Annotated in this window: 47 protein-coding genes and 2 pseudogenes (1 of these 49 cut by a window edge); 28 read left to right on the top strand and 21 right to left on the bottom strand. The window is 71.4% G+C overall.

All coding sequences use genetic code 11. The features are described 5' to 3' along the window. Positions 1 to 376, top strand: the end of a protein-coding gene (locus tag AB0P24_RS14690; protein WP_181802452.1) for an adenylate/guanylate cyclase domain-containing protein. It extends 731 nt beyond the left edge of the window; 376 of the gene's 1107 nt are visible here — the last part of the coding sequence; its start codon lies off the left edge, out of view; the stop codon is at positions 374 to 376. Here the strand turns inward: AB0P24_RS14690 and AB0P24_RS14685 are convergent. Continuing rightward, the gene (locus AB0P24_RS14685) at positions 351 to 914 is read right to left on the bottom strand and encodes a hypothetical protein (protein ID WP_365793808.1); all 564 of its coding nucleotides are present in this window, start codon (positions 912 to 914) and stop codon (positions 351 to 353) included. The two genes, AB0P24_RS14690 and AB0P24_RS14685, sit on opposite strands and share 26 nt — an antisense overlap. 223 nt (positions 915 to 1137) lie before the next feature. Between AB0P24_RS14685 and AB0P24_RS14680 the strand changes: the two genes are divergently transcribed. From AB0P24_RS14680 to hutH, 3 genes are all read left to right on the top strand, one after another. Continuing rightward, positions 1138 to 1932: an enoyl-CoA hydratase-related protein gene (locus tag AB0P24_RS14680; RefSeq protein WP_365793806.1), complete on the top strand. Its 795-nt coding sequence runs from the start codon at positions 1138 to 1140 to the stop codon at positions 1930 to 1932. Between the two features lie 254 nt (positions 1933 to 2186). After that, a complete protein-coding gene (locus tag AB0P24_RS14675) occupies positions 2187 to 3332 on the top strand; it encodes a sensor domain-containing diguanylate cyclase (RefSeq protein WP_365793804.1) in 1146 nt (381 codons plus the stop codon). Positions 3333 to 3422: 90 nt separating this feature from the next. Continuing rightward, entirely contained in the window at positions 3423 to 4961 is a 1539-nt protein-coding gene (hutH, locus tag AB0P24_RS14670) for a histidine ammonia-lyase (protein ID WP_365794016.1), read from the top strand. A gap of 172 nt (positions 4962 to 5133) precedes the next feature. Here hutH and AB0P24_RS14665 read toward each other — a convergent pair whose 3' ends face one another. Beyond that, a complete protein-coding gene (locus tag AB0P24_RS14665; RefSeq protein WP_365793802.1) occupies positions 5134 to 5460 on the bottom strand; it encodes a hypothetical protein in 327 nt (108 codons plus the stop codon). Between the two features lie 109 nt (positions 5461 to 5569). On the opposite strand from AB0P24_RS14665, the gene AB0P24_RS14660 reads away from it, so the two are divergent. From AB0P24_RS14660 to AB0P24_RS14640, 5 genes are all read left to right on the top strand, one after another. Next, positions 5570 to 5911 (top strand): hypothetical protein, encoded by a 342-nt coding sequence (locus tag AB0P24_RS14660; protein ID WP_365793800.1) that lies wholly within the window; start codon positions 5570 to 5572, stop codon positions 5909 to 5911. Between the two features lie 209 nt (positions 5912 to 6120). After that, entirely contained in the window at positions 6121 to 7380 is a 1260-nt protein-coding gene (locus AB0P24_RS14655; RefSeq protein ID WP_365793798.1) for an Ig-like domain-containing protein, read from the top strand. A 253-nt stretch (positions 7381 to 7633) separates the two neighbouring features. Further along, positions 7634 to 9133, top strand: a complete 1500-nt coding sequence (locus AB0P24_RS14650; RefSeq protein WP_365793796.1) for an ABC transporter permease — start codon at positions 7634 to 7636, stop codon at positions 9131 to 9133. A gap of 279 nt (positions 9134 to 9412) precedes the next feature. After that, a complete protein-coding gene (locus AB0P24_RS14645) occupies positions 9413 to 10096 on the top strand; it encodes an ABC transporter ATP-binding protein (protein ID WP_365793794.1) in 684 nt (227 codons plus the stop codon). A gap of 231 nt (positions 10097 to 10327) precedes the next feature. Beyond that, complete coding sequence (locus AB0P24_RS14640) at positions 10328 to 13636, top strand: S8 family peptidase (RefSeq protein WP_365793792.1); 3309 nt, start codon at positions 10328 to 10330, stop codon at positions 13634 to 13636. A gap of 78 nt (positions 13637 to 13714) precedes the next feature. Here AB0P24_RS14640 and AB0P24_RS14635 read toward each other — a convergent pair whose 3' ends face one another. Beyond that, complete coding sequence (locus tag AB0P24_RS14635) at positions 13715 to 14617, bottom strand: helix-turn-helix transcriptional regulator (protein WP_365793790.1); 903 nt, start codon at positions 14615 to 14617, stop codon at positions 13715 to 13717. A 175-nt stretch (positions 14618 to 14792) separates the two neighbouring features. On the opposite strand from AB0P24_RS14635, the gene AB0P24_RS14630 reads away from it, so the two are divergent. After that, positions 14793 to 15836, top strand: a complete 1044-nt coding sequence (locus AB0P24_RS14630) for an NAD(P)-dependent alcohol dehydrogenase (protein ID WP_365793788.1) — start codon at positions 14793 to 14795, stop codon at positions 15834 to 15836. A 168-nt stretch (positions 15837 to 16004) separates the two neighbouring features. Further along, complete coding sequence (locus AB0P24_RS14625; RefSeq protein WP_365793786.1) at positions 16005 to 16388, top strand: VOC family protein; 384 nt, start codon at positions 16005 to 16007, stop codon at positions 16386 to 16388. Here the strand turns inward: AB0P24_RS14625 and AB0P24_RS14620 are convergent. Continuing rightward, on the bottom strand, positions 16370 to 17170 hold the full coding sequence (locus AB0P24_RS14620; protein WP_365793784.1) for a hypothetical protein: 801 nt from the start codon (positions 17168 to 17170) through the stop codon (positions 16370 to 16372). The genes AB0P24_RS14625 and AB0P24_RS14620 overlap by 19 nt on opposite strands. 34 nt (positions 17171 to 17204) lie before the next feature. Then, positions 17205 to 18311: a serine hydrolase domain-containing protein gene (locus AB0P24_RS14615; protein WP_365793782.1), complete on the bottom strand. Its 1107-nt coding sequence runs from the start codon at positions 18309 to 18311 to the stop codon at positions 17205 to 17207. A 275-nt stretch (positions 18312 to 18586) separates the two neighbouring features. Here AB0P24_RS14615 and msrA point away from each other — a divergent pair, with 275 nt between their 5' ends. Then, positions 18587 to 19099 (top strand): peptide-methionine (S)-S-oxide reductase MsrA, encoded by a 513-nt coding sequence (gene msrA / locus AB0P24_RS14610; protein ID WP_234535239.1) that lies wholly within the window; start codon positions 18587 to 18589, stop codon positions 19097 to 19099. A gap of 228 nt (positions 19100 to 19327) precedes the next feature. Then, positions 19328 to 19825, top strand: a complete 498-nt coding sequence (locus AB0P24_RS14605) for a hypothetical protein (RefSeq protein ID WP_365793780.1) — start codon at positions 19328 to 19330, stop codon at positions 19823 to 19825. Between the two features lie 64 nt (positions 19826 to 19889). Here AB0P24_RS14605 and AB0P24_RS14600 read toward each other — a convergent pair. Both AB0P24_RS14600 and AB0P24_RS14595 read right to left on the bottom strand, forming a co-directional pair. Further along, positions 19890 to 20009, bottom strand: a pseudogene (locus tag AB0P24_RS14600) (threonine dehydratase); the annotation flags it as partial. Positions 20010 to 20074: 65 nt separating this feature from the next. After that, positions 20075 to 21361: a bifunctional GNAT family N-acetyltransferase/ATP-binding protein gene (locus AB0P24_RS14595; RefSeq protein ID WP_365793778.1), complete on the bottom strand. Its 1287-nt coding sequence runs from the start codon at positions 21359 to 21361 to the stop codon at positions 20075 to 20077. Between the two features lie 383 nt (positions 21362 to 21744). Here AB0P24_RS14595 and AB0P24_RS14590 point away from each other — a divergent pair, with 383 nt between their 5' ends. Then, the gene (locus AB0P24_RS14590) at positions 21745 to 23259 is read left to right on the top strand and encodes a lysyl oxidase family protein (protein WP_365793776.1); all 1515 of its coding nucleotides are present in this window, start codon (positions 21745 to 21747) and stop codon (positions 23257 to 23259) included. A gap of 62 nt (positions 23260 to 23321) precedes the next feature. After that, a pseudogene (locus tag AB0P24_RS14585) lies at positions 23322 to 23411 on the top strand (transcriptional regulator); the annotation flags it as partial. A 48-nt stretch (positions 23412 to 23459) separates the two neighbouring features. Here the strand turns inward: AB0P24_RS14585 and AB0P24_RS14580 are convergent. Both AB0P24_RS14580 and AB0P24_RS14575 read right to left on the bottom strand, forming a co-directional pair. Continuing rightward, positions 23460 to 25094, bottom strand: coding sequence for a M48 family metalloprotease (locus AB0P24_RS14580; RefSeq protein WP_365793774.1), 1635 nt, complete (start codon positions 25092 to 25094; stop codon positions 23460 to 23462). 191 nt (positions 25095 to 25285) lie between these two features. Then, positions 25286 to 26404 carry a hypothetical protein gene (locus AB0P24_RS14575; RefSeq protein ID WP_365793772.1) on the bottom strand — a complete coding sequence of 373 codons (1119 nt, stop codon included), beginning with the start codon at positions 26402 to 26404 and terminating at the stop codon, positions 25286 to 25288. Positions 26405 to 26523: 119 nt separating this feature from the next. On the opposite strand from AB0P24_RS14575, the gene AB0P24_RS14570 reads away from it, so the two are divergent. After that, complete coding sequence (locus tag AB0P24_RS14570; RefSeq protein ID WP_365793770.1) at positions 26524 to 27678, top strand: cystathionine gamma-synthase; 1155 nt, start codon at positions 26524 to 26526, stop codon at positions 27676 to 27678. A 4-nt stretch (positions 27679 to 27682) separates the two neighbouring features. On the opposite strand, the gene AB0P24_RS14565 is transcribed toward AB0P24_RS14570, so the two are convergent. From AB0P24_RS14565 to AB0P24_RS14555, 3 genes are all read right to left on the bottom strand, one after another. Then, positions 27683 to 27931 carry a hypothetical protein gene (locus AB0P24_RS14565; RefSeq protein WP_365793768.1) on the bottom strand — a complete coding sequence of 83 codons (249 nt, stop codon included), beginning with the start codon at positions 27929 to 27931 and terminating at the stop codon, positions 27683 to 27685. Continuing rightward, entirely contained in the window at positions 27928 to 28434 is a 507-nt protein-coding gene (locus tag AB0P24_RS14560; RefSeq protein WP_365793766.1) for a sigma factor-like helix-turn-helix DNA-binding protein, read from the bottom strand. The genes AB0P24_RS14565 and AB0P24_RS14560 overlap by 4 nt, the downstream gene beginning before the upstream one ends. A gap of 214 nt (positions 28435 to 28648) precedes the next feature. After that, complete coding sequence (locus AB0P24_RS14555) at positions 28649 to 29146, bottom strand: MarR family transcriptional regulator (RefSeq protein ID WP_365793764.1); 498 nt, start codon at positions 29144 to 29146, stop codon at positions 28649 to 28651. 161 nt (positions 29147 to 29307) lie between these two features. Between AB0P24_RS14555 and ilvA the strand changes: the two genes are divergently transcribed. The 3 genes from ilvA (at position 29308) to AB0P24_RS14540 (ending at position 32560) form a co-directional block, all read left to right on the top strand. After that, the gene (gene ilvA / locus AB0P24_RS14550; protein ID WP_365793762.1) at positions 29308 to 30537 is read left to right on the top strand and encodes a threonine ammonia-lyase; all 1230 of its coding nucleotides are present in this window, start codon (positions 29308 to 29310) and stop codon (positions 30535 to 30537) included. Positions 30538 to 30746: 209 nt separating this feature from the next. After that, positions 30747 to 31763 carry an ATP-binding cassette domain-containing protein gene (locus AB0P24_RS14545; RefSeq protein WP_365793760.1) on the top strand — a complete coding sequence of 339 codons (1017 nt, stop codon included), beginning with the start codon at positions 30747 to 30749 and terminating at the stop codon, positions 31761 to 31763. 17 nt (positions 31764 to 31780) lie between these two features. Beyond that, on the top strand, positions 31781 to 32560 hold the full coding sequence (locus tag AB0P24_RS14540) for an ABC transporter permease (protein ID WP_365794014.1): 780 nt from the start codon (positions 31781 to 31783) through the stop codon (positions 32558 to 32560). A 104-nt stretch (positions 32561 to 32664) separates the two neighbouring features. Here AB0P24_RS14540 and greA read toward each other — a convergent pair whose 3' ends face one another. Both greA and AB0P24_RS14530 read right to left on the bottom strand, forming a co-directional pair. Beyond that, on the bottom strand, positions 32665 to 33165 hold the full coding sequence (gene greA, locus AB0P24_RS14535) for a transcription elongation factor GreA (RefSeq protein WP_365793758.1): 501 nt from the start codon (positions 33163 to 33165) through the stop codon (positions 32665 to 32667). A 168-nt stretch (positions 33166 to 33333) separates the two neighbouring features. Beyond that, complete coding sequence (locus AB0P24_RS14530) at positions 33334 to 33732, bottom strand: DUF4307 domain-containing protein (protein ID WP_365793756.1); 399 nt, start codon at positions 33730 to 33732, stop codon at positions 33334 to 33336. 193 nt (positions 33733 to 33925) lie between these two features. On the opposite strand from AB0P24_RS14530, the gene mca reads away from it, so the two are divergent. Together mca and AB0P24_RS14520 are read left to right on the top strand one after the other, a co-directional pair. Beyond that, positions 33926 to 34807, top strand: coding sequence for a mycothiol conjugate amidase Mca (gene mca, locus AB0P24_RS14525; RefSeq protein ID WP_365793754.1), 882 nt, complete (start codon positions 33926 to 33928; stop codon positions 34805 to 34807). Next, complete coding sequence (locus AB0P24_RS14520; RefSeq protein WP_365793752.1) at positions 34800 to 35033, top strand: hypothetical protein; 234 nt, start codon at positions 34800 to 34802, stop codon at positions 35031 to 35033. The genes mca and AB0P24_RS14520 overlap by 8 nt, the downstream gene beginning before the upstream one ends. A 6-nt stretch (positions 35034 to 35039) precedes the next feature. Here AB0P24_RS14520 and AB0P24_RS14515 read toward each other — a convergent pair whose 3' ends face one another. Together AB0P24_RS14515 and AB0P24_RS14510 are read right to left on the bottom strand one after the other, a co-directional pair. Then, a complete protein-coding gene (locus AB0P24_RS14515) occupies positions 35040 to 38240 on the bottom strand; it encodes a tetratricopeptide repeat protein (RefSeq protein ID WP_365793750.1) in 3201 nt (1066 codons plus the stop codon). 146 nt (positions 38241 to 38386) lie between these two features. Further along, positions 38387 to 38791 carry a hypothetical protein gene (locus AB0P24_RS14510; RefSeq protein WP_365793748.1) on the bottom strand — a complete coding sequence of 135 codons (405 nt, stop codon included), beginning with the start codon at positions 38789 to 38791 and terminating at the stop codon, positions 38387 to 38389. A 214-nt stretch (positions 38792 to 39005) separates the two neighbouring features. On the opposite strand from AB0P24_RS14510, the gene AB0P24_RS14505 reads away from it, so the two are divergent. From AB0P24_RS14505 to AB0P24_RS14480, 6 genes are all read left to right on the top strand, one after another. Beyond that, the gene (locus AB0P24_RS14505) at positions 39006 to 39695 is read left to right on the top strand and encodes a helix-turn-helix domain-containing protein (protein WP_365793746.1); all 690 of its coding nucleotides are present in this window, start codon (positions 39006 to 39008) and stop codon (positions 39693 to 39695) included. After that, positions 39676 to 41712: a thioredoxin domain-containing protein gene (locus AB0P24_RS14500; protein WP_365793744.1), complete on the top strand. Its 2037-nt coding sequence runs from the start codon at positions 39676 to 39678 to the stop codon at positions 41710 to 41712. The genes AB0P24_RS14505 and AB0P24_RS14500 overlap by 20 nt, the downstream gene beginning before the upstream one ends. 339 nt (positions 41713 to 42051) lie before the next feature. Next, the gene (locus tag AB0P24_RS14495) at positions 42052 to 43347 is read left to right on the top strand and encodes a glycosyltransferase family 2 protein (RefSeq protein WP_365793742.1); all 1296 of its coding nucleotides are present in this window, start codon (positions 42052 to 42054) and stop codon (positions 43345 to 43347) included. A 4-nt stretch (positions 43348 to 43351) separates the two neighbouring features. Continuing rightward, entirely contained in the window at positions 43352 to 45319 is a 1968-nt protein-coding gene (locus tag AB0P24_RS14490) for a right-handed parallel beta-helix repeat-containing protein (protein ID WP_365793740.1), read from the top strand. A 254-nt stretch (positions 45320 to 45573) separates the two neighbouring features. After that, entirely contained in the window at positions 45574 to 46728 is a 1155-nt protein-coding gene (locus AB0P24_RS14485; RefSeq protein WP_365793738.1) for a right-handed parallel beta-helix repeat-containing protein, read from the top strand. Between the two features lie 129 nt (positions 46729 to 46857). Further along, complete coding sequence (locus AB0P24_RS14480) at positions 46858 to 48246, top strand: UDP-glucose/GDP-mannose dehydrogenase family protein (RefSeq protein ID WP_365793736.1); 1389 nt, start codon at positions 46858 to 46860, stop codon at positions 48244 to 48246. Between the two features lie 18 nt (positions 48247 to 48264). Here AB0P24_RS14480 and AB0P24_RS14475 read toward each other — a convergent pair whose 3' ends face one another. The 4 genes from AB0P24_RS14475 to AB0P24_RS14460 all read right to left on the bottom strand — a co-directional run bounded on the left by AB0P24_RS14475 (position 48265) and on the right by AB0P24_RS14460 (position 52076). After that, positions 48265 to 48993, bottom strand: coding sequence for a Mut7-C RNAse domain-containing protein (locus tag AB0P24_RS14475; RefSeq protein ID WP_365793734.1), 729 nt, complete (start codon positions 48991 to 48993; stop codon positions 48265 to 48267). 33 nt (positions 48994 to 49026) lie between these two features. Then, complete coding sequence (locus tag AB0P24_RS14470; RefSeq protein ID WP_365793732.1) at positions 49027 to 49668, bottom strand: TetR family transcriptional regulator; 642 nt, start codon at positions 49666 to 49668, stop codon at positions 49027 to 49029. Then, the gene (locus AB0P24_RS14465; RefSeq protein WP_365793730.1) at positions 49665 to 51233 is read right to left on the bottom strand and encodes an MFS transporter; all 1569 of its coding nucleotides are present in this window, start codon (positions 51231 to 51233) and stop codon (positions 49665 to 49667) included. The genes AB0P24_RS14470 and AB0P24_RS14465 overlap by 4 nt, the downstream gene beginning before the upstream one ends. Before the next feature lie 126 nt (positions 51234 to 51359). Further along, on the bottom strand, positions 51360 to 52076 hold the full coding sequence (locus AB0P24_RS14460; protein ID WP_365793728.1) for a hemolysin III family protein: 717 nt from the start codon (positions 52074 to 52076) through the stop codon (positions 51360 to 51362). A gap of 353 nt (positions 52077 to 52429) precedes the next feature. Between AB0P24_RS14460 and AB0P24_RS14455 the strand changes: the two genes are divergently transcribed. Further along, entirely contained in the window at positions 52430 to 54253 is a 1824-nt protein-coding gene (locus AB0P24_RS14455) for a phosphoenolpyruvate carboxykinase (GTP) (protein ID WP_365793726.1), read from the top strand. Positions 54254 to 54955: 702 nt separating this feature from the next. Here the strand turns inward: AB0P24_RS14455 and AB0P24_RS14450 are convergent. Further along, positions 54956 to 57433, bottom strand: a 2478-nt coding sequence (locus AB0P24_RS14450; RefSeq protein WP_365793724.1) for a hypothetical protein, incomplete at its 5' end; no start/stop codon positions are given.

Below are 57433 nucleotides of genomic sequence, written 5' to 3'. Positions count from 1 at the left end.
CATCGCGCTGCGCCTGGTCGAGACCATGGCGAACGACGAGACGATGCCGGAGCTGCGGGTCGGCATGGCCTTCGGCACGGTCACCACCCGAATGGGCGATGTCTTCGGTACGACCGTGAACCTCGCCTCCCGCCTCACGTCGATAGCCCCGCGCGACGCCGTGCTCGTCGACAGCGCGTTCGCGGAGGAGCTGATCCGGGTGGGCGAGGCACCGGCCTCGGAGGCGGCCGCCGCGGAGGCGGCGGCGACCGCCGAGAAGGAGGGCGAGGAGCCCCCGACGTACCGCTTCGCGCTCCAGCCGATGTGGCAGCGGCCGGTGCGTGGCCTGGGTGTCGTGGAGCCCTGGCTGCTCACCCGCCGGGACGGGGAGCCTTAGCGGCCGGCGGGCCCACACACAGTCCGACGACCGGCAGGCAGACCCCGCTGCCCGGCTGATGCGCGCCCGGTGCCGGGGTCGGGGTGGGCGTCGGTGCGGGGGCCGTTCGCGGTGGCGGCGAAGTCTCCGTCGGGCGGGTCGGGGTCGTCGGGATGGTGGTCGGGACCGTGCCGGGGCCGGACGGTGCGGTGGGCCGGGCGGACGGTGAGGACGGCGAGGTGGACGCCGTACGGGCGGCGGTGGCCGTCGGTGCCGGGCTCTCGCCGCCCATGACGGTGGCCGCCGAGGGCGTCGCCCTGAGGACCGTACCGACGGTGTCGGTCGCGTGGGCCGAACGGTCCGTGGCGTCCGCGGTCGGGTCGAGGTGGGGCTCCGCCTCCGCGGTGCCGGGCGCGCCTGCTCCACCGCCGTCCGGAGTCAGCTGTACGAGGCTGAGCGCCCCGGCGGCGAGCGCGAGCCCTCCGGCGGCGAACAGCAGCTTGCGGGGCCGGGGCTTGCGGTGCCGTCCCCGGCGGCCGGCGGCCGACGATCCTGTCATGACGTTCCCTCCCCGGTTCCCTTCCGGCCGCGCGCCCCCGATGTGCCGTGGCGAGCGCACGTTATGCGTTTCCCTGGGGCGTGCGCCGGGAGTCTCCCGGGATGTCACTCGAACGGGGGTGTCAGGACCGGTCGGTGCCTCTTTCCCTCGGGCCGTCCCGCTGCGATGATCGAGGAGTTAACAGGCGTTAACTCGTAGGCGGGTCGAGCGGAGGGTGACTGACATGAGCGAGGAGCGGTACGGGGAGTTCGTGCTGGTGCGGCGGCACGGGCACGTCGCGGAGCTCGTGCTGGACCGGCCCAAGGCGATGAACGCGGTGTCGATGGCGATGGCCCGCTCGATCGTCGCCGCGTGCGCCGCGCTCGGCGGTGACCGGGACGCGCGCGTGGTGGTGGTGACCTCGTCGCACGAGCGGGCGTTCTGCGTCGGCGCCGACCTGAAGGAGCGCAACGCGATGACCGACGCGGAGCTGCTCCGGTCGCGGCCGCTGTCGCGCGGGGCGTACACCGGTGTGCTGGAGCTGCCGATGCCGACGATCGCCGCCGTGCACGGCTACGCGCTCGGCGGGGGGTTCGAACTGGCCCTGTCCTGCGATGTGATCGTGGCCGACGACACGGCCGTGGTGGGCCTGCCGGAGGTGTCGGTGGGCGTGATTCCCGGCGGTGGCGGCACACAGCTGCTGCCGCGCCGGGTGGGGGCCGCCAGAGCGGCCGAGCTGGTCTTCTCGGCGCGGCGGGTGGAGGCGCCGGAAGCGCGTGAACTGGGCCTGGTCGACGAACTGGTGGCGGCGGGGCAGGACCGGGAGGCGGCGCTGGCGCTGGCCGCGCGGATGGCGGCGAACTCGCCGGTGGGGCTGCGGGCGGCGAAGCGGGCGCTGCGGCTGGGGCACGGGCTGGATCTGCGGACGGGACTGGAGGTCGAGGACGCGGCATGGCGGACGGTGGCGTTCTCGGGGGACCGGGCGGAGGGGGTGGCGGCGTTCAACGAGAAGCGCCGGCCGGACTGGCCGGGGGAGTGAGCGCGGGGGAGTGGGGGCCGGGGGTGGGACGCTTGCCGGCGCTTGCCGGGTGCCGCTGCGCCCACCCGTGCCGCCCCAGCGGCACGACTGCCCGCAGCCAGGTCCAGGGGCGCGGGGCTGAGTCGATGTGCGGCTCCGCCGCGTGGGCGCGACCAGCTCCCACCGGGCCGCGGTCGGCGACGAAACAGGTCGTCGCCGCACCTGTTCGCCGCACCAATGCCCCGAATAAGGTAAATCGTCCCTAACCTGGAGTGATGGGTGAGGACAACCGGCTCGCCGCCGTCGTGGCGCTGGCCCAGGGCATGGCCGCGGCACACACCCCACGTGAGTGCTGGCACGCCGCCGCGGCCGGTGCCTGCCGCGCGCTGGACGGCAGTTTCGCCGCGCTCTCCGTCTGGGAGCGCGAGCTCGGCCGGCTCCGGGTCCTCGTGAACGTCGGCGAGCGTGCCCCGGACGAGGAGGAGTTCCCGGAGACCGAGGCCTATCCGGTGCACCAGTTCCCGGAGATCGCCGAGTTCCTCCACGAACGCTGGGCGGGCGGCGGGGGCCCCAACGCCTGGGTCGAGACGGCCGAGGGTCCCGCCGCCGGCCGCCCCGGTTACTCGCACCAGCGCGTCGCCGCCCTGCGCCGCCGGGGCCGCGGCTGCTGCCTGGTCGCCCCGATCGTGCTGCACGGCAGGGCCTGGGGCGAGTTGTATGTGGCCCGCGCCGCCCACGCCCCTGTCTTCGGCCGGGCCGACGCCGACTTCGCCACCGTCCTCGCCTCCGTCGTCGCCGCCGGGATCGCGCAGACCGAACGTCTTGAGGAGGCGCGCCGGCTCGCGTACACCGACGCGCTGACCGGGCTCGCCAACCGCCGGGCCGTCGACGTGCGCCTCGACGAGGCGATCGAGCGGCACCGCGTGGACGGGTCCGTGGTCAGTCTCGTCGTCTGCGACCTCAACGGGCTGAAGAAGGTGAACGACACCTGCGGGCACGCCGTCGGGGACCGCCTTCTCGAACGGTTCGGCTCGGTGCTGTCGCTGTGCGGGGCGATGCTCCCGGGCGCGCTCGCCGCGCGGCTCGGCGGGGACGAGTTCTGTCTGCTGGCCCTCGGCCCGGCGGCCGACGACGTGGTCCGGGCGGCCGACGAACTCTGCCGCCGGGCCGGGGAGTTGGAGCTGGGGGAGGGGGTCGCGTGCGGGGTTGCCTCGACCGCGGACCCGATCGGGCCGGTGCGCTCGGGGCGCCGGCTGTTCCGGCTCGCCGACGCGGCCCAGTACCGGGCCAAGGCGCTGCGCGCGCGGCGGCCGGTGGTGGCGGGGCGGGAGGGTCCGGACGACCCGGTCGTACGGCTGGCGGACGCGCCGCCGCCGGAGCGGGCCGAGCGGCGGAGCTTCCGTGGGCGCCGGGGGCTGTGACACTCGGGCTGTGACGTACAAGTAAGGGGCAACCCGGTGCCCCAGTAGTGACAGCGGCCGCATTCAATGCGTACGCTCCTGAATATGGATATGCACACTGTGGTGGTGGGGACGTCCGGTGTCACCGCGTCCGACGTTCTCGCCGTGGCGCGCGGCGGCGCCCGGATCGAACTGTCCGCGGAGGCGGTCGCGGCCCTCGCGGCGGCCCGCGAGATCGTGGACGCGCTGGCGGCCAAACCGGAGCCGGTCTACGGCGTCAGCACCGGCTTCGGCGCCCTGGCGACCCGGCACATCAGCCAGGAGCTGCGGGCGCAGTTGCAGCGCAACATCGTCCGCTCGCACGCGGCCGGAATGGGGCCGCGGGTGGAGCGGGAGGTCGTACGGGCCCTGATGTTCCTGCGGCTGAAGACCGTCTGCTCCGGACACACCGGTGTGCGTCCCGAGGTCGCCCGGACCATGGCCGACGTGCTCAACGCCGGCATCACCCCGGTCGTGCACGAGTACGGCTCCCTGGGCTGCTCCGGGGACCTGGCCCCGCTGTCGCACTGCGCCCTCACGCTCATGGGGGAGGGCGAGGCCGAGGGCCCCGACGGGGTCGTGCGGCCCGCCGGTGAGCTGCTCGCCGAGCACGGGATCGCCCCCGTCGAACTGCGCGAGAAGGAGGGGCTCGCGCTCCTCAACGGCACCGACGGCATGCTGGGCATGCTGGTCATGGCCCTCGCCGACCTGGACATGCTGTACAAGTCCGCCGACGTCACGGCCGCGTTGAGCCTTGAGGCGCTGCTCGGCACGGACAAGGTCCTCGCGCCCGAGCTGCACGCCATCCGGCCGCATCCGGGGCAGGGCGACAGCGCCGCCAACATGCTCGCGGTGCTCCAGGGCTCCCAGCTGACCGGGCATCACCAGGACGACGCGCCGCGCGTCCAGGACGCGTACTCGGTGCGGTGTGCTCCGCAGGTCGCCGGCGCCGGGCGGGACACGCTCGCGCATGCGCGGCTGGTCGCCGAGCGGGAGCTGGCGTCGGCCGTCGACAACCCGGTGGTGCTGTCCGACGGGAGGGTCGAGTCCAACGGCAACTTCCACGGGGCGCCGGTCGCCTACGTCCTGGACTTCCTCGCCATCGCGGTGGCCGACCTCGGGTCCATCGCCGAGCGGCGGACGGACCGGCTGCTGGACAAGAACCGCAGCCACGGGCTCCCGCCGTTCCTGGCGGACGACGCGGGTGTCGACTCCGGCCTGATGATCGCCCAGTACACGCAGGCGGCGCTGGTCAGCGAGCTGAAGCGGCTTGCCGTTCCGGCGTCGGCCGACTCGATCCCGTCCTCGGCGATGCAGGAGGACCACGTGTCGATGGGGTGGTCGGCCGCGCGCAAACTGCGGACGGCGGTGGGGAATCTGGCGCGGGTCATCGCCGTCGAGCTGTACGCGGCGACCCGGGCGATCGAGCTGCGGGAGGGGCTGGCGCCGGCGCCGGCGTCCCGGGCCGTGATCGATGCGGTGCGCGCCGCGGGGGTGCAGGGGCCCGGGCCGGACCGGTACTTGGCTCCCGACCTCGCCGCGGCGGAGGAGTTCGTGCGGGGCGGGGGAGTCGTGGCGGCGGCGGAGAAGGTGACGGGGGCGCTGCGCTAGCTCGGCCGCGGGCGCGTGGGGGCTGGTCGCGCCCGCGCGGCGGCAGCCGCATATCGACACAGCCCCGCGCCCCTTGGTTTCTCTCCTGGGCCCCTCTTGGCGGGTGCCGGTGCCGGTGCCTGTCGTGCTCGTGGGTCGTTGGTCGGCTCTCCGGTCAAGGGGGCCAAGGCGCCTAAAATTCCAGCCGTTCCCGGCGCACGGAGTAGACCACGAAGCCGGCGCCGACCGCGAGGAAAAGGGTGCCGCCGATGACGTAGGGCGTGGTGTCCGGGCTGCCGGTGTCGGCGAGTTGGGTGGCGTCGCCGGCGGCCTCCGAGGTGGCCTCGGACAGCGCTCTGGCCTGCTGCGTGACACGGGTCGCCGTACTCGCCGCACTCTCCGACGTGCCGGTTCTCGCCGGGGCGTCCTGGGAGGCGTGGGCGGACGGGACGAACCACAGTGCGCACAGGAGCGTGCCTGCGGCGGTGGCGGTCAGCAACGGGCGGCGAGCGGATGACACGGAATATCGATCCCCTTGTGACGCTGGCGAATTGGCCGTGTGGGCCGATGTTAGTGAAAATCGAGGGTCACGGGAAAGTCACGGGACGTTTCGGCCGTACGCTCCCGCCATGAGCACTCCAGAGACATCACGTTTTGTACGGCTTCGGGTGGAGCTGGTCCTCGAGGTGGAGGACGACGACGAGATCACCCAGACCGCGCTGCGGCGGATCGCCGAGGATCCCGAGCTGCCCGGCGAGGAGCGGACGCGGGCCGAGACCGCTGTGACGGAAGACACCGCCGAGGCGCTCGCCTATCTCGTCGACCCGTTCGACCTGGTCAGCGGGGTGCCCGGGGTCGAGCTCCAGCAGGCCTCCTGGTCCAGCGAGCGGATTTCCTATGATCCGGATTCGCCGGACTGGGATCTCGACGAGGATGATGACGAGGGCGACGACGAGGACGGCATCGGCTGAGCGATCCGGGGAACCGGTGACCCCGGGCGGCAACCGCCGTCCGGGGTCTCGTCGTCTCAGGGGGTGCGCGGCCCGGCCCCTTCCGCGCCGGCCGCCCCTGCGGACGTGGTGTGTCCCACAGATCCGAAGAATGTGGAACGGGACGGCACGGCCGCGGCGTTGAGGTTTCTTGACGGGGGACTCTCGGTGTGTTCGCGGACTCGGCAACGATGGAGAAGCGTGTGATGACGGACAGTAAGCGGCGCAAGGGCCTGATGGCCGCGTCCGCACTGCTCGGCGGTGTACTGGTGCTCACGGCGTGTTCCGGCAGCGACGACAAGTCGTCCGGCAGCGGTGAGAGCTCGCAGTCCCAGGCGGACGCGGCGGCGGCCAAGAAGTCGTCCCAGGCCGACATCACGATCACGCCCAAGGACGGCTCGGACAACGCGTCCATCAACAACTCCGCCGCCGTCACCGTCAGCAAGGGCTCCCTCACCGGCGTGACGATGACCACCGCCGACGGCACGGCGGTCCCCGGCACCCTGTCCGCGGACAAGACGAGCTGGAAGCCCAACGCCCAGCTGGAGCGGTCCACCACCTACAAGGTGGCCGCCGAGGCCAAGGACTCCGCCGGTCTGGTCGCGCATGAGAACGCGACCTTCACCACGGTCTCCCCGGCCAACAGCTTCATAGGCACCTTCACCCCCGAGGACGGCTCGACCGTCGGCGTCGGCATGCCCGTGTCGATCAACTTCGACAAGCAGATCACCGACAAGGCCGCCGTCCAGAAGGGCGTCACGGTCACCTCCAGCAGCGGCCAGGAGGTCGCCTGCCACTGGTTCTCCACCCAGCGCATGGACTGCCGTCCCGAGACCTACTGGAAGGAGAACTCCACCGTCACGCTGAAGCTCGCGCTCGACGGTGTCGAGGGCGCCTCCGGGGTCTACGGCGTCCAGCAGAAGACGGTCACCTTCCACATCGGGCGCAACCAGATCTCCTACGTCGACGCCAAGACCAAGGAGATGAAGGTCACCGAGGACGGCAAGACCGTCAAGACCATCCCGATCTCGGCCGGTTCGCCGGAGCACACCACGTACGAAGGCATCATGGTGATGTCCGAGAAGTACAAGCAGACGCGTATGAACGGCACCACCGTCGGCTTCACCGACAACGACGGCAAGGCCGAGTACGACATCAAGGACGTCCCGCACGCCATCCGCCTCACCAACTCCGGCACCTTCCTGCACGGCAACTACTGGGGCGCCAAGTCCGTCTTCGGTTCCGTGAACACCAGCCACGGCTGTGTGGGCCTGTCCGACACCAAGGGCGCCAACGACACCACCACGCCGGCCTACTGGATGTACACGCACTCGATCGTCGGCGATGTCGTGGTCGTCTCCCACACCGGCGACAAGACCGTGGCCCCCGACAACGGCCTCAACGGCTGGAACATGAGCTGGGCCGAGTGGAAGGCCGGTTCGGCCGTCTGAGCCACCGCGCACCGTCCGCACGCCACACGGAAGGCGGCCGCCCCCCGGGGACGGCCGCCTTCCGCGTCCGGTCAACCGGTCCGACGCCCGCTGAGGTGACGGAGCGTCGGCTGCCGGAGCCCGGCCGGGTGTCCGCGTGGCGGACGGCGCTGACAGCCCGGTGCGGGGCTGTTCCTGGCCTGCGTACAGCCTTCTCATGCATCTCTTATTTAGGCCTTATCGAGCCATCACGGTGCGTCCCTACCGTGCGGTCATGTTCTTCACCTACCTGAGGCGCGAACTGCGCCGCCGCAGAAAGGCGGCTCTCGTCGTCGCCTCCGGCCTCGCGCTGGGCATCGCACTGGTCATCGTGGTCAACTCCGTGTCCAACGGCATGGGGAAGGCGCAGGACAAGGTCCTCCAGTCGCTGTACGGCCTGGGTACGGACATGACGGTCACCAAGGCCGCGTCGGCGTCCACGAGCGCCTCCCAGCGGCCCCGCTTCAACTTCGACGCCCAGAACAACGGCTCGTCGAGCACGCAGAGCAGTGACCGCGTCATGGTCCAGGGCTTCACCACCCTCGCCTCCACCACGGTCACCAAGGTCGGCGACCAGAAGGGCGTCGCGACCGCGGTCGGCGGGCTGAACCTCAACGTGGTCAAGATCAGCGGCCAGTTCACCCGGGGGCAGTTCCAGCAGAACCAGGGCTCCGGCGGCAACGGCAACGGCGGCGGCTTCGGCGGCGGTGGCGAAGGCCAGCCGCAGGGTGAGGTCAAGGGCGGCGGTGCCAACTTCGACGTCAACTCGTACACGGTCTACGGCACCGACGTCACCCAGACCGGGATCGGCCCGCTGACCTCGTCGAAGATCACCAGCGGCCGTACCTTCAAGACCACCGAGACGGACGCCAAGGTGCTGGTCGCCGACTCGGCGTACGCCAAGCAGAAGAAGTACAAGGTCGGTTCGACCGTCACCATCAACAAGGTCAAGTTCACGATCATCGGCATCGCGACGGCCGACAGCGGTGACGCGGCGGCCAACCTGTACATGCCGCTGAAGCAGGCGCAGACGCTCGCCGACGAGAAGAACAAGGTCACCACGATCTACGTCAAGGCGACCGACTCCAAGCAGATCTCCTCGGTGAAGAAGACCATCCAGAGCAACGTCTCGGGCACCACGGTCACCACCTCCGCCGACCTCGCGGACACGGTCTCCGGCTCGCTGTCCACGGCGTCCTCGCTCGCCACCAACGTCGGCAAGTGGCTGTCCATCGCGGTGCTCGTGGCGGCGTTCCTGGTCGCCGGCCTGCTCACCTCCTCGGCGGTCTCCCGCCGCGTCCGTGAGTTCGGCACGCTGAAGGCGCTGGGCTGGAAGTCCGGCCGGGTCACCCGGCAGGTCATCGGCGAGGCCATGGTCAACGGTCTGGTCGGCGGTGCGCTCGGTATCGCGCTCGGCCTGGCCGGCGCGTACGTCGTCACCTCGATCAGCCCCACGCTGGAGGCGTCCCTCGGCAGCGGCGGTGGCGGTGGTGGCGGCACCGGTGGTGGCGGCACCGGTGGTGGCGGGTTCGGCGGTGGTGGCGGCGGCTTCGGCGGCGGTCCCGGCCGGCAGGCCGCCAAGACCCTGGAGGTCGCCCTCACGGCCCCGGTCAGCGTCACGACGATCGTCCTGGCGGTGGGCCTTGCGGTGGCCGGCGGCCTGATCGCGGGCGCGTTCGGCGGCTGGCGCGCGTCGAGGTTGCGGCCCGCGGACGCGCTGCGGCGGGTCGAGTAGCCGACGTCGGCTGTGGCTGGGGCGGGGGTGTCGCTCGCCCGCGCTTGCGGGGTGCCGCTGCGCCCACCCTCCCCCACGCTCGGCTTCGCTCGCGCGGGGGGACCCCCATCGCCCCTGCGGCACGCCTGCCCGCAGCCATGCAACTGACGCGACAGCAGCGCCCCGTAAGGGGCGCGGGGCTGAGTCGATGTGCGGCTCCGCCGGGTGGGCGCGACCAGCCCCCACCCACCCGCAGTCGACAACGCACCGCCCCACCACGAACCCCTCCCAGGAGCCACCATGTACGAACTCAGAAACGTCACCAAGCTCTACGCACGCGGCAAGGACATCGTCCGGGCCCTCGACGGGGTCGACCTCACCATCGCCGACGGCGACCGCCTGGTCATCCAGGGCCCCACCGGCGGCGGCAAGTCCACGCTGCTACAGATGCTGGGCGGACTGGACCGTCCGACCTCCGGCGAGGTCGTCCTCGACGGTACCGACCTGGCCAAGCTCTCCGAGGCGAAGCTCACGTCGGTCCGCAGCGCCGGCATCGGCTTCGTCTTCCAGTCGTTCAACCTGATCCCGACGCTCACCGCGCAGGAGAACGTCGAGACCGCCCTCGTCCCGCTCGGCGTCAAGACCAAGGAACGGCGTGAACGCGCCGCCGAGGCCCTGACGTCGGTCGGTCTCGGGGAGCGCCTCGGCCATCTGCCCGGCGAGATGTCCGGCGGCCAGCAGCAGCGCGTCGCCATCGCCCGGGCCCTGGTCAAGCAGCCCAAGGTGCTGCTCGCCGACGAGCCCACCGGCAACCTCGACGAGGGCATGCGCGACGAGATCATGGACGTACTGGACCGCATGTGGAAGGAGCACGGGCTGACCTTCATCATGGTCACCCACGACTCCGCGATCGCGAAGAAGGCCCCGCGCCTCGCGACCATCCGCAAGGGCAAGATCACCGTCAAGGAGAACGCGGGCGCATAACACCGCGGCGGCCCGTGCGACCGCGCGGTTGTGTAACGGTGTTCGCCCCGGCGGGTAACAGTTCTCACGTACTCCTCTCACCGGTCTCTCATCTATTGAGCCTGCTGATCACCCCCCGGCATACTCCGTGTTCCGGGGGGTTGACGCATGTGCGTACGAGGCTTTCCCCGGCCGGGTGAACGGGGAATTCACCCGGGACACCGTCTCCCAGGGGGAGTCTTGCGCAGACAAGTGAAAAGAGCCGCCGCGGCCACGGTGGCCACGGCGGCGGCCGTCGCGCTCGCCGCGGGCATGACCAGCCCGGCCTCGGCGAAGCCGGAACCGCGCGCCGCCACGGCCGCGGCCGCCGCGTCGCTCGCCGCCAAGCACCACGTCACCCTGATCACCGGTGACCGGGTCGCCCTCGACGCCAAGGGGCGCGTCGTCGGCCTGGAACGGGCCAGGGGACGCCAGCACATACCCTTCCGGATCAGCAAGGTCGGCGGGCACACCCTCGTCGTCCCGGGTGACGCCGTCCAGCTGGTGGCCTCCGGCAAGCTGGACCAACGGCTCTTCGACGTCACCGAGTTGAACAAGGCCGCGACCCGCAGGGCGCAGCAGAACGGCCTGAAGGTCATCGTCGGCTACAGCGGTGCCGCCACCGCGACCAAGGCCGACGTCCGGGACGCGGGCACCCTGCGGCACAGCCTGAAGGCGCTGAACGCGGACGCCGTGCAGACCCCGGTCAAGGACACGCCGGAGCTGTGGGACGCCGTCACCAACGGGGACAAGGCGGCCTCCGGTATCGCGCACGTCTGGCTCGACGGCGTCCGCAAGGCCAGCCTGGACAAGTCCGTGCCGCAGATCGGCGCCCCCACGGCGTGGGCCGCCGGTTACAACGGCAAGGGCGTGAAGATCGCCGTCCTGGACACCGGTGTGGACACGACCCACCCGGACCTCAAGGACCAGGTGATCGCGTCCAAGAACTTCACCTCGGCCGCCGACGCCTCGGACCACTTCGGCCACGGCACGCACGTCGCGTCCATCGCGGCCGGTACCGGCGCCAAGTCGCACGGCAAGTACACGGGTGTCGCGCCCGGCGCGAAGATCCTCAACGGCAAGGTCCTGGACGACACCGGCTCCGGTGACGACTCCGGCATCCTCGCCGGCATGGAGTGGGCGGCGGCCGAGGGCGCCTCCGTCGTCAACCTCAGCCTCGGCGGGTACGACACCCCGGAGATCGACCCGCTGGAAGCGGAGGTCAACAAGCTCTCCGAGCAGAAGGGCATCCTGTTCGCGATCGCCGCGGGCAACGAGGGCCCCGAGTCGATCGGTTCGCCGGGCAGCGCGGCCGACGCGCTCACCGTCGGCGCCGTCGACGGCAACGACAAGCTGGCCGACTTCTCCTCCACCGGTCCCGCCGCCGACGGCTCCATCAAGCCGGACGTCACCGCGCCCGGCGTCGACATCACCGCGGCCGCGGCCAAGGGCAGCGTCATCGACCAGGAGGTCGGCGAGAACCCGCCCGGCTACCTGACCATCTCCGGTACCTCGATGGCCACCCCGCATGTCGCGGGCGCCGCCGCCATCCTCAAGCAGGAACACCCCGACTGGGGCTTCCAGGAGCTGAAGGCGGCCCTGACCGGATCCGCGAAGGGCGGCAAGTACACGCCGTTCGAGCAGGGTACGGGCCGGATCGCCGTCGACAAGGCCATCAAGCAGACCGTCATCGCCGACCCGTCGTCGGTGAACTTCGGTGTGCAGCAGTGGCCGCACACCGACGACACCCCGGTCACCAAGCAGCTGACCTACCGCAACCTCGGCACCAAGGACGTCACCCTCAGCCTCGCGGCGACGGCCACCGACCCCAAGGGCGCGGCGGCCCCGGCCGGCTTCTTCACGCTGGGCGCGACCAAGGTGACCGTCCCGGCGGGCGGCAAGGCCACCGTCGACCTCACCGTCAACACCAAGCTGGGTGGCACCCTCGACGGCGCCTACTCGGCGTACGTGACGGCGACCGGCGGCGGCCAGAGCGTGCGCACGGCGGCCGCGGTCCAGCGTGAGGTGCAGTCGTACAGCGTCACCGTCAAGCACATCGGACGCGACGGCAACCCGACCGGTGTCTACAGCACCGACCTGACGGGCTACTCGGGCCTCGGCAACGGCCGCGACTACGTCGTGCCGGTCTCCGACACCGGGACCGCCACATTCCGGGTGCCGAAGGGCACGTACCTGCTCGACGCCTGGATCGCCAAGGACTTCACCACCTTCGACGGCGGCATCGACTGGCTGGTCAACCCGAAGCTGAGCGTCACCAAGGACCTCACGCTCACCGTCGACGCCCGCACCACCAAGTCCGCCGACATCACCGTGCCGGACGCCCAGGCCACCCCGCACTCGGCGACCGTCGACTACATGTACGAGCCGGCCGGCATCGGGTTCGGCATCGGCTTCGACACCTTCGACAAGATCCGGGTCGCACCGCTGGGCGGCGAGGTCGCGAGCGGTCTGACCCAGACCTGGAGCGGCCAGTTCACCAAGGGCGCCGACGAGGAGTACGACGTCGCCACCAGCGCCCAGGTCAAGAAGCTCCAGGGCGACAAGGTCCGGCACTTCAAGGCGAGCGAGCTCGCCACGGTCAAGAACTCCGTGGGCGCCTCGGCCTCCCACAAGACCGGCTCGGTCGCCCCGTGGGGCATCGTCGGCGACGACCTCGTCATGGGCGACGCGGTGGAGCAGAAGCTGCCCGGCACCCGCACCTTCCACCTCTCCACCGCCGACGGCGCCCAGTGGGCCTTCGACGTCACCCAGTACAGCGGCCACGACGCCCAGGGCCTGCCGATCGCCGACGCCTTCTACACGGTGGACGCCGGGAAGGCGTACAAGGCCGGCCAGTCCTACCGGAACACCTTCAACACGGCCGTCTTCGGTCCGCACCTGAGCAGCCAGTACGGTCTGTTCCGGACCGACAACCAGATCTTCGGCGTGGTTCCGCTGTTCTCCGACAGCGCCAAGCACCCCGGGTCCTCCGCCTTCCTCTCGGTGAACACCACCCTGTACCGCAACGGCACCAAGGTGGGCTCCAACCAGGACCCGCTCTTCGGCGACGGCGTGTTCACGGTGCCGTCCGGTGACGCCGAGTACAAGCTGACCACCTCGGTCATCCGCTCGGTCAAGGTCGCCGCCGCCTCCACCCGGATCGACGCGAGCTGGACCTTCCACTCGAAGAAGCCCGGCAGCGGCAGCCCGCTGGCCCAGCTCCCGGCCTCCACTGTCCACTTCGGCGCCCAGACCGGCCTGGACAGCCGCGTCGAGGCGGGCAAGACCGTCACCTTCCCGGTCACCGTCGAGGGCGCGGCCGCGGGCCGCAACCTCAAGTCCCTCACGGTCTACGTGTCCTACGACTACGGCCAGACCTGGAAGAAGCTGACGGTGAGCCACGGCAAGATCACCGTCAAGAACCCGGCCAAGGGCAAGGCCATCTCGTTCCACGCCAAGATCGCCGACAAGAAGGGCAACAAGTCGACGATCTCCATCTACAACGCGTACTACGCCAAGTGAGCCGTAGCCGCTGAGTAGCACCCAGCGAGCGGCCCGCCGGAAGCGCGGCTTCCGGCGGGCCGTTCTCCATGCCCGTGCTCAGGGCGCCGGGGTGACCCGGCTGGCGTCCGTGCCCCAGCTGGCCAGCAGGCGCAGCGCCTCGGCCGACGCCGACCCCGGCTCCGCGTGGTACGTGACCAGGGCCTGGTCCAGGTCACCGGCCATGCGGAACGACTCGTAGTGCAGGAACAGCTCACCCACCAGCGGGTGCTGCATCCGCTTCACCCCGTACGACTTCTCCTTGACGTCGTGGGTCGCCCACAGCCGGCGGAACTCCTCGCTCTTGACCGAGAGCTCGCCGACCAGCGCGGACAGCCGGGTGTCGTCGGGATAGCAGCCCGCGTCCATCCGCAGCTGGCACACGATGTCGATCGCCTTCTGCTCCCACTCCACGAACAGCTCGCGGTAGTCGGGCCGCAGAAACGTCAGCCGCGCCCAGTTGCGCTCCGCCGCCGGCAGCTCCGCCCAGTCGCCGAAGACCGCCGCCGCCATCCGGTTCCACGCCAGGATCTCCGAGCGCCGCCCCACGATGTACGCCGGCACGCTCTCCATCGAGTCCAGCAGCTGCCCCAGCGACGCCCGCACCTGCTGGGGTCGCGCCGACGCCTTCTTCTTGTGCTGCTTGCCCTTGGCGAGATGCGTGAGATGCGCGTGCTCCGCGTCGGTGAGCCGCAGTGCGCGGGCGATCGAGTCCAGCACCTCCGCCGACACGTTCTGCCCGTTGCCCTGCTCCAGGCGCGTGTAGTACGCCACCGACACCCCGGCCAGCTGCGCCAGCTCCTCGCGCCGCAGCCCCGGCACCCTGCGGTGCCGCCCGAAGTCCGGCAGCCCCACGTCCGAGGGGCGCAGCCGGGCCCGCCGGGTGCGCAGGAACTCGCTGAGCTCGGCACGCCGGTCCAGCGGCGCGGAGGGGGAGGCGGGGGGCAGGGGCCGGTCTTCCATACCTCCAGTATTCACGGTCGTACGCACCGGAACCTGACCCCGCCAGTGGTAGGCACGGCAGACGTACGCAGAGGCGGGGGCTGGGTGGCGGACGTAGCGTGGGGGAGTCTGGAAAGGCGCCCGGGACGGAAGAAGGCAGCCGGGCGCGAAGGACATCCTTAGGAGAACCCCCCTCATGACCACTGTTGCTGCTTATGCCGCGCCCGCCGCGAAGGCCCCGCTGGAGCGGACCACGATCGAGCGGCGCGCGGTCGGCGAGTTCGACGTCCTCATCGACATCGAGTTCGCCGGTATCTGTCACTCCGACATCCACCAGGCCCGCGAGGGCTGGGGTACGGCGATCTTCCCGATGGTGCCCGGTCACGAGATCGCCGGCGTCGTCTCGGAGGTCGGCCCGGGTGTCACGAAGTACGCGGTGGGGGACCGGGTGGGCGTCGGCTGCATGGTCGACTCCTGCCGCGTGTGCGACAACTGCAAGGCCGGTCTCCAGCAGTACTGCACCGGCGGCGGCCCGACCTGGACGTACAACGCCGTCGGCAAGGACGGGCAGCCCACCTACGGCGGCTACGCGCAGAAGATCGTCGTCGACGAGAACTACGTCGTCCGCATCCCGGACGGCCTTCCCCTCGACGTCGCCGCCCCCCTCCTGTGCGCCGGCGTCACCACCTACTCCCCGCTGAAGCACTGGAACGCCGGTCCCGGCAAGAAGGTCGCGGTCGTCGGTCTCGGCGGTCTGGGCCACATGGGCGTGAAGATCGCCGCCGCCCTGGGCGCGGAGGTCACCGTCCTGTCCCAGACGCTCCGCAAGAAGGACGACGGCCTGAAGCTGGGCGCGACGCACTACCACGCGACCAGCGACCCGCAGACCTTCCAGGACCTCAAGGGCACCTTCGACATCATCCTCAACACGGTGTCGGCGCCGCTCGACTTCGACGCCTACCTGTCGCTGCTGCGCACCGACGGCGCGATGGTGAACGTCGGCATCCCGGAGGAGCCGGTCCGCGTCCTCCTCTCCTCCGTCTTCGGCCACCGCCGCGTGCTGAGCAGCTCCAACATCGGTGGTATCCCGGAGACCCAGGAGATGCTCGACTTCTGCGCCGAGCACCGCCTGGGCGCCGAGATCGAGCTCATCAGCGCCGACCAGATCAACGAGGCGTACGACCGGGTCGTGCGCAGCGACGTCCACTACCGCTTCGTGATCGACACGGCGACGATCTGAGTCACTCGCGTCTGCCGGGCGGACACGGCGGACAGGGGCCGCCGGGCAGGGCGGACAGGGACCGCCGGCCAGGAAGGCCGGCGGTCGCCTGACTCCGACGAGCACCAGCCAAGGCCGGCCTTACCTTGGCTGGTGCCGGGGTTACGTTGGACGGGAGGAGGTCCCACGATGACCGTGAATCTGAACCACACCATCGTCGCCGCACACGACAAGCACGCGTCGGCCAGGTTCCTCGCCGACATCCTCGGCCTACAGGTGAGCCCGGAATACGGCCCGTTCGTCCCGGTCGCACTGCCGAACGGCGTCACCCTCGACTACCTGGACACCCCCGGGAGGATCCCGCCGCAGCACTACGCCTTCCTGGTCTCCGAGGACGACTTCGACGAGATCTTCACCCGGGTCCGGGAGGCCGGCCTCAGCTACTGGGCCGACCCGTCCCACAGCCGTCCCGGCGAGATCAACACCAACGACGGCGGCCGCGGCGCCTACTTCGACGACCCCGACGGCCACCGCCTGGAGATCCTCACCCGCCCCTACGGCAGCGGCGGCTGACCCACCGGGACGGACTCGCCGGGCGCGTACGACCGTACGACCGCACCCGCCCCGCCACCGGTACCCGCGTCGCCGGTACCCGCGTCGCCGTCGTCCGCCGGCCGTACGACATGGACGCGCCCGCGGCCGCCGACCCGGCCCCGCCCGTCCGCCACCTCCAGCACGGTGTTCTCGTCGACCGCCACGCCGTACGGCACCGACCCGCGGGCCACGGCCGCGACCAGCCGCCCCAGCGTGCCCCACTGGGCCGCGTGCACGTCCACCGCGAAGGGGACCAGACCGAGGCCCGGCCGGACCTCGACCTCTTCCAGGTCCTCGGAGGTGTCCGGCGGGCAGACCGGGACACCGTCCGTCAGCCAGCCGCCGACCACGGCCCGCCGCGCGGCGAGCGCGGCACCGGCGGAGAACCCGGCGTACGGGATGCCGCGCTCGGCGAGCAGCCCGGTCAGCCGCTCGGCATCCGCCGCGAACGCGTCCTGGTACGCGGGCGTGAGCCCACCGCACACCAGCAGCCCGTGCACGCCGTCCGCCGACGAGGCGTTCTTCAGCAGGTCGTCCGGCTCGAACCGCTCGCCGAGCGGCACCAGCAACGGCACCGGCACACCCGCTCCGGCCCCCGCGCTCCGCAACGCCTCCGCGTACCGCTCGAACTGCTTCTCGCCGTCCCCCTCGTCGACGATCACGCATCCGACCCGGCGGCCCTCACCCACGGCCCGCAGGAACGGCCTGTACACCTCGGGCGCGTCCCAGCCCCCACCGATGAGGAAGACCCCACCGTTCATTACCTCTCCTCCTTCTCCTCGGTCTCCGTGCCGCTCAGGCCCGCAGTCCCTTGATCCCGTCCTGGGCGGCCATGACCAGCTCGATGCCCCGGTTGTCGGCGGCGGGCTCGCGCATCTGGTTCGTCACGTACGCCATCGCCAGCCGCTCGTCGGGGTCGACCCAGACGAGCGCGCCGCCCCAGCCGCCCCAGCCGAGGGCGCTGCCGAAGAGGCCGTAGCCGAGGCCGTAGCGGGCCGGCATGCCGAGGACGCGGTCCTCGCCCTCGAACTGCACCTGCCGCGCCCGCTCACACCCCTCGGGGGACAGCACCCGTACCCCGCCGACGGTTCCGCCGCAGGCCAGCAGCGACTGGACGAGGGCGACCGAGCGGGAATTGCCGTAGCCGCTCGCCGCGGGGATCTGCGCGCGGCGCCAGGCGAGGCTGTTGCCGTCCCGGACCCGGAGGGCGGTGGCACGGGTGGGGGCCGCGTCCCGGCCCGGCGCGGCGGCCGTGTACTCCTCGTCCTTGCCCGGCGGCGGCACGGTCGGCGCCACCCGCCGGTCGTCCTCGGGGCCGAGGCCGATGTGGAAGTCCGCGCCCAGCGGCCCGGCCACCTCCGCGGCGAAATACTCGCCCACGCTCAGCCCGGTGATCCGGCGCAGCACCTCACCGACCAGAAAGCCCTGGGTGAGCGAGTGGTACCCGGCCGCGGTCCCCGGCTCCCACTGCGGGGCCTGCCCGGCGAGCCGGCCCGTGGCGGTCGCCCAGTCGTACAGCTCCTCGACCGGCCCCTCCCAGTCGGGCAGCCCGGCGGTGTGCGACAGCAGATGCCGCACCAGCACGTTCTGCTTGCCGGCCGCGGCGAACTCGGGCCAGTACCGCGCGACCGGCGCGTCCGGGTCCAGGCCGCCCCGGTCGATCAGGACGAGCGCGCACAGCGCGGTCATCGTCTTGGTCACGGAGAACACGTTGACGATCGTGTCCCGCTCCCAGGCCCGGCCCCGCCCGGCGTCGGCGAACCCGCCCCACACGTCCACCACCGGCTCCCCGTCCACGAAGACGGACACGGCACCTCCCACGTCGCCGTCGTCGAGCAGCGCGGCGAGGGCGGTGGGCACGGCGGTGAACAGCTCGTCGTAGGAGCCATGGATGTCGGCCATGTAGGCCATTCAGCCCGCGGGGGCGGGCCGCGGCAACCGAATATCCGCCCCGGAAGGCCGGCGACGTTGTCCGGTCCGGGGTCTCCGGCCCCGGCGGCGGACCCGCAGCCGCCCCCCTGACCCGGGCAGCGCCCGGCTGGACAGGCACGGCGCGTGGAATCGCCGGAGGCCCCCACGCGTTGAGGGGGGTGGCACCGGAAGACGACGGTGTGCGGGCCGAGAAGCCCGAGTCACCCGGCCGAGAGTATGGGCCGACGAGTATTGGAGGGGCCGCGATGACTGCGCAGACGCAGCGGGCCGTGCTGGCGGGCGGATGTTTCTGGGGGATGCAGGACCTGATCCGCCGGCTCCCGGGCGTGACGGCGACCCGGGTGGGTTACACCGGGGGCGACGTGCCGAACGCGACGTACCGCAACCACGGCACGCACGCGGAGGCCATCGAGATCCTTTTCGACCCCGAGAAGACGGACTACCGCGCTCTCCTGGAGTTCTTCTTCCAGATCCACGACCCGAGCACCAGGAACCGCCAGGGCAACGACATCGGCCTCAGCTACCGGTCGGCGATCTACTACGTGGACGACGAGCAGAAGCGGATCGCCGAGGACACCATCGCGGACGTGGACGCCTCCGGCCTGTGGCCGGGCAAGGTGGTCACCGAGGTGGAGCCGGTCGGCCCCTTCTGGGAGGCCGAGCCCGAGCACCAGGACTACCTGGAGCGCTACCCGGACGGCTACACCTGCCACTTCCCCCGCCCGGGCTGGAAGCTGCCCGCCCGCGCGGAGGGCTGACCGCGAGGCGGCCCGGCGAACGGCGGAGCCCCACGACCGCGGCTCCGCGCCCGGGCCGCGACTCTGAACCGGGCCGCGGCTCCGTGACGGGGGTGTGGTTCTGAGTCCGGCGGTGGCTCCGTGGCTCTGGGCCGGGCGGTGGCTCGGCGACTGGGCGGCGGGTTCGCGACCGGGCCGTGGCCCGACCCGGCGCGGGTCCCCGAGGCACCCGCTTGGGACACTGTCGTCATGGACACCACACCCGAGCAGATCAGCGCCCGGACAGCGGCCGCCTGGACGGTCGCACTGGCGGTCCTCGGAGGATTCACCGGCTACGCATGGGACGGCCCCTTCCTCGCCGTCACCTGTGCCCTTTCCCTGGCGGGCGGCGGTGCTGTCGGCACTGTCCTGTCCCGCCGCCGGATCATGACGGCCGTCCAGGAGGGCCAGGGCAAGGCCGCCGCGCACGGATACGCCGACGGAGTCGCGGACATGATGGTGCTCGGGATATCGGCGTACAGGGCCGCCGTCTTCCCGCTGTCCGGCCCCGACGCGGTGGACGCAGCCGAACGCGTGGCGCGCCGCAAGGCCGCCTACCGCCTGACCGCCGCCGACGGCCTCCCCCACCAGATCCGCGAGGCCGCGGCCGCCGCCCTCGAGGCGATCGACGACAGGGACGGCCACGGGACCCGGTCCGCCATGGCGGACCTCATGGAGGCTGTCCGGAAGCACCGTCCGACCCTGTGAACGACAGTCGTATGGGGCCGCCGAGTCGACCACTGGTGGTGCGCGGAAGAGGACTCGGTGGACGACGAGCTTCGAGGACCGCCGCGAGACCGAGCGCGGCCGACGGTTCGACGACGAGGCCGGCGTGGTCGAGGAGCATCCGCATGCCGGTGACGATCGAGGCCTCCCGCACCAGGACGGCGTCGGCGATGGTGCCGACCGGCCCGGTGGTGGCCCCCGACCCGGCCCTGCGCCCATGGCCGGCACGGGTCAGAGCCGGCTGTACTTGTCGATGTCCTCGGTGAACTCCTCGATCGTGTGCGGGGTGAGGGTCGGCCGGGTGTCACCGATGGCGGTCATGTAGTCCTCGGTGGTGGCCGCTCGCCCTTGGCGATGCGTGACCTCGTATTCGAAGGCTGCCTGGGCGCCCTTGCGGGCGGCGAATTCGATGTCGGCGGGGGTGAACAGCTCGCTGGCCTCGACCAGTCGGCCGAGATCCACCGAGTCGGCCGAGGCTCTGAGATAGCGGGCCCAGATCGCCGCGCGGGCGGTGGGATTCGGCGGGCCGATGGGGATGACGTAGTCGAACCGGCCCGGTCGCAGGAACGCCGCGTCCAGGGAGCGCACCGAGTTGGTGGCACAGGCCAGCAGCCGCGCGTCGTGCTCGCGGAAGACGGGGATGAGCTTGAGCAGTTCGTTGGTCACCCCGTGCCCGGGGTCGACCGCCTTCCCGGAGCGCACACCGGCGATCTCCTCGACCTCGTCGATGAAGAGCAGCACGGAGTCCAGTTCCGCCAAGTCCGCGAAGGCCTCCCGCAGCGCCACGGCCAGTCCCTCGTTCGTGTCGGCCGCGAGCCGGGAGGGGAAGAGCTCCACGAACGGCCAGCCGAGCCGCGAGGCCACTGCCTTGGCGAAACTGGTCTTTCCGGTGCCGGGCGGCCCGAACAGGATGATCGACTTGGGCGGGGCGACGCCGTAGCGCTCCGCCAGCGCCGGCTCGGTCAGCGGCAGTACGACACGGCGCTCGACGATCTCCTTCTCCCGCTCCATGCCGGCCATGGCGTCCCAGAGCCCCTCGGGCAGCAGGCGCCCGCCCAGCGCGGCGAGGACGTCGGCGTTGGCGGCTCCGGGCGGTTCCAGCTTCTCGTAGTAGGTCAGGTCGGCGCGGGAGTGGTAGCCGGAGTTCTCCAGCGCCTTCGTCCCGGCGGCACCGGGAGGCAGCAGGGCGCTGACGTGGCGTACCCCCAGTGCCCGCAGCCGCCGTTCCAGCTCGGTGAGGAGCGCGCTGCCGATCCCGCGCTCGCGCCATCGTGAGGCGAGCGCCACCAGCAGGATCCATCCCCGCTTGTCGTGAGCCTGTGCCACGGCCATGCCCACCAGTTGGTCACCGACCACCGCGACCACCGCCGTCTGACCCGTCTTCGCCGCGGCCATCACCTCGGAGACCGGAAACACCCGGTGCTCGTCGGCCTGGCGGCTCTGGTCCCAGATCTGAATGGCCTGGTCGAGATCGTCGTCGTGATAGTCACGCAGATGCCAAGCGGGCATCGCCACCACCTCACGGGCGCGGAATTCCCATTGTCGCCTATGGGGGGCTTTGTAGCGAACTCGGCCGGCGCTCCTGCGCGCCTGGACGAGGGTCCGGCCGCCACGTGCTCAGCCTTCTACGGGGCCACGCCGATGCGGCGGGCCTGCGTCGTCGCGTCACCCTCAGGCCGGGGCCCGCGCCGGTCTCCGGGATTCCCTCCGGCGCGGACGCGGAGGAGCGGCCGTCGATGACGGGGCTGACATCGGGCAACAAGCCCAAATTCAGGGCGACTTCTGCTTGCCAGGCAACCTGAGCCGACTTCTCGCACTGTTCACAGATGACACACAGGCACCTCCTCGCGTGCCTGCACGACGTGCACTGCTCGTCCCGACCAGACGCAGAAAGAGCACCCATGACCAGACACCACCCCAATGCCGTACGGCGTTCGGCGATCACTGCCGCTGCCGTCCTGACCGCCGTTGCCGCCGGCACTCTCGCCGCGCCCGGCGCCGGGGCGGCGACCCCGGCGGGTACACCGAAACTCCAGCTGATCGCCGCTTCCCCCTCGGTGACAGTCGACCGATGGGACGGCGAGCCGGGGGTCTACCTGGACCTCGGCACCTACATCACGGTCGACGGGGGACCACTCGAACTGCGGGTGAAGCGCAAGTCCTACAACGACCCCGTCGTCGCGTCGCAGGTGATCCGCTCCGGTGGCCGGACGCTGACCAGGACCCTGCCGAAGGGCCTGGTGACGGACTTCTCGGGTCTGCCGGGCTTCCTCAACGTCACCATCAGCGACGCGTCGGGCGCGAAGGTGGCCGACACCACGCAGTCGTTCTGCCCCAACAACCGGGCGGGCCGGATCCGGCCGGACGCCGCGGCCACCTCGAAGTACCCCGACGGCTGCTCGGACAACCCGTTCACGCTCGGCGGGGTGTGGGGGGTCGACAAGGGCTGGGCGGCTGCCACGTCCCAGGGCTTCCGCGACAACAACCCGATCGACCTGCCGGCCGGCGTCTACACCGCGAAGGTGTCGGTGGCGAAGAAGTACCGCGCCCTGTTCGGCATGCCGGACAAGACCCAGACCATCAAGGTGACGGTCCGCGCGCAGACCTCTGGCGGGGGCCAGGGGCTCACTGGTCTCGGGCGCGGGCAGAAGAACGTGTCGAAGAGCCCGAAGCCGGCGGCCACCCGCCCGGCCGGCAAGGCGGCCGTCCCCGCCGACGCGCCCAAGCCCGACCTGCGTGCCCTCCCCGCGTACGGCATCGCGATCACCGACGGCGGCGGGGAGGGAGCCGCCCCGGGCAAGGACTACCTCGCCTTCAGCGCCACCGTCTGGAACGGCGGCCCCTCGCCGCTGGTCGTGGACGGGTTCCGTAAGCCCGGCGCGGAGAAGATGGACGCGTACCAGTACTTCTACGACAGCAAGGGCAAGCAGATCGGGTACACGCCCACCGGCACCATGGAGTGGGACCCGCGGGAGGGCCACCAGCATTGGCACTTCAGCGACTTCGCCAGCTACCGGCTGCTCGGCGCGGACAAGAAGGAGATCGTCCGCAGTGGCAAGGAGGCGTTCTGCCTGGCCAACACCGACGCCATCGACTACACCGTGAAGAACGCCAACTGGCACCCGTACAACACCGACCTTGCCACCGCCTGCGGTGAGGAGACCTCCATCTCGGTGCGCGAGGTGCTCGACGTCGGAAACGGCGACACCTACAGCCAGTACCGGCCCGGTCAGTCCTTCGACGTCACGAACCTGCCGAACGGGACCTACTACATCCAGGTCATCGCCAACCCTGACAACCGGCTCAAGGAGCAGAGCAAGACCAACAACGTCACGTACCGCAAGGTCGTCCTCGGCGGCACGCCGGGGGCCCGTACGGTGACCGTCCCGAAGTACGGCGTCATCGACGCCCCCTGACCGCTTGGCGGGCGGGGGCAGACGCCTCCGCCCGCTCACCAGCACGACGCCGGAAGGGGGCGTACCTGCTGACCGAGTGGGCGAGGGAGAACGGCGACGCGGTGCTCGATGCACCCGACGCCGATTCCGAGCCCGTCGCCCCTGGCGGCTGAGGCCCCGCCAGGGGACGGCCCCGGATTCCGTTCGCGTCGGCGGGCGGGTCAGGCCGGCTGTGGGCTCGGTGGCAGCAGGGCTCGTAGCGGGCCGGTGTCGGGGCGGTCGGCCAGCGCGGCGGCCACCGCGGCGTGGAACGCGGCCTCCGTGCCCGCCTCGCCGTCGAGGTCGGACGCGGAACCGGGCAGCCGTACCGCCGCCGGCCGCGACCAGGAGAACTCCCAGTTCAACAGGGACCGCGCGCTGAACTCGGCCAGCACCATGCTCCGCAGCGAGTCCCGCAGCACCGGCCGCACGGACTCCCGGAACACCGGATCTGGTGCCGTCGCCGCCTGCCCGGACAGCGGCAGTCGCTGCGCCAGCTGCCACAGCCGGCCGTCGTCGATCACCCCGAGCAGCGCGGACAGCGTCGGCCGGTCGCCGGTGTGCAGGGCGAGCGCCCGGTGCAGCGGGGTGTCGAGTGAGGCCAGCCCCGCCGCCATCGACGAGTTCAGCAACTGCTCCCAGTCCCCGGCGCGCTCGAACTGCCGTACGTCGTCGGTCAGCACCGCGTCCTCCAGCGCCGCCAGGGTCCGGTCCGGGTCGGCGAGCAGCGCGAGGGCCGGGCCGGCGTCCTGCGTGCCGCGCCCGTCGGCGGGCAGTGCCTCGATCCGCCGCACCCGGTCGGCGATCGGCGGATGCGAGTCGTACGGCGACGCCGGCTCCGTCGGCAGCTCCTCCCGCAGTCCCGCCAGCTCCGCCTCGCGTGCCGTCAGCATCCGGCCGAAGCCGCCGAAGAACTGCCCGCGCGGCGGCAGTTGCCGGGCCGTGAGGCCCAGCATCGCGTACGAGTCGAGGTAGAAGCCGTGGGCAGCGGAGAGGACCTGGATCTCGCGGAGCGCGGAGGCGGTCGCGTCCCGGCCGGCGATCCGCGCGGCGGTCAGGTCGGCGGCGTACTCCTGCGCGCGGGCCGTCGACAGCGTGGCCCGCATGTAGAGCTTCGCGTACGCCGTGTAGAGCGCCGCCATCAGCCGGTACGTGATCCCGGCGCCGGCGGTGTCGATCTCCTTGGTCCGCCTGCCCTTCGCGGTCCGCCGGGCGGCGGCCTTCTCCTGCCGGGCGCGCTCGGCCGCCGCCGTGCTGTCGGCCCGCGCGTGGAAGTGCCCTACGGTCCGACCGATCTGCACCCGGCCGCGCACGGCGAGCGCCGACAGCCGGGTGTCTCCGCCGGTGAAATGGCCGTACTCATGGGCGAGTACGGCCTTCAGCCGGGCCTCGGTCAGCCCGGTCAGCAGCGGCACGCCCAGGTAGAGGCGGCGGGGGCCGGGGCGGAGGCCGAGCAGCCGGGGCTGCTCGCTGACCGCCGCGTTGACGTCCCCGGTGAGCACGACAGCGTCCGGCGCGCGGGTGCCCGTGGCCGCCGCGAGCTCCCGCAGCAGGGCCCACAACCGGGGCTCGTCGGCCGCCGTGACCGGGAGGCCGGGCGGAGCCTCGCCCTCGGGGGTCCGCAGCATGAACATGCCCCTGACGACCGGGACCGCCAGCAGCAGGGAGACGATCACGATCTTCCCGGCGAAGGCGTCGGGCGCCCACTCCACCGCCACCACGTCGACGACGGCCGCCACCGCCAGCAGGACGAGGCTCAGCAGGTAGAAACCACAGAGCAGGACAAGGGCGCGCAGCGCCCGCAGAGTTGCGCCCATCGGGCAGATCCCCCCACAGGTCCCCGGGGAACGGGGAACCGACAACGACACGGAGAACGAACGGGAACGCGGGGGGATGCGGAGCCGGTCAGGCGCCCTCGGTGGTCCGCGCCCGAAGGGGCGCGGGGAGCTGCGCGGCCGGCCCCCACCGGCCCGCGGCCGACACGCGACGTGTCTTCTCGCCGGCCCCCTCAGCTGTGCAGCGTCGCCGGGCTGCCCCCGTTCGCCTCGTAGCCCGCCACCGCCAGCGCGCGGTAGAGGGCGAACTCGGCCGCCGGGTTCGCGGACAGCGTCCAGGGCAGGGCCCCCACATGCCCGTCGACGTGTATCAGCTCGGCCATGGCCTCCGCCCAGCGCTCCGAGCGCACCAGGAAGAAGACCAGCAGATGCCGGACGTGCGCGAGCATCGGGTCGTCCTCGCGGGCCGAGTGCACCGCGTGCAGGGCGCCGTGGACGGCCTTGGTGACGACCTCGCTCTGGTAGAAGCTCGCCACCAGGTTGACCTCGGGAAGGTGCTCGAAGACCGCGAACAGCGGCATCGCGGCCAGCAGCGAGCCGCGCGGGGCGCGGGCGGCGGCGGCCTCGGCGAAGGAGTACGCCAGCTCGCGCGAGCCGTGCCACTTCTCGCACCAGTAGTGCAGCGCCGCCAGGTGCGCCCCCATGTGCGCGGGCGCGCGGTCCAGGATCTTCAGCCACAGCTGCTCGAACTCCGGCTGCGCGTAGTTCAGCCCGCGCGCCACCGACAGCTCGATGATGTACGGCACCGGGTCCCCGGGGGAGAGCAGCGCCGCCTGCCCGCAGGCGTCCCTGGCCTCCTCCATGATGATCCGGAAGTCGTCGGTGCCGGGCGTCGACGTCCGCCACGCCTGCTGGACCAGGAACTCCGCGTGCACGGCCGCACCGCCGGCGTCCTTGGGCTGCTCGGCCCGCCAGACCCGCAGCCACTGCCCGCCCGGTGTCTCGCTGACCCCGCCCGGCCGTTCCTGGAGCTCCAGCGCCGCCGCGCCGGCGAAGGCCTGCACGCGCTGCCAGCGCAGCTCGCCCGCGATCTCCGTGCCCGCGAGCAGCTGCGAGGCCGCGCGGTAGTCCTGGGTGCGCTGCACGACGTCCAGCACGTCCAGCAGGTCCTGGTCGGGGCCGGGCATGCGGATGTCCAGGTCCTCCTCGCGCACGAAACCGTAGTCCGCCGGGTCGGCGGCGTCCGGGTGGCTCGGGTGGACCTGCTCGATCATGCCGCGCCGCCGCCGCAGAACGGGGAGCAGCGCGAAGCTCAGCAGGAGCGCCGCCATCAGGGCCCAGAGAATCGCCATGCGTCAAGCGAACCAGACGGCGCCGGCAATTGGCCAACCGGTGCCCTGACCTGTGGACAACCGAAGCCCCCTGCTGTGGACAACGCGCCGGGGCCGTCGGAGCACTAGTCTCGTCAACCATGAGCGACAGGCACATCAGTCAGCACTTCGAGACGCTCGCCATCCACGCGGGCAACACGGCGGACCCCCTCACCGGTGCGGTCGTACCGCCGATCTACCAGGTCTCGACCTACAAGCAGGACGGCGTCGGCGGCCTGCGCGGCGGCTACGAGTACAGCCGCAGCGCCAACCCGACCAGGACCGCGCTGGAGGAGAACCTCGCCGCCCTGGAGGGCGGGCGGCGCGGGCTCGCCTTCGCGTCCGGGCTGGCGGCCGAGGACACCCTGCTGCGCACCCTGCTCAGCCCCGGAGACCACGTGGTCATCCCGAACGACGCCTACGGCGGCACGTTCCGGCTGTTCGCGAAGGTCGTCTCGCGGTGGGGTGTGGAGTGGTCCGTCGCCGACACCAGCGACCCGTCCGCCGTGCGGGCCGCGATCACCCCGCGGACCAAGGCGGTCTGGGTGGAGACCCCCTCCAACCCGCTGCTCGGCATCACCGACATCGCCGCCGTCGCCCAGGTCGCGCATGACGCGGGCGCCCGGCTCGTCGTCGACAACACCTTCGCCACGCCCTACCTCCAGCAGCCGCTCTCGCTCGGCGCGGACGTCGTCGTGCACTCCCTGACGAAGTACATGGGCGGTCACTCGGACGTGGTCGGCGGCGCGCTGATCGTGTCGGACCAGACGCTCGGGGAGGAGCTGGCCTACCACCAGAACGCGATGGGCGCGGTCGCCGGGCCGTTCGACTCGTGGCTGGTGCTGCGCGGCACCAAGACGCTCGCGGTCCGCATGGACCGGCACAGCGAGAACGCGACCAGGATCGCCGACATGCTGAGCCGGCACGCGCGCGTGACGCGGGTGCTCTACCCGGGTCTGCCCGAGCACCCGGGGCACGAGACCGCCGCCAAGCAGATGAAGGCGTTCGGCGGCATGGTGTCCTTCCAGGTCACGGGCGGCGAGGAGGCGGCCGTCGAGGTCTGCGACCGCGCCAAGGTGTTCACGCTCGGCGAGTCCCTCGGCGGCGTGGAGTCCCTGATCGAGCACCCGGGGCGCATGACGCACGCCTCGGCGGCCGGTTCCGCCCTGGAGGTGCCCGCCGACCTGGTGCGCCTGTCCGTGGGCATCGAGAACGTCGACGACCTGCTGGAAGACCTTCAGCAGGCCCTCGGCTGATCGTTCACCAGCCGACGATGGGCGGAGTCGTCGTGGACGGCGGCTCCACCCACGGGTGCACCGTCGCCGCCCAGATTGTGAACGCCACCGCCGCCGCGCACAGCAGCAGCCACAGCAGGCGGCGGGCCCGCCGCCTGCGCCGCAGCATCCGGCCGCCCCGGCGCAGGACCTCGCCGTAGAGGTCGGGCGGGACCGCAGGCGGCGTCCGTTCCATGATCCGCCGGGCGGCGGCCTCGCGTTCGAGACGGTTCACGACGGAGCCACCTTCGCCCCCAGCAGCCCGGTCGCCGTCGTCCGCGGCGGATGCAGCAGGGTCGCCGTCGCCCGGTCGCACAGGACGTGCACGCGCTCCGCGGGCATCCCGAGCAGCGCCGCCGTCTGCTCCTCGGCAACCCCCTCGTACAGCCGCAGCACCAGGATCAGACGCTCCCGGGGGGTGAGCACGGCGAGGGCGCTGCGCGGGTGCGGACGCGTGCGGCTGAACGGGCCGCCGTACTGGTGCCAGGCGGAGTTGGCGAAGCGCAGGGCGAGGTGCTGACGGGCCCGGTCGTACGGGTCCTCGCCGCGCAGCCGGTCCCAGCACGCGTACGTGTGCGCGAGCGCGAGGGCCAGCAGGCGTCGCGCGCGGGGGTTGGCGTCCGGCGCCTCGGCGGTCAGCAGGGTGGCGGCATGCAGCAGCCGTCCTGCCGCGCCCGCGACGAACGCCTCGAACTCCCGGGCCCGGCGGGCGTCCCGCAGCGCCTGCCGATCGCGCACCGTGCCTCCCCGACTGCGGGACCCCCTGACACGGATACGGCGGGGTCCGGTCTCATATGAGGCCAGGGGCGGGCCCACGGTCAAGAGCCGCGCGGCACACGCGCGTGCCGGATGTCCGGGCGGCATCGGGGCGTGCGTACCCGGGACGTCCGGGCGGCCCGGGGGAGTCCGGGCCCGGATCCTCAGGTGGCCGGATCCTCAGGCGCCTGGATCCTCAGGTGGCCGACGAGGTGTCCGCGGCCGGCGGCACCATCCGCGCGGACAGCGCGCAGTTGAAGCGGGTGAGCAGCGCGCAGAACGTCTCGCGTTCCGCCTGCTCCCAGTCCTGCGTCAGCTCCGCCATCAACTGGCGCCGCGAAGACCGCACTTCCTCCAGCCGCGACAGCCCGCGCGGGGACAGCTGGAGCACCACGGCCCGGCCGTCCTCGGGGTGCGAGGTGCGCTTGACGAGCCCGGTGTCGACCAGCGGCGCCACCTGCCGGGTGACCGTGGAAGAGTCGATCCCCATGCTCGCGGCGAGCGCCTTGACCCCCATGGGGCCTTCCTTGTCGAGACGGTTCAGCAGCAGGTACGCGGCGCGGTCCATGGAGTTGCGCACCTGGCCGACGCCGCCGAGCCGGGTCTGTTCGGCACGGCGGGCGAACACCGCCACCTCGTGCTGCAGCGTGTCGAGGAGACCGCTGTCACCGACGGTCGTCATGTCCATCGACATTTCAGGTGTTGTGGGCATGGCCGGGGGCTCACTTCATGAAGAGTGCTGTGGTGGGGGACAGAGTACGCGGACAGGGGGCGAGCCGTACCGGTGCTGTGCAAACCGGTCTCGGAGGTTGGTCACACCCGCGACTTCGGCCTGTGAACTGCGAGACTTGAGTCATGAGCTACAGCACGGCTGACTCCTTGCGTCACGTCACCCTCGACGACGTGCGCGGTGCCCAGAAGATGCTCGCGGGCGTGGCGCGGGTGACCGCGATGGAGGGCAGCAGGCATCTGTCCCAGCTGGCCGGCACGCCGGTGCACCTCAAGTGCGAGAACCTCCAGCGGACCGGTTCGTTCAAGCTGCGCGGTGCCTACGTCCGGATCGCCGGGCTGCTCCCGGAGGAGCGCGCCGCCGGGGTCGTGGCCGCGAGCGCCGGCAACCACGCGCAGGGGGTGGCGCTGGCCTCGTCGCTGCTGGGTGTGCGCTCGACGGTGTTCATGCCCAACGGCGCCCCGCTGCCCAAGATCAGCGCCACCCGGGAGTACGGCGCGGAGGTGCGGCTGCACGGTCAGGTGGTGGACGAGACGCTGGCCGCCGCCCAGGAGTACGCGGCGCGGACGGGCGCGGTGTTCATCCACCCCTTCGACCACCCGGACGTCATCGCAGGTCAGGGCACGGTCGGGCTGGAGATCCTCGACCAGTGCCCCGAGGTCGGCACGATCGTCGTCGGCGTGGGCGGCGGCGGGCTCGCGGCCGGGATCGCGGTCGCGGTGAAGGCGGTCAGGCCGGACGTGCGGATCGTCGGCGTCCAGGCGGCGGGCGCGGCCGCGTATCCGCCCTCGCTGGCGGCCGGGCACCCGGTCACGGTGGCGAACCCGGCGACGATGGCCGACGGCATCAAGGTCGGCCGGCCCGGTGACGTGCCGTTCGCGATCATCGAGGAGCTGGTCGACGAGGTCCGCACGGTCAGCGAGGACCAGCTGTCCGCCGCCCTGCTGCTGTGCCTGGAGCGGGCCAAGATGGTTGTGGAACCGGCCGGGGCCAGTCCGGTCGCGGCGCTGCTGGCCGAGCCCGGCGCCTTCGCCGGACCGGTCGTCGCCGTACTGTCCGGCGGGAACGTCGACCCGGTGCTGATGCAGCGGGTGCTGCGGCACGGCATGGCCGCGCAGGGCCGCTACCTGGCCGTACGGCTGCGGCTGACCGACCGGCCGGGCGCCCTCGCCACCCTGCTCGGGGTGCTGTCGGCGGTCGACGCCAACGTTCTCGACGTGAGCCACATCCGGACCGACCCCCGGCTCGGGCTCGCCGAGGCGGAGGTCGAACTCCACCTGGAGACCAAGGGCCCCGCCCACTGCGCGGAGGTCGGCCACTCCCTGCGCGAGGCCGGATACACGGTCATCGACTGAGCGCGGCGGCCGTCCCGGCGGAAGACGGCCAGGCCGGCGGCTTTCCCCTCACTCGTTCGGGGAAATCCGTCGACGGACGCGATACATCGCGTTATGGTGAGTCGCGTGGCCACCCCTGTTCCCGCCGTCGCGCCGGCGAAAACCCTAGGCGGACCGAGGGCCGCATCTCTAGCCTTTTCCGCAGCACCCCCGACGACGTGGAGATCCATATGCCAGGCGCCATCTATGCCGAAGGTCTGGTCAAGACCTTCGGCGACGTAAGGGCTTTGGACGGCGTCGACCTCGACGTTCCCGAAGGCACGGTCCTCGGCCTGCTCGGGCCGAACGGCGCGGGCAAGACGACGGCCGTCCGCTGCCTGACGACCCTGCTCCGCCCCGACAGCGGCAAGGCGGTCGTCGCGGGCATGGACGTGCTCAAGCAGCCGGACGCCGTACGCCGCTCCATCGGCCTGTCCGGACAGTTCGCGGCGGTCGACGAGTACCTCACCGGCCGGGAGAACCTGCAGATGGTCGGCCAGCTCTACCAGATGCGGGCCCGGCAGGCCAAGGCCCGCGCGGTCGAGCTGCTGGAGCAGTTCCACCTCACCGACGCCGCCGACCGCCCCACCAAGACCTACTCCGGCGGCATGCGCCGCCGCCTCGACCTGGCCGCCGCCCTCGTCGTCTCGCCGCCGGTGATGTTCATGGACGAGCCGACCACCGGCCTCGACCCCCGCAACCGCCAGCAGCTGTGGGAGGTCATCCAGCAACTGGTCTCCGGCGGTACGACGCTGCTGCTCACCACCCAGTACCTGGAGGAGGCCGACCACCTCGCCCACGACATCGCGGTCGTCGACCACGGCAAGGTCATCGCCCAGGGCACCTCCGACGAACTCAAGGCCCGCACCGGCGGCGAGCGCGTCGAGGTCGTGGTGCACGAGCGCGAGCACATCCGGACCGCCGCTGAGGTCCTCGGCGGCTTCGGCAAGGGCGACACCACCGTCGAGGAGCACACCCGCAAGCTCACCGTGCCCGTCACCGGCGGCGCCAAGCTGCTCGCCGAGGTGATCCGCGAGCTGGACTCCCGGGGCATCGAGATCGACGACATAGCCCTGCGCCGCCCCACCCTCGACGACGTCTTCCTGTCCCTGACCGGACACGTGGCCGAGGAGAAGGCCGAGGGCGCCGGCGAGCAGGGGACCAAGAAGAACACCCGCAAGGACAGCCGCAAGGAGACCGTGAAGTGAGCGCCGTGAACGACTCCATGGTCGTGGCCCGCAGAAACCTGATTCGCATGGGCCGGATTCCCGAGATGCTGATCTTCGGGCTGATCCAGCCGATCATGTTCGTGGTGCTGTTCACCTACGTGTTCGGCGGCTCGATCCAGGTCGGCTCGTCCAGCTCCACCCAGGCCTACCGCGAGTTCCTGATGGCCGGCATCTTCGCGCAGACCGTCACCTTCGCCACGGCGGGCGCCGGCGCCGGTATCGCCGACGACATGCACAAGGGCCTCATCGACCGCTTCCGCTCCCTGCCCATGGCACGCGGCGCGGTCCTGACCGGACGCACCCTCGCCGACCTGGTCCAGACGGCGCTCACGCTCGTCGTCCTGGCGGTCGTCGCCGTGATAGTCGGCTGGCGCACGCACGAGAACTTCGGCAAGGTGCTCGCCGGCTTCGGCCTGCTCCTGCTGCTCGGCTACGCGTTCTCGTGGATCGGCGCACTCATCGGACTGTCCGTGCGCACGCCCGAAGCGGCGACCTCGGGCGGCCTGATCTGGCTGTTCCCGCTGACGTTCATCTCGAACGCCTTCGTGGACGCGAACCACCTGCCGGCCTTCCTGCGCCACATCGCGGAGTGGAACCCCTTCAGCGCCACCGTGCAGGCGTGCCGCGAGCTGTTCGGCAACCTTCCGCCGGGCTTCAACGCGTCGAACGCCTGGCCCATGCAGCACCCCGTCTGGGCCTCGCTGATCTGGTCGGTCGTGATCATCCTGGCTTTCCGCACCCTCGCGGTCCGCAAGTACCGCCGGGCGGCCGGCTGACGGACCCCTCTCGTCGGTCGTGCGCCGGAGCAAGCCCTGGTCACCGCCGACAAAGGCCCCCGGCGTCCTGTGGTGTGGACGCCGGGGGCCTTTGTCTGTTCGGGTCAGCCCGAGTAGGGCTCGGCCTTCAGGATCCGCACCGAGGCCTTCTTGCCGTTCGGCAGCTCGTACTCCGCGTCCTCGCCCACCTTGTGGCCGATCACGCCCGTGCCCAGGGGGGACTGCGGGGAGTAGGTCTCGACGTCGGAGCTGGCGTATTCGCGCGAAGCCAGAAGGAAGGTCATGGTGTCGTCCTCGTCACCGTCGAAGGCGATGGTGACGACCATGCCGGGCGCGACGGCGCCGTCCGCGGACGCCGGGGCCTCGCCGACCTTGGCGTTCTCCAGAAGCTGGGTCAGCTGGCGCACACGGAGCTCCTGCTTGCCCTGCTCCTCCTTGGCCGCGTGGTACCCGCCGTTCTCGCGCAGGTCCCCCTCCTCGCGCGCGGCCGCGATCTTGGCGGCGATCTCCGTGCGCGCAGGACCAGACAGGTACTCCAGCTCGGCCCTGAGCTGGTTGTACGCCTCCTGGGTCAGCCAGGTGACGTTCTCGCTGGTCTGGGTCACAGGTGCTCCTCGTCGGTACTGGGAATACAAAGCATCGCCCTACCCAGAAGCATGTTCCTTCACGGAAGGGCGAAACCACGAGCCTAACAATTCAACGGCGGGAGGGGGAGGACATAAGCCATCAGAATCACGTCAACGCAGGTCAGCGCCTACGTATTCCGGCTGATGTCAGTCGGCGTGGCAGCCGAGCAGCTCCGCCGTGGTGCCCCGGGCCGTCGTACGGAGCGTGACCACCCGGTCGATCTCGGTCGCGGAACCGGTGAAGTGGAAGTCCGCCCGGCCCACCTCGGAACCGTCCGCAGCCTGGGAGCGCAGGGTGCAGTAGCCGGAGGCGCCGGCGTCCTTGTGGACCTCCAGATGCGCCTTGACCGCGTTGTCCGAGGCGTCGAAGGTGACGACCTGGGCGCTGATCTTGTTCTGTACCACGTAGTGGTAGGCCCAGTAGCCGACCAGGACGAGCAGCAGCGCGCCCAGCAGCGCGCCGGCGACCTTGAGCCTGCGGTCGGCGCGCTCGTCCGAGGTGCTGCCGTAACGGCCCTCGGGCAGCCGCGTACTCGCGGTACTCATGATCGTCCTCCTGGCAGGAACCGCTCCCCGGACCCGTCAGGAACCGGATCCCGGAATTATTCGCCCCCCGATTCGGTCACTATAGAAGCCTCCCGCCCGCCGCCCGACCACCACCCCTCAACGACGTCCTGCGGGACGACTCCTGCACACCGCTCCCGAGCTACCGGGGCGCCGACTTACCAAGGATTGAGTCTTGACTGACCAGTTGCGACTGATGGCCGTGCACGCCCACCCCGACGACGAGTCGAGCAAGGGCGCGGCGACCATGGCGAAGTACGTGTCCGAGGGGGTGGACGTGCTGGTCGTCACCTGCACGGGCGGGGAGCGCGGCTCCATCCTCAATCCCAAGTTGCAGGGCGACAAGTACATCGAGGAGCACATCCACGAGGTACGCAAGAAGGAGATGGACGAGGCCCGCGAGATCCTCGGCGTCAAGCAGCAGTGGCTCGGCTTCGTCGACTCCGGCCTGCCCGAGGGCGACCCGCTGCCGCCGCTGCCCGAGGGCTGCTTCGCCTTGGAGGACGTCGACAAGGCGGCCGGTGAGCTGGTGCGCAGGATCCGCGCGTTCCGCCCGCAGGTGATCACCACCTACGACGAGAACGGCGGCTACCCGCACCCCGACCACATCATGACCCACAAGATCTCGATGGTGGCGTTCGAGGGCGCGGCGGACGCCGAGAAGTACCCCGAGGCCGAGTTCGGGCCGGTCTTCCAGCCGCAGAAGCTGTACTACAACCAGGGCTTCAACCGCCCGCGCACCGAGGCGCTGCACAACGCCATGCTGGAGCGCGGCCTGGAGTCGCCGTACGGGGACTGGCTGAAGCGGTGGAGCGAGTTCGAGCGCACCGAGCGCACCCTGACCACGCATGTTCCATGCGCGGACTTCTACGAGATCCGCGACAAGGCGCTGATCGCGCACGCCACGCAGATCGACCCGGACGGCGGCTGGTTCAAGGTGCCGATGGACCTCCAGAAGGAGGTCTGGCCGACCGAGGAGTACGAGCTCGCGAAGTCACTCGTCGATACCTCCCTCCCCGAGGACGACCTCTTTGCGGGCATCCGCGACAATGCCTGACATGAGCGCAAGCCTGGCACTGACGCACCTCGTCCCTCTTGCCAAGGAGGTCGACGAGAACAAGGTCACCCCCGGAGTCCTCGGCTTCATCGTCTTCGCGGTGATGGCCGTGGCGGTCTGGGGCCTGATGAAGTCCATGAGCAAGCACATGCAGAAGGTCGACTTCAAGGAGTCCACCCAGAGCGGGGCGGACTCCAAGACGCCGGCCGCCGAACCCAAGAGCTGACCGGCGTCACGCCCTGGCCGGTACCGGCACTCCCATCACCTCGCGGGAGTGCCGGCTGGGGACCATGCCCAGACGCCAGGCCTGCCAGCCCGACTCCAGGTGCACCCCGCGCTCCAGGAGCAGGCCGTACGCGGTGACGTACTCGGTCAGCTTCTCGTCGCGCAGCGGGTGGGCGCCGCGGGCGAGCTGGGCCAGGTCCTCCTGGGCGACGGCGGTGCCCACCTCCACGCCGCCGGGCGCGGCGTAGGGGAGCAGGGTGCAGCGCAGGAAGCGGGCCCAGTCCTCACCGCGCCGGTCGCCGTACGACGTGAACAGGGTGACCGCCTCGTCGCACAGGGCCAGGGCCTGCTGGGTGCGGGCGTTGCCGGCGTCGACGACGGCCAGCTCCAGGCAGGTCCAGGCCTCGCCGTGGACCACGCCGATGCGCTGGAAGTCGGCACGGGCGTCGACCAGGAGCTGGCGGGCGAAGCCGGAGTTGCGCAGCGAGCCGGTCTGGGCCGCCCGCTGGTCGCGGGTGACCCGGGCCGAGTGGTGGCGGGCACAGGCCAGGCCGTAGACGTCCCGCATCCGGGAGAACATCGTGCGCGAGCGCTCCAGCTCGCGGACCGCCTGGTCCAGGGTGCCGGTCTCCTCCAGGGCCTGCCCCAGGTAGTACACCGTCCACGCCTCGCCGCGCGCGTCCTCGTTCTCCCGGTGCCGGGCCGCCGCCGCGCGCAGTCCGTCGACCGCGGGGGACGCGTCGCCGTCCACCAGCCGGGCCCGCGCCAGCTGGGTCAGCGCCCAGGCCTCGCCACGGGCGTCCCGGGTACGGCCGTAGCGGTCCAGCGCGGCCCGCAGCTCACGCTCCGCCCGCGGCACGTCGCCCATGCGCAGGGCCAGCTGGCCGAGCTGGAAGTGCGCCCAGGCCTCGCCGTGCACCGAACCGCCCTCCCGGTGCAGGACGAGCGAGCCGGTGAGCAGGTCGAGGGCCTCCGGCAGCCGGGCTCGGTCGCGCTGCACCGCCGCCAGCGCGTGCATCGTCCACGCCCGGTCGGTGGCCAGTGCGGGGGCCGCCTGGAGGTCCAGGGCCTCCTGAAGTCTGGCCGCCGCCTCGGTGAGGTTGCCCTGGTGGTGCAGGGTGATCCCGAGTGAGCACAGCGCGCGGGCCGCGCCGGCGTCGTGATGCGCCTCCATGTACAGGTCGACGACGGAGGTGAGGGTGGTGCGGGCCTTGTCCAGCTCGCCCAGCTGGCGGGCCGCGATACCGGTACGCCACTGCACCGAGCGCACGAGGAGGCCCTGGTCCACGGCCTGTGCCAGCTCGCTGATCTCACCGAGCCGGTAGAGGTCGCCGCGCAGCAGGCAGTAGTCGCACAGCGCGCCCAGCAGGTTCTGCACGGCCGTCTGGTCCACGCCCTCCGCGTGCCGCAGGGCCGCCGTGATGAAGCTCGACTCGTCGTCCAGCCAGCGCAGCGCCTCGTCGAGGGAGGTGAAGCCGTGCGGGCCGAACCGGTCCGAACGGGTCGACATGTTGCCGTCGACCAGGCGCAGCACGGAGTCGGCGAGCTCCGCGTAGTTCACGATCAGCCGCTCCTGCGCCGCCGTGCGGTCGGCCTGGGTCTCCTCGTCCAGGAGACGGGCCTGGGCGAAGGAGCGGACCAGGTCGTGCAGGCGGTAGCGGCTGCCGCGGACGTGGTCGATCAGGCCGGCCCGGGCGAGCGTGACCAGGAGGCGGGTCGCCTCGGCCTCGTCCGCGCCGAGCAGGGCGGCCGCGGCCGCGGCGCCCATCGAGGCCCGGCCCGCCAGCGCCAGCCTTCTCAGCATGCGGCGCCCGGTCTCCGACTGGTCGGTGTAGCGCATCCACAGCACCCGCTCCACCGGCCCGACCGGACCGTACGCGCCCAGGTCGGTGGCGAGCTGGAGCGGTGAACGCGAGCCCAGTGACGATCCCGCCACCCGCAGTGCCAGCGGCAGCCCGCCGCACAACTCCCTGATGCGGTCCGTGGACTGCGCGTCGTACGGCCCCGAGGCGTCCTCGGCGGCGGCGTCCAGCAGTTCCTCCGCGCCGGCCGCGTCCAGCGCGGAGACGGGCAGGTGGTGCACCCAGGCCGGCAGATCGGCGGGAAGGTCGAGCTGGTCCCGGGCGGTGACCAGGACCAGGCTGTCGGAGCGCTCCGGTACCAGGGTGCGCACCTGCTCGGGGTCCGAGGCGTCGTCCAGCACGATCGTCACCGGGAGACCCGTCAGGTGCTGGTGGTACAGCTCGCTCAGCCGCTTGACCTGCTGGTCGGCGGAGGAACGCTCACGGAACAGCAGCTGCTCGCGGGGCGCGCCCAGCCGGTTGAGCAGATGCAGCAGGGCGTCCCGGGTGGGCAGCGGCGGCTCGTCCCGGGTGTCGCCGCGCAGGTCCACGACGACCGCACCGCGGAAGAGGTCCCGCAGCTCGTGGGTGGCCCGGACCGCGAGGGCGGTACGGCCGGAGCCGGGCTCCCCGTGCAGGACCACGACCGTCGGCCGGGTCTCGGTGGCCGCCCGGGCCGCCTGCGCCCACTGCCGGATCCGCGCCAGCTCCTGCTGTCGTCCGGCGAACGGGCCGTCAGGGGTGGGCAGCTGCCCGAACGACTGCTCCAGCACCGTACGCCTGCGGGCCGCCGCGCTCTTGTCCGCGCCGCGCAGCCCGGGGCCCTGCTTCTTCGGTCCTGTGGAGGCGCTGAGCACCCGCTGCTGATCGAGGAACGGCCGGATGCCCCGCACCTCCAGCGCGGTCAGCCACTGGAGCCGCAACTGCTCCGGACCGCCGGGCTGACCGGCCGCGCCGGCGTGGTGATGCGCGGCGGGCAGATGGGAACCGGCGACCTTGACGACCGTGGCGGCCGCCCCCACCACCCCGGCGGCCACGCCCGCGCCGAGCGCCGTGGCCGCCCCGGTGCCCAGGGAGAGGTCGGCCACGGTGGCGGCGACCGCCGCGACGGCCGCGACCAGCAGGGGAGTTCCGGAGCCCTCCTTGGCGTAGCGGCGGCCGAAGCTCGGGCGGCCCGCCTCCGTCTCGTCGAGGGCGTGGGTGTAGGCCGCGTACTCCTCGGCGGCCGTCCGCTCCATCTCCTCCAGCCCGTCGCGCGCACGGGACAGCAGCACCTGTCCGTCGACACGGCCGCCCGACCGGCGGACCTCCTCCTCCACGGCCCGCACCAGCAGCCGATCGGCTTCCGCCCGATGGGCGTCCCGCATGTCCCGTCCCCCTCCAGCGGCAACTCCGTTGTGTACAAGTGTCCTTGTGAAGGGTCGCGATGGCGAGGGGGCGACGATCAGGCGATCGGTGAGGGTTCCGTGGCGGTCCTGGCCACCGGGCGGTCCCGGCTACCGGGTGATACCGGCTACCGGACGGCCCGGCCGGGCTGGGCGGTCATCCGGCCCCACCCCTTGGACAGGGCCAGGTACACGCAGGCCGCCGCCAGCCCCGCCTCCGCCACGGCGCTCGCCAGCGCTTCCAGCAGGGCCGTGCCCATCGGCGACGTCGTTATGTCGAACCACGCGTCCAGGACCGCGACCGAGGCCGTCGCGGACGCGGTGAGGCGGGCCCGGGCGTCGCCCCGCAGGCCCAGCACCGCCGTCGCCGCGCAGCCCGCCGCCATCAGGACGTCCAGCCCGATCCAGGCCAGCGACCAGTTGTGCACCTCGGTCCTGGTGGGCAGCGTCCGCGCCAGCACCACCATCCACGGCACGAGCAGCACGGAGGACGATCCGAGGAGGATCAGTGCCCACCGCTTCAGCTGCCTCATCCGCTTCGTCCTTCGGGTCCGGGTCGCCGTTAACCGGTTCAACACGTTTTCCCCCTTGCCTTGTTCCGGAACCGTGGCTGTGGAACCTGTGAATCGCTCGGCTCCCGCCCATTGCCTTCACGCTAGACCGCAGAGAAAATTCTGCAAAGAAAATTCGGCGGACATCGGGGGAAGGTCAGGGATGTCTCAGGGTTCTCAGGGCTACGGTGGCCGCATGACCGACGGCACGCCCCGCACGGCCGGAGCCCCCGAGCCCGCCACCTCCGCCGAGAAGCCCGCCGTACCCGCGGACCCGCCCGCCACCTCCGCCGAGACGCCCGCCGCCCCCGCCGAGCTGACCAGCCTGGAGCGCACCGCCCTCTACAAATCCCTGGGCAACCCCCTGCGCCGTCGGATCCTCGACTACCTCGGCCGGCACGGCGAGGCGAACTCCACGGTGCTCGCCCGCGAACTCGGCGAGAGTTCCGGCACCACCAGCTACCACCTGCGAAAACTCGCCGAGCAGAAGCTAATTGAGGAGATCCCGGAGAAGTCGGGCGGCCGCGAGCGCTGGTGGCGGAGCCTGCCCTTCAGCCACACCGCACCCGACCCGGCCACGATGACCACGGAGGAGTACGCGGCGGCCGAGCACCTCGCCCTCCTGAAGATCGAGGTCGACACCAGGCTCTTCCGCCGCGCCCACGAGGAGTACCGGGGCCCGCAGGGCTGGGCCCAGGTGCAGCGCACCGGCACCTGGATGACCAAGAACGACCTGCACGACTTCGTCCGTGCCTACCAGGAACTCCTCGACCGCTACAGCCACCCCGACGACGCCGTACCCGAGGGGGCGCGCCGGGTGAATCTGCGCTTCTACGCGGCTCCCGACCCCGTGGGAGAGTGGGAGGGTGAACCGACTGGCCCATGAGACGTCCCCGTACCTCCTCCAGCACGCCGACAACCCCGTCGACTGGTGGCCGTGGTCGGCCGAAGCCTTCGAGGCGGCGCGGACCGCGAACAAGCCCGTCCTGCTGAGCGTCGGGTACAGCTCCTGCCACTGGTGCCATGTCATGGCCCACGAGTCCTTCGAGGACGGGGCCACCGCCGACTTCCTCAACGAGCACTTCGTCAGCATCAAGGTCGACCGCGAGGAGCGGCCGGACGTGGACGCCGTCTACATGGAGGCCGTACAGGCCGCCACCGGACAGGGCGGCTGGCCCATGACCGTCTTCCTCACCTCCGACGCCGAACCCTTCTACTTCGGCACCTACTTCCCGCCCGCCCCGCGCCACGGCATGCCCTCCTTCCGGCAGGTCCTGGAGGGTGTCCGGGCCGCCTGGGCCGACCGGCGCGACGAGGTCGCCGAGGTCGCCGGGAAGATCGTCCGCGACCTCGCCCAGCGGGAGCTCGGACACCAGGGCGGCCGGCCGCCCGGCGAGCAGGAACTCGCGCAGGCGCTGCTCGGGCTCACCCGCGAGTACGACCCGCAGCGCGGCGGATTCGGCGGCGCCCCCAAGTTCCCGCCGTCCATGGTCATCGAGTTCCTGCTGCGCCACCACGCCCGCACCGGCGCCGAGGGCGCCCTGCAGATGGCCGCGGACACCTGTGAGCGGATGGCCCGCGGCGGCCTCTACGACCAGCTCGGCGGCGGCTTCGCCCGCTACTCCGTCGACCGCGACTGGATCGTCCCCCACTTCGAGAAGATGCTCTACGACAACGCCCTGCTCTGCCGGGTGTACGCGCACCTGTGGCGGGCCACGGGCTCCGAGCTGGCCCGCCGGGTCGCCCTGGAGACCGCCGACTTCATGGTCCGGGAACTGCGCACCGGCGAGGGCGGGTTCGCCTCCGCGCTCGACGCCGACAGCGACGACGGGAGCGGTCGGCACGTCGAGGGCGCGTACTACGTGTGGACGCCCGCCCAGTTCCGCGAGGTCCTGGGCGAGGACGCGGACCTGGCCGCCCAGTACTTCGGCGTCACCGAGGACGGCACCTTCGAGAAGGGCCAGTCCGTGCTGCAGCTCCCGCAGCAGGAAGGCGTGTTCGACGCCGAGCGGATCGCCTCGGTCAAGCGGCGCCTGCTGGCCGCACGGGCCGATCGCCCGGCCCCGGGCCGTGACGACAAGGTCGTCGCCGCCTGGAACGGCCTCGCCGTCGCCGCGCTCGCCGAGACCGGCGCCTACTTCGACCGCCCCGACCTGGTCGACGCCGCCGTCGGCGCCGCCGATCTCCTCGTGCGGCTCCATCTCGACGAGCACGCGCGGCTCGCCCGCACCAGCCGGGACGGCCGGGCCGGCGCCAACGCGGGCGTGCTGGAGGACTACGGCGATGTGGCCGAGGGCTTCCTCGCGCTCGCCTCCGTGACCGGTGAGGGTGTCTGGCTGGAGTTCGCCGGGCTCCTGCTCGGCCATGTCCTGGCCCGCTTCACCGACCAGGAGAGCCCGGAGTCCGGCGCCCTCTACGACACCGCCGCCGACGCCGAGCGGCTCATCCGCAGGCCGCAGGACCCGACCGACAACGCCACCCCCTCGGGCTGGACCGCCGCGGCCGGCGCCCTGCTCGGCTATGCGGCCCACACCGGCTCCGAACCCCATCGCACCGCCGCGGAACGGGCGTTGGGGATCGTCGGGACACTCGGACCGCGCGTGCCGCGCTTCATCGGATGGGGCCTCGCCGTCGCCGAGGCGCTGCTCGACGGGCCGCGCGAGGTCGCGGTCGTCGGACCGGACGCCGCGGACGCCGGCGCGGCCGCCCTGCACCGCACGGCACTCCTGGGCACCGCACCCGGTGCGGTCGTGGCGACGGGAACTCTGGAGAGCGACGAGTTCCCGTTGCTGGCGGGGCGGCCGCTCGTCGGCGGTAAGGCGGCCGCGTACGTGTGCCGCCACTTCACCTGTGACGCCCCGACCACCGACCCGGAACGGCTGAAGGCGGCACTCGGAGGCTGAGGGGCGCCGAAACCCCGACCACCGCCCTACGACCCCCAGCCGCAGGCCGACAACGAGCTCCGCGCCCCTTACGGGGCGCGGAGCTCGTTGTCTTGAAACATGCCATTTATCGGCCGAGTGCACACTCTTCACATCTTCCTCATAAGATCCACCCCATGCCGTGACAGGTGTGACACACCATCACGGTTGGGGCGGGGTGGACGTGAAGACTTTGTAAGTGAAGTTTGCGTCTTGTGTGATCGCTGTTCACCCAAGGGCCCCTAGCATCGCTGGAGCAGTGCCCGGTTCTGTCTCATTTCGGGCCGTGGCAGTCGTGTCATGTGGGGGGAGAGCGCAACTTTGTCCGAGTTCTTCGACCAGGTCTGGTCGTGGATCGTCGAGGCTGTGGGGGAAACTTCGTGGCGAGAGCTGATGCCGCTGGGGCTTGCCGGACTGTTCGTCTGGCTGCTCTGGCTGTACCGGGCGGTGCTCTCGCGGTTTGCCAAGCCGGTCGTCAACGACTTCCGTACCAGCGTCTCCGTGGTGGTTCCGGCCTACCGGGAAGACCCGGAGATCCTGCTGGAGTGTCTGGAGACCTGGCTCGCCCAGGATCCCGCTGAGATCATCATCGTCCCCGACGTGGAGGACCACGAGGTACTGCACCGGCTGTCGCTGGTGGAGGACCCCCGGGTCCGGGTGCTCGCCTTCGAGCACCGAGGGAAACGCTCCGCGCTGGGGGTCGGCATACGGGCCGCCACCAGCGAACTCCTCGTCCTGGTGGACTCCGACACCCGCTGGGAGCCGGGACTGCTGGACGCCGTGCAGATGCCGTTCGCGGACCCCGCGGTCGGCGGCGTGGGCACCCAGCAGAACGTCTACCAGCGCACCACCAGCGTATGGCGCCGTATCGCCGACTGGCTGGTCAACCTCCGGTACTACGACTACGTACCGGCCATGGGCCGGGCCGGTGCCGTGGCCTGTCTGTCCGGCCGTACCGCCGCCTACCGCCGCGAGGCGGTCCTGCCCGTGCTGGAGAACCTGGAGAACGAGTTCTTCCTCGGCCGCCGCTGTGTGGCGGGCGACGACGGCAGGCTGACCTGGCTGGTCCTCGCGTCGGGCTACAAGACCGTGCACCAGTCCTCCGCGCGGGCGATCTCCATGTTCCCCTCGTCCTTCCGGGCCTTCGTGAAGCAGCGCGTCCGGTGGAGCCGCAACTCCTACCGGTGCTACCTGACCGCTGTGTACAAGGGCTGGCTGTGGCGGGTCCCGCTGGTCACCAAGATCACGGTGCTGCAGATCCTGCTGACCCCGGTGACCATGGGCATGGCCCTCGGCTATCTGCTGACCAGCCGGCTGGACTTCACCGGCCGCGGCATCGCCCTCACCCTGATCTGGCTGCTCCTGGGCCGTGCCGTCCGCGGCTACTCGCACCTGCGCAGGCACCCGCAGGAGATCTTCCTGCTGCCGCTGACCGCCCTCGTGGTCATCATGATCTCGCTGCCGATCAAGCTGTACGCCTTCGTCACCATGAACAAGCAGGGCTGGCTCACCCGCAGCAGCACCAGCATCGGAGGCGAGGGCCAGAGCGCGGCCACCCTCGCCGGACCCGCCGCGGGCGGCCAGAGCCACCCCGCCCTCCAGCCCGAGGTGGTCTGACGCCATGGCAACCCGTCTCATGACGAATCTCCTGACGGATCTCGTGACGAAGAGAAGACCCGGCTCCGGCACCCGGCTGCGCCGGGCCGGTGCCGGAGCGGCGGCCGTGCTGGGCGCCTTCGCGGTGGCCGTGACGCTGCTGCTGGGCACCTCGGCCACGGCGCACGCCGACGGGGGCGGCGACAGGAAGCAGAAACTGGCCGCCGAGGACGCGGAGACCCAGGCCGCGCTCGTGGCCGACGAGGACCACCGGCTCAACCAGGTCCGGGCGTTCACCTCGGTGGCGCCCCTGCAGAGCACCAAGTGGACCGTGCCGTACCGGCTCGACACCGACAACGGGTACACCCTGGTCCTCACCGACCGCAGCGCCGCCTACACGGTCGCCGACCTGCTGAAACTCGCCCCGCAGACCTTCGTGCGGCGCAAGGACGGCTCCTATGTGCTGACCGAGAACATCTATCTCAACGTCGGCGCCAAACTGAAGCTGTCCAACCCGGGCGGCCTCACCCTGCGGATGGCCAGCAACCGCAGCGGCTTCGTCTCCATCGTCTCCTTCGGCGGCGAACTGTCCCTCCAGGGCACCGCCCAGGCGCCGCTGACCATCACCAGCTGGGACCCGCAGGCCGACAAGGCCGACACCGACGTCCGGGACGGCCGCGCGTACATCCGCACCATCGGCGGCCAGTTCGAGATGACGCACACCAAACTCGCGAACCTGGGCTTCTGGAGCGGCCGCACCGGCGGGCTCAGCCTCACCGGCACCGACCGGCCGAACACCGGCTCGCTGGAGAACGCCGGCCAGGTGCACGGCAAGACCGCGCGCGAGCGGGCACGTGCCCAGCGCGACGCGCAGGACGGCCAGAACACCAGCAGCGGTGACATCACGGCCATGCCCTCGGGTGCCCTGACCACACCCGACGCCCGGTTCTCCGCCGCCGGGCTCTCCTACGTCTCCGGGTCCATCACCCACTCGACCATCACCGGCAACGCCTTCGGGATCTTCATCTCCAGCGCGACCGGGATCGAGATCAGCGACACGACCGTGGAGAACAGCCTGGAGGACGGGGTGGTGCTGCACCGCTTCGTCTCCAGTTCGCTCGTGCAGCGCACGGTCGCCAAGAACAACGGCGGCAACGGGTTCATCCTCTCCCGGGCCACCCAGCAGGTGCGCATCAGCGGTTCCACGGCCGAGGGCAACGGCGGCAACGGCTACACGCTCAGCGGCCGGCCGCTCGCCGACGGCCCCTCCGCCTCCGGGCAGGCGGTCGACAGCTACGGTTCCAACTCGGTCGCCAACAGCGTGGCCAAGGACAACGGCCGGTACGGCGTCGAGGTGCTGGGCGGTTTCGACGTCGGGGTGCAGAACAACCGCATCGAGGGCGGCGACATGGGCATCGTGGCCCGCCTGGCGGCGGACAAGGTGTCCATCACCGGCAACCGGCTGACCGGCCAGAAGCGGCAGGGCATCTCGGTACGCGACGGGGTCACCGGTGCCACGGTCACCGGAAACATCATCGACGGGCCCGAGACCGGTGTGTACGTGCGCGACTCGGCCGCCGAGATACGCGGCAACACCGTCCAGGACGCCACCAACCACGGCGTCAGCCTGGTCGGCGGCGTGGACGGCACGACGGTCTCCTTCAACGTCATCGCCGGGGTCGGCCCCAGCGCGCTGGACTCCAGCCGTTCCCACGGCGGTGCGTCCATCAAGGAGAACCAGACCTTCGCCTGGTACGACACCAGTTCGTTCTGGGTCAAGGTCAAGCACTACGCGAGCCCGATGACCCTGCTGTGGACGGGCATGCTGCTGCTGATCCTGTTCTCGGCCGCCATGGGCCGGCGCCGGCGGCGCGGCAACGGGCGGGGCGCCGGCATCCTCCACCCGTACTCCGACAAGGCACCGCTGCCCGCCCCGCCGCCGGAGGAGATCGCCGTGGCAGGCCGCCGACGGGAGCCGGTGATGAGCGAATGAGCGACGACTTCCCGGCAACGCCCGGCGACGGCGGACCCGGCGCCGATGGACCTGGCGACGGTGGACCTGGCCCCGGTGGACCTGGCCCCGGCGGTCCTGCCCCCGGCGGTCCTGCCCCCGGCGGACCCGGCCCCGGCGGACCCGGCGCCGACGCGGCGCGGGGCGACAGCCCGCCAGCCGGCGGCTCTCCGGCGGGCGGGCCCGCCGCGGAGCGGCTGCGCCGGATCTGGCTCGCCGGCGGTCCGCCGCTGTGGGTGGCCTCGGCCGCCCTGCTGATCTCGGTGGTGGCACTGATCGTGGCGGGGGTCTCCGCCGGCGACGACCGGTCCGTCGTGTACGGCGCCGGTCCCTCCGCCGGTCCCACCATCCCGGTCGCCGAACCCACGGACGACGGGGGCGCCACCGACGGCTCCGGTGCCACGGCCTCCGGCCCGGCACCGGGCGGCACGGCGGCCACCGACGGGACGGCCACGCCCACCGCGACCGGCTCGGCCGCGGCCGTGGCCACCGGACCGGTGACGTGCCCGGCCGCCACCGTCACCGTCAGCGACGCCAAGTCCCTTCAGGAGGCGCTGGACCAGGCCCGGCCCGGCGCCGTCATCAAGATGCAGGACGGGGTCTACTCGGACCGCTTCACCGCCACCACCCCCGGTACGGCGGACCGGCCGGTCTTCCTGTGCGGCGGCCCCGGCGCGGTGATCGACGCGGGTGGCGTCGACGGCGGTTACGCCTTCCACCTCGACGGCGCCAGCCACTGGCGGCTGATCGGCTTCACCGTGCGCAACGGTCAGAAGGGCGTCATGGCCGACGGCGTCCAGGGCACCGTCATCCAGGGCCTGACCGTCGAGAACATCGGTGACGAGGGCATCCACCTGCGCGACTTCAGCTCCGGCAACGTGGTCGAGGGCAACACCGTCCGCGCCACGGGCAAGCGCAAGGAGCAGTTCGGCGAGGGCATCTACGTCGGGTCGGCGGAGTCCAACTGGTGCACCGTCACCGGCTGCAAGCCCGACAAGAGCGACGACAACGTGATCCGCGGCAACCACATCAGCGACACCACCGCCGAGTCCGTCGACATCAAGGAGGGCACCACCGGGGGCTCCCTGATCGGCAACACGTTCGACGGCGCCGGCCTCAGCGGAGGGCACAACGACTCCTGGGTCGACGTCAAGGGCAACGACTGGCTGATCAAGGGCAACGTGGGCCGTCACTCCCGTGAGGACGGCTTCCAGACCCACCGGATCCTCGACGGCTGGGGCACCGGAAACGTGTTCCAGGCCAACACCGCGCAGGTGGACGGGCCAGGTTACGGCTTCCACTTCGCGCCCGCCGAGAACAACAAGGTCACCTGCGACAACAAGGTCGCCGACGCGGCGAAGGGCCTCGCCAACATCGCCTGCGCCTCCTGACGCGACGGGGCCCGACCCACACCGGGCCCCGTTCGCTCCCCTCGTCACGCCCCCATCCCCATCGCTCTGCACCGAACGCGCCCCCGTATGCACCTTTCGTCCACATATCGGAATCTCCTCGGAGGCATCATGGACACTCTTTCCCACGGCATCGACGGCATCGACGGCATCGACGGCATCGACGGCACTGTCGGCACCGACGCCCCCCGCCTGACCGTCATAGGCACCGGCTACCTGGGTGCCACGCACGCCGTCTGCATGGCGGCCCTCGGCTACGAGGTGCTCGGCGTCGACGTGGATCCCGGCAAGATCGAGCTGCTGAGAGCCGGGCAGGTGCCGTTCTTCGAGCCAGGGCTGCCCGAACTCCTGGTCAAGGCCCAGGAATCCGGCCGGCTGCACTTCACGACCAGCCTCGCTCAGGCCGCGGAGTTCGGCGACATCCACTTCGTCTGCGTGGGCACCCCGCAGCAGCCCGGTTCCTACGCCGCGGACCTGCGCCATGTGGAGGGCGCGGTGACCGAACTGGCCCGGCACCTGAACCGCCGGGCCCTGGTGGTCGGGAAGTCGACGGTGCCGGTGGGCACCGCGGCCAGGCTGGCGGAGCTGGTCCGCACCACCGCCCCGGCCGGGGACGCCGTGGAGCTGGCCTGGAACCCGGAGTTCCTGCGGGAGGGCTTCGCCGTGGAGGACACCCTCCACCCCGACCGGCTGGTGTTCGGCACCGAGTCCGCGTGGGCGGAGCGGCAGCTGCGCGCGGCGTTCGCGCCCGTCATCGCCCAGGGCACCCCGGTGGTGGTCGCCGACCTGCCCACCGCCGAACTGGTCAAGGTCGCCGCCAATTCCTTCCTCGCCACGAAGATCTCGTACATCAACGCCATGGCGGAGGTCTGCGAGGCCACCGGCGCCGACGTGCACCGGCTGGCGGAGGCGCTGGCCTACGACGACCGGATCGGGGGCCGGTTCCTGAAGCCGGGGCTGGGCTTCGGCGGCGGCTGCCTGCCCAAGGACATCCGGGCGTTCATCCACCGTGCCGAGGAACTGGACGTCGCCCAGGCGGTCGCCTTCCTGCGCGAGGTGGACGCCATCAACCAGCGTCGCCGGGCCCGCACCGTGGACCTGGTCCGTGAGCTGGTCGGCGGCGATCTCGCCGGGACGAAGGTGGCCGCGCTCGGGGCGGCCTTCAAGCCCAACTCCGACGACATCCGGGACGCGCCCGCGCTGGACGTCGCCGCCACCCTGCACCGGGCCGGCGCCCTGGTGACGGTCTACGACCCGGTGGCGATGGACAACGCCCGCCGCGTCCATCCCGAGTTGCGGTACGGGACCGACGCGTTGCAGGCCGCCGCGGGCGCCGATGTCGTGGTCCTGCTCACCGAGTGGACGCAGTTCCGGGAGATCGACCCGCAGGCCATGGGCGCCGTGGTGAACCGGCGCCGGGTCGTGGACGGCCGGCACGCCCTCGACCCCGCCCAGTGGCGCGCGGCCGGCTGGGAGTACCGGGCGCTGGGCCGCAACTGACCGCGGGCCCGGACCGGTTCAGGTTCTGGCGAACTCGGCGAGGGCGCGTGCCACGATGGCCTCCAGCTGCTGGTGGTGCGCGCCCTTCCAGTACGCGCGGCCGCACTCCTCGCACTGCGCGAAGACGTCGTACGACTTCTGGGTCCCGCCCTTCAGCTGGTCCGCCACCTCTTCCTTCGTCGCGTCCTTCAGCAGGCCGTTGCAGGCCGTGCAGCGGGTCCAGGGGCGCAGGGCGGGGGCGAACCGGTCCAGGACGTCGTGGAGTTGGTCGTCGGGGCTGGTGCTGTAGACGTAGGCGCCGGCCCAGAGTTCGCGGCGGCGCAGCAGGCCCCGGTCGCGGCTCAGCAGCACGCGCTTCTCCGCCGCCGAGCGGGCCGCGAGGGCCGGGTCGCCGATGTCCGTCGACTCGTACGCCGTGTCCACGCCGAGGAGGCGGAGGCGGCGGGCGAGGGTGCCGAGGTGGACGTCGAGCAGGAAGCGGAGCGGAGCGCCGGGGACCCGCTGCGGGCGCCGCACGGTGCGGACGGCCACCGACTCGCCGTGCGCCGGGACGTGGGCCGGCGGGACCTGACGGCCGTCCACCACGAGGGAGCCGACCTCGGTCAGCGGGACGCCGAGGGATTCGATCACGTGGCCGAGTGTCGAGACGCCGTCGACGGTGAGCGGATGGGCGCCGACGCGGCGGGCGTGCGGGACGAACAGGGCGAGCTCGGGAGCGACTTCGACCTGGATCTCGGGAGCGTTCACCTGGTCAGGATGGCACGGGTGAGGGCCGTGGCCTCAGTGGTTTTCCTGAGGCAGGCCGTGCTCGATGACGTTGAGGGCACGGTCGACGAGCGCCTCGAAGTCGGGCGCGTGGTCCTGCTCCGCCCAGTACATCGAGGTCTCCATGAGCCCGCCGACGATGGACATCGCGTAGACCCGGACCTCCAGGCTGTCGGGGTCGCGGCCGGTGCGTTCACCGATGGCCTGGCAGAGCATCCGGCCGGTCTCCGACATGCTCTCCATCATCCGGGAGCGCACCGAGGGGACCTCGACCATCAGCCGGGTGCGCAGCCGGGAGACCGCGTGGGAGTCCTTCATGCCGAGCGAGACCGCCCGGTGCATCACGTAGCGGAGGGAGTCCGGCCACGGCTCGTCGGCGGGCCGGGACCGGAGCTCCTCCATGATCAGCGGGTCGTACTCGTCCGTGAGGACGATGTCCTCCTTGGTCGGGAAGTACCGGAAGACCGTCGACGGCGACACCTCGGCCCGCTCGGCGATCTGCTCGATCGTCGTCGCCTCGTACCCCTGCTCCTCGACCAGCGCGTAGGTCGCGGTGCGGATCGCCTCGCGGGTCTTGATCTTCTTCCGCTCGCGCAGACCGAGCCTGGGACTGCCGGCGGAGGAGAAGGAGGTGTCTGGTGCCGTCATGCTGCTCATTGTCCGGCATCGGCGGCGGCGGGGGCCACGGCCGGGGACTCGTCCCCCTCGGTACGGTGCTCGGTGGGGGCGTTGGGCAGGAACGCGGCGGCCAGCAGGGCGGTGGCGAGCGCGGCGATGCCGCACACCACCAGGACCAGGCCCATGCCGTGGACGTACGAGGCGTTCGCGGAGCCGACGAGGCGGGCGGAGCCGGTCTTCGCGGCGACCAGGTGGGCGGCGACCACCGACTCGCCGGCGGTGTGGCCGAGCGGAGCGGGCAGGCCGGTCACGTCCAGGCGGTCGCGGAAGGCGCTCGCCAGCAGGCTGCCGAGCAGGGCGATGCCGATCGCGCCGCCGACCTGGCGCAGTGTCATCAGCAGTCCGGAACCGCTGCCGGCCCGGTCCGCGGGCAGGGCGGCGAGGGCGCCGTCCATGGCCGGGACCACCGAGAAGCCGAAGCCGAGGCCCGCGACGGACAGCCACAGCGCGGTGAAGCCGTAGCCGTCGCTCACCGACGTACGGCTGCCGAGGAGCGCGGCGAAGGCGAGCACGACCAGGCCCGCGGCGACCACGGCGCGGGCGCCGAACTGGGCGACGACCGGCTGGCCGGCCCGCGCGGCGACGATCAGGCCGCCCATCATCGGCAGCAGCCGCAGGCCGGTGCCGAGGGCGTCGTTGCCGAGGACCGCCTGGAGATACTGCGGCAGCACGAACAGCAGGCCGGAGAGCACGAACATCACGAGCGTCGCCGCGAGGGCGTTGAGCAGGAAGCCGCGGTGGGTGAGGAGCGCCATGTCGAGCATGGGGCGGCCGGCCTGGCGTTCGCGCAGCACCAGGGCCGTGACGAGGACGACGGCGACCGTGAACAGGGCCAGCACCAGCGGGTCCCCCCAGCCGCGGTCGGGGGCCTCGATGATCGCGTAGACCAGGGCGCCGAGGCCGATCGCGGTGAGCGCGGTGGAGAGGGCGTCGACCCTGGGCGACGCGGGGTCGCTGGTCTCGGGGAGCAGGAAGACGCAGGCGGCGATCCCGACGGCGGCCATCGGCACGTTGATCAGGAAGACCGAGCCCCACCAGAAGTGGTTGAGCAGGAAGCCGCCGATGATCGGGCCGAGCGGCAGGCCGAGCGCCGAGGCGGCCGAGACGATGCCGACGGCCCGGGTGCGCTCGGCAGGCCCGAACAGCGAGGGCAGCACGGACATCGCGAGCGGCATCACCAGCGCGGCGCCGACGCCCATCACGGTGCGGGCGGCGATCACCCAGTTCACGTCGCCGGCCAGCGAGCCCAGCACCGAGCCGGCCAGGAAGACCGCCAGGCCGGCGACGAGCATCCGGCGGCGGCCGAAGCGGTCGCCGAGGAGTCCGGCGGGGAGCATCAGCGACGCGAAGACGATGACGTACGCGTCCGCCATCCACTGCTGCTGGCTGGTGGTGGCGCCGAGTTCCCGGGCCATCGTCGGGAGCGCCACGTTGAGGATCGTCGTGTCGAATCCGAGCACCAGCATGCTCGCGACCAGAGCGCCCAGGGCCCACCAGCGGCGGGGGTTCTGGTGCGTCTCTTCCAGGTGAGTGACAGTAGCCATGAAGTGAGAGTAGCTCTCAAAATGTAGTTACTGTCAATGGCGAGCGGGTGTCGGAACGTGTGTGAGGGCATGAAAAAAGTGGCCACGGCTCGAAAGCCGTGGCCACTCGGAGGAGCGGCGATGGGGCTACGCGTGCTGGTAGGCCACCAGGGAGATGCCGACGTAGTGGACGACGAACGCGGCCAGCGTGAGGGAGTGGAACACCTCGTGGAACCCGAAGTAGCGCGGTGACGGGTTCGGGCGCTTGATGCCGTAGATCACGCCGCCCGCGCTGTAGAGCAGGCCGCCCACGATCACCAGGACCAGGACCGCGATGCCGCCGGTGTGCATGAAGTCGGGCAGGTAGAAGACCGCCGCCCAGCCCATCGCTATGTAGCAGGGCGTGTACAGCCAGCGCGGAGCGCCGACCCAGAAGACCCGGAAGGCGATGCCGGCGGCCGCCGCGGCCCAGATGCCCCAGAGTAGCCACCGGCCCTTGGTGCCCGGCAGGAGCAGCAGGGTCAACGGGGTGTAGGTGCCCGCGATGATCAGGAAGATGTTGGCGTGGTCGAGTCTGCGCAGGATGCCGTCCATGCGCGGGCTCCAGTCGCCCCGGTGGTACAGCGCGCTCACGCCGAACAGCAGGCACGCCGTCAGGGCGTAGATCCCGCAGGCGATGCGGCCGCGCGGTGAATGGGCGAGGGCGGTGAGGACGAGGCCCGCGATGAGTACGGCCGGGAACATGCCCAGGTGCAGCCAGCCGCGCAGTTTGGGCTTGACCTGTTGCGACAGGGAGGAGAGCGCAGCGGAACCACGGCCGGCGGCCGGCGGTTCCGTGGGCGCGTCGGGGGCGGACGCATTCATGAGGGGCATCGTACCTACGGAACCGTAAGTTACGGATCAGTCGCCCTCGATGGTCGCGGCAGAGTGGCCATCGTCTCACGGAGCCTCGGCAGCGCCCACAGGGGCGTGCAAAAAGACCTTGAGGCGAACTCAATGTGGACGCAAAGAAACGCAGGTGGACGCAGAAACCGTGGCCTTCCTCACGTCGCTCATCTGTGACTCCCTCTGGACAGATGGGTGATCGAGTCGGAGTATCAAATGAGTGCGGTCGACACCGGATGAGCGGCTACGAAGCATCCGGGTCGCGGCCCCCACGGGGCAACAAGGCCTGAAACAGGGCCCCAAGATCAAAAATCCCTCATTTAGGAGCAATCGTGGCGCGCGACATCGCGGCTCCCACCGTCATCCCCACCCACCATCAGGAACTGATCTCGTGGGTCAACGAGATCGCCGAACTGACGCAACCGGACAGCGTGGTCTGGTGTGACGGATCCGAGGCCGAGTACGAGCGACTGTGCGAAGAGCTCGTGGCGAAGGGCACCTTCAAGAAGCTCGACCCGATCAAGCGCCCGCACTCCTACTACGCGGCCTCCGACCCGACCGACGTCGCCCGGGTCGAGGACCGCACGTTCATCTGCTCCGAGCAGGAGCAGGACGCCGGCCCGACCAACAACTGGAAGGCGCCCGCCGAGATGCGGGAGATCTTCAGTGGGGAGAAGGGCCTGTTCCGCGGCTCGATGAAGGGCCGGACGATGTACGTCGTCCCGTTCTGCATGGGCCCCCTCGGCTCGCCGCTCTCCGCCCTCGGCGTGGAGATCACCGACTCGGCGTACGTCGCCGTCTCCATGCGCACCATGACGCGCATGGGCCAGGCCGTCCTGGACGAACTCGGCGACGACGGCTTCTTCGTGAAGGCCGTCCACACCCTCGGCGCCCCGCTGGAGCCGGGCCAGGCCGACGTCCCCTGGCCGTGCAACCAGACCAAGTACATCTCGCACTTCCCCGAGTCGCGCGAGATCTGGTCCTACGGCTCCGGCTACGGCGGCAACGCCCTGCTCGGCAAGAAGTGCTATGCCCTGCGCATCGCCTCCGTCATGGCACGCGACGAGGGCTGGCTCGCCGAGCACATGCTGATCCTCAAACTCACGCCCCCGCAGGGCGAGTCCAAGTACGTCGCCGCCGCCTTCCCGAGCGCCTGCGGCAAGACGAACCTCGCCATGCTGGAGCCCACCGTCTCCGGCTGGACCGTCGAGACCATCGGCGACGACATCGCCTGGATGCGGTTCGGCGCGGACGGCCGCCTGTACGCCATCAACCCCGAGGCCGGCTTCTTCGGCGTCGCGCCCGGCACCGGTGAGCACACCAACGCCAACGCGATGAAGACGCTGTGGGGCAACGCCGTCTTCACCAACGTGGCGCTGACCGACGACGACGACATCTGGTGGGAGGGCATGACCCAGGAGACCCCCGCCCACCTCACCGACTGGAAGGGCAACGACTGGACGCCGGACTCCGAGACCCCGGCCGCCCACCCCAACGCCCGCTTCACCGTCCCCGCCGCGCAGTGCCCGATCATCGCGCCGGAGTGGGAGGACCCGAAGGGCGTGCCGATCTCGGCGATCCTCTTCGGTGGCCGCCGCGCCACCGCCGTACCGCTGGTGACCGAGTCCTTCGACTGGAACCACGGTGTCTTCCTCGGCGCCAACGTGGCCTCCGAGAAGACCGCCGCCGCCGAGGGCAAGGTCGGCGAACTGCGCCGCGACCCGTTCGCGATGCTGCCGTTCTGCGGCTACAACATGGGCGACTACATGGCCCACTGGATCGACGTGGCCAAGGACAAGGACCAGTCCAAGCTGCCGAAGATCTACTACGTCAACTGGTTCCGGAAGAACGACGAGGGCAAGTTCGTCTGGCCGGGCTTCGGCGAGAACTCCCGGGTCCTGAAGTGGATCGTGGAACGGCTGGACGGCAAGGCCGACGGTGTGGAGACGCCGATCGGTGTGCTGCCGACCCGTGACGCCCTCGACACCGACGGGCTCGACCTCGACGACAGTGACCTCGACTTCCTGCTGACCGTCGACAAGGAGATCTGGCGGGAGGAGGCGGCACTCGTCCCCGACCACCTGAACACCTTCGGCGACCACACCCCGAAGGAACTGTGGGCCGAGTACCGGGCGCTGGTGGAGCGGCTGGGCTGAGTCCCGCACCGAAGACTCCGCGGCCGGTCCGGATGTGCCCTGACCAGCGATCGTCACGACCGGCCGCGGTGTGAACCGGCGAGGCCGCGCACAAAGGGGTGCGGGGTCTGTGGGCCTGTCGTCGCCTTTCCCCTCCGCCCCGAGGGGAGCGTGGTGACGACAGGCCTTCGCCTGTGGGGCCGGATGCCCGGCACCGGCACGGCGGATACCGACTGCGCCGGTCCTGTTTCCTTGGTTCCGTGCCCCAAGCAAGCCGCTTCGGCAATCCGTGGGCGGTCCCGGCGCCGTGCGCCGTCCACCCGGATCAGGGCCTGGCCGGCGAGGGCGCGCACCTTGTTGTCGATGGCGTTCGAGTCCCAGCCGCCCAGCGCGCGGAAGCCGACTGTGCCCTTGACGTGGCCGCGGCCCCTTTCTTTCTCTCTCTTTCCTGCGCGCTCGTGATGATCGTGGCGTCCAGGGTGACGACGGTCCAGGCCTTCGGACCCCGCCCGGCGACAGTGAGCCACGGGATGGCCGCACGGCCGCAGTCGGCAACCGGCTCCGCCGCTCGGCCCGCGCCGTCGGCACCGCGGTCAAGAACCGCCCACTTCACCGGCATCGCAGGATCACCTGACGAGCTTCCGTCTGAATCCGTACGCCGAAGGAATGAAGCGGCGCGACATCGGCGAGCTGAACTTGCCGCAGTTGATCAGCAATGTGCGTTCATATTGATGCCGCTCGACGAGCTGGCCTGATGTAACCGCATGCACCCTTGCGCTTCGAACACGTGCGCATATCCCTTGTTGGTTCTTTCAGGAGGGTGAGTTCCGGATGAGGCGTCGGCTGCTGCGCAGATCTTGGGTCCAGATGGTCACCACGCTCTCGGTGGCGGGGACTTTTGGCGTGGCGGTGAACGTCGCTTCGTCCACGGCCGCTCCGGCCGACGTCATGGACAAGTCCGCGGCCCATTCCGTTCCCGGTGCGCCGGGTGCGAGCGGCGCCGCGAGCGCCGGTGCCGATGCCCGTACACGGCGAACCGCTCATCCCGACGGCAACAGGCCAGAAGAGCGTGCGGGGGTCGGCGGGGGGCATCACAAGCGCCCTGATCCCCCGGACCATAACGGCCAGCATGGCGGGCATGGCGGCCAGGGCCAGCATGGCGGGCAGGGCCAGCACGGCGAGCACGACGGGCAGGGCCAGCAGGGTCAGCATGGCGGGCAGGGCCAGCACGGCGAGCACGACGGGCATGGCGGCCAGGGTCAGCATGGCGGGCAGGGCCAGCACGGCGAGCACGACGGGCAGGGCCAGCAGGGTCAGCATGGCGGGCACGGCGAGCACGACGGGCACGGCCATCACGGCCATCACGGCCATCAAGGACCGCAGGGCCCACAGGGGCCGCAGGGCCCACAGGGTTTCCAGGGCGAGACGGGTGCGCAGGGTAGTCAGGGCTTCCAAGGTGGTACCGGTGCGCAGGGCCCGCAGGGTTTCCAGGGCGGTGTTGGTGCGCAGGGTGGTACCGGAGCGCAGGGAAGCCAGGGCAATCAGGGCGGTACCGGAGCTCAGGGTGCTCAGGGCGGAGTTGGTGCGCAGGGCGCGCAGGGCGATACCGGTGCGCAGGGTACGCAAGGCGGTACCGGTGCGCAGGGATTCCAGGGCAGTCAGGGTCACCAGGGTGGTACCGGAGCCCAGGGTGCGCAGGGTGATACCGGAGCGCAGGGCAGTCAGGGTGGTCTCGGTGCGCAGGGCGCGCAGGGAGATGCCGGTGTGCAGGGTGCCCAGGGTGGTGCTGGTGCGCAGGGCAGCCAGGGCAGTCAGGGCAGCCAGGGTGGTACCGGAGCTCAGGGTGCGCAGGGCGGTGCTGGTGCGCAGGGTGCGCAGGGCGGTGCCGGAGCGCAGGGCAGTCAGGGTGGTCTCGGTGCGCAGGGCGCGCAGGGAGACGCCGGTACACAGGGCGCCCAGGGTGATACCGGTGCGCAGGGCAGCCAGGGTAACCAGGGTGGCACCGGAGCCCAGGGTGCTCAGGGCGGTGCTGGTACGCAGGGTGCGCAAGGCGATGCCGGTGCGCAGGGCAGCCAGGGCAGCCAGGGTGGTCTCGGCGCGCAGGGGGCGCAGGGCGATGCCGGTACGCAGGGCGCGCAGGGCGGTGCCGGTGCCCAGGGCAGCCAGGGAACTCAGGGTGACTTTGGCGTGCAGGGTGCGCAGGGTGACTTTGGTGCGCAGGGGTTCCAGGGGGGTCTGGGCAGTCAGGGTTTCCAGGGCAGTCAGGGTGGTGCAGGTACGCAGGGCAGTCAGGGTTCTCAGGGTGAGGGCGGTACGTCTGGTGTCCAGGGGAGTCAGGGTTTCCAGGGGGGTCCTGGTGTTCAGGGTGGTGCTGGTGTTCAGGGTGCCCAGGGTGGTATCGGTCCGCAGGGTGTGCAGGGTGCGCAGGGCAGTCCGGGTGGTTCCGGGGCTGGTCCGCAGGGTGCGCAGGGTGATCAGGGTGTGCAGGGTTTCCAGGGCAGTCAGGGTGCTCAGGGTGAGACGGGGGTGCAGGGCAGTCAGGGCAGTCAGGGGTTCCAGGGCACTCAGGGTTTCCAGGGCGGTGCCGGGGTCCAGGGGCCGCAGGGCGATATCGGGACTCAGGGGTTCCAGGGCGAGACCGGGGTGCAGGGCAGTCAGGGCAGCCAGGGGGACACCGGATCCCAGGGCAGCCAAGGCGGCGCCGGGGTGCAGGGCAGTCAGGGTGACGCCGGAGCCCAGGGCAGCCAGGGCAGTCAGGGTGGTACCGGTGAGCAGGGTGCGCAGGGCGGTGCTGGTGCGCAGGGTGCGCAGGGTGACGCCGGGGTGCAGGGCAGCCAGGGCAGTCAGGGGGACACCGGAGCCCAGGGGTTCCAGGGCGGTCCCGGTGGGCAGGGCAGTCAGGGTGAGGCTGGCACGCAGGGCAGCCAGGGCAGTCAGGGCGAGGCTGGTGCGCAGGGTTCCCAGGGTGAGATCGGGTTCCAGGGTCCTCAGGGCGGTACCGGGGCGCAGGGTAGTCAGGGCGATACCGGGAGTCAGGGTAGTCAGGGGTCCCAGGGTGGTCCCGGTGGGCAGGGCAGTCAGGGTGAGGCCGGCACGCAGGGCAGTCAGGGCAGTCAGGGCGAGGCTGGTGCGCAGGGTTCCCAGGGTGAGATCGGGTTCCAGGGTCCTCAGGGCGGTACCGGGGCGCAGGGTAGTCAGGGG

Source organism: Streptomyces sp. NPDC086519 (genome assembly GCF_040686075.1).
In the GTDB taxonomy this organism is placed as follows: domain Bacteria; phylum Actinomycetota; class Actinomycetes; order Streptomycetales; family Streptomycetaceae; genus Streptomyces; species Streptomyces shenzhenensis.
Note: the sequence above shows the minus strand (reverse complement) of the source record. Positions and strands in the feature narration are given on the sequence as shown.

Excerpts from the sequence above, each read along its gene's own strand:
- AB0P24_RS14685 (WP_365793808.1), bottom strand. The coding sequence starts at position 914 with ATGACAGGATCGTCGGCCGCCGGCCGCCGGGGACGGCACCGCAAGCCC.
- AB0P24_RS14680 (WP_365793806.1), top strand. The coding sequence starts at position 1,138 with ATGAGCGAGGAGCGGTACGGGGAGTTCGTGCTGGTGCGGCGGCACGGG.
- AB0P24_RS14675 (WP_365793804.1), top strand. The coding sequence starts at position 2,187 with ATGGGTGAGGACAACCGGCTCGCCGCCGTCGTGGCGCTGGCCCAGGGC.
- hutH (WP_365794016.1), top strand. The coding sequence starts at position 3,423 with ATGCACACTGTGGTGGTGGGGACGTCCGGTGTCACCGCGTCCGACGTT.
- AB0P24_RS14660 (WP_365793800.1), top strand. The coding sequence starts at position 5,570 with ATGAGCACTCCAGAGACATCACGTTTTGTACGGCTTCGGGTGGAGCTG.
- AB0P24_RS14655 (WP_365793798.1), top strand. The coding sequence starts at position 6,121 with ATGGAGAAGCGTGTGATGACGGACAGTAAGCGGCGCAAGGGCCTGATG.
- AB0P24_RS14650 (WP_365793796.1), top strand. The coding sequence starts at position 7,634 with ATGTTCTTCACCTACCTGAGGCGCGAACTGCGCCGCCGCAGAAAGGCG.
- AB0P24_RS14645 (WP_365793794.1), top strand. The coding sequence starts at position 9,413 with ATGTACGAACTCAGAAACGTCACCAAGCTCTACGCACGCGGCAAGGAC.
- AB0P24_RS14635 (WP_365793790.1), bottom strand. The coding sequence starts at position 14,617 with ATGGAAGACCGGCCCCTGCCCCCCGCCTCCCCCTCCGCGCCGCTGGAC.
- AB0P24_RS14630 (WP_365793788.1), top strand. The coding sequence starts at position 14,793 with ATGACCACTGTTGCTGCTTATGCCGCGCCCGCCGCGAAGGCCCCGCTG.
- AB0P24_RS14625 (WP_365793786.1), top strand. The coding sequence starts at position 16,005 with ATGACCGTGAATCTGAACCACACCATCGTCGCCGCACACGACAAGCAC.
- AB0P24_RS14620 (WP_365793784.1), bottom strand. The coding sequence starts at position 17,170 with ATGAACGGTGGGGTCTTCCTCATCGGTGGGGGCTGGGACGCGCCCGAG.
- AB0P24_RS14615 (WP_365793782.1), bottom strand. The coding sequence starts at position 18,311 with ATGGCCGACATCCATGGCTCCTACGACGAGCTGTTCACCGCCGTGCCC.
- msrA (WP_234535239.1), top strand. The coding sequence starts at position 18,587 with ATGACTGCGCAGACGCAGCGGGCCGTGCTGGCGGGCGGATGTTTCTGG.
- AB0P24_RS14605 (WP_365793780.1), top strand. The coding sequence starts at position 19,328 with ATGGACACCACACCCGAGCAGATCAGCGCCCGGACAGCGGCCGCCTGG.
- AB0P24_RS14590 (WP_365793776.1), top strand. The coding sequence starts at position 21,745 with ATGACCAGACACCACCCCAATGCCGTACGGCGTTCGGCGATCACTGCC.
- AB0P24_RS14580 (WP_365793774.1), bottom strand. The coding sequence starts at position 25,094 with ATGGGCGCAACTCTGCGGGCGCTGCGCGCCCTTGTCCTGCTCTGTGGT.
- AB0P24_RS14575 (WP_365793772.1), bottom strand. The coding sequence starts at position 26,404 with ATGGCGATTCTCTGGGCCCTGATGGCGGCGCTCCTGCTGAGCTTCGCG.
- AB0P24_RS14570 (WP_365793770.1), top strand. The coding sequence starts at position 26,524 with ATGAGCGACAGGCACATCAGTCAGCACTTCGAGACGCTCGCCATCCAC.
- AB0P24_RS14555 (WP_365793764.1), bottom strand. The coding sequence starts at position 29,146 with ATGTCGATGGACATGACGACCGTCGGTGACAGCGGTCTCCTCGACACG.
- ilvA (WP_365793762.1), top strand. The coding sequence starts at position 29,308 with ATGAGCTACAGCACGGCTGACTCCTTGCGTCACGTCACCCTCGACGAC.
- AB0P24_RS14545 (WP_365793760.1), top strand. The coding sequence starts at position 30,747 with ATGCCAGGCGCCATCTATGCCGAAGGTCTGGTCAAGACCTTCGGCGAC.
- AB0P24_RS14540 (WP_365794014.1), top strand. The coding sequence starts at position 31,781 with ATGGTCGTGGCCCGCAGAAACCTGATTCGCATGGGCCGGATTCCCGAG.
- AB0P24_RS14530 (WP_365793756.1), bottom strand. The coding sequence starts at position 33,732 with ATGAGTACCGCGAGTACGCGGCTGCCCGAGGGCCGTTACGGCAGCACC.
- AB0P24_RS14520 (WP_365793752.1), top strand. The coding sequence starts at position 34,800 with ATGCCTGACATGAGCGCAAGCCTGGCACTGACGCACCTCGTCCCTCTT.
- AB0P24_RS14515 (WP_365793750.1), bottom strand. The coding sequence starts at position 38,240 with ATGCGGGACGCCCATCGGGCGGAAGCCGATCGGCTGCTGGTGCGGGCC.
- AB0P24_RS14510 (WP_365793748.1), bottom strand. The coding sequence starts at position 38,791 with ATGAGGCAGCTGAAGCGGTGGGCACTGATCCTCCTCGGATCGTCCTCC.
- AB0P24_RS14505 (WP_365793746.1), top strand. The coding sequence starts at position 39,006 with ATGACCGACGGCACGCCCCGCACGGCCGGAGCCCCCGAGCCCGCCACC.
- AB0P24_RS14490 (WP_365793740.1), top strand. The coding sequence starts at position 43,352 with ATGGCAACCCGTCTCATGACGAATCTCCTGACGGATCTCGTGACGAAG.
- AB0P24_RS14480 (WP_365793736.1), top strand. The coding sequence starts at position 46,858 with ATGGACACTCTTTCCCACGGCATCGACGGCATCGACGGCATCGACGGC.
- AB0P24_RS14470 (WP_365793732.1), bottom strand. The coding sequence starts at position 49,668 with ATGAGCAGCATGACGGCACCAGACACCTCCTTCTCCTCCGCCGGCAGT.
- AB0P24_RS14465 (WP_365793730.1), bottom strand. The coding sequence starts at position 51,233 with ATGGCTACTGTCACTCACCTGGAAGAGACGCACCAGAACCCCCGCCGC.
- AB0P24_RS14460 (WP_365793728.1), bottom strand. The coding sequence starts at position 52,076 with ATGAATGCGTCCGCCCCCGACGCGCCCACGGAACCGCCGGCCGCCGGC.